At 40.4% G+C, this 57,671-nt stretch carries 54 protein-coding genes, 3 tRNA genes and 1 rRNA gene (1 of these 58 running past the window's edge); 28 read left to right on the top strand and 30 right to left on the bottom strand.

The genetic code is table 11. The features are described from left to right. The 3 genes in view from ADS77_RS17735 to ADS77_RS17725 are tightly spaced (each overlapping or abutting the next) and all read left to right on the top strand, a layout consistent with a single transcriptional unit that may run on beyond the window. A protein-coding gene (locus ADS77_RS17735) for an efflux RND transporter periplasmic adaptor subunit (RefSeq protein WP_054206406.1) crosses the window boundary here: on the top strand, positions 1-6 show its final stretch. 1,161 nt of this gene lie to the left of the window's left edge; 6 of the gene's 1,167 nt are visible here — the last part of the coding sequence; the start codon falls outside the window, past its left edge; it ends in the stop codon at positions 4-6. Beyond that, complete coding sequence (locus ADS77_RS17730; protein ID WP_054455610.1) at positions 6-713, top strand: ABC transporter ATP-binding protein; 708 nt, start codon at positions 6-8, stop codon at positions 711-713. Before ADS77_RS17735 ends, ADS77_RS17730 begins: the two co-directional genes overlap by 1 nt. After that, positions 706-1,944: an ABC transporter permease gene (locus tag ADS77_RS17725; RefSeq protein WP_054206404.1), complete on the top strand. Its 1,239-nt coding sequence runs from the start codon at positions 706-708 to the stop codon at positions 1,942-1,944. The genes ADS77_RS17730 and ADS77_RS17725 overlap by 8 nt, the downstream gene beginning before the upstream one ends. On the opposite strand, the gene ADS77_RS17720 is transcribed toward ADS77_RS17725, so the two are convergent. After that, the gene (locus ADS77_RS17720; RefSeq protein WP_054206403.1) at positions 1,945-2,274 is read right to left on the bottom strand and encodes a Bor/Iss family lipoprotein; all 330 of its coding nucleotides are present in this window, start codon (positions 2,272-2,274) and stop codon (positions 1,945-1,947) included. Further along, complete coding sequence (locus ADS77_RS17715) at positions 2,271-2,585, bottom strand: Bor family protein (protein WP_054206402.1); 315 nt, start codon at positions 2,583-2,585, stop codon at positions 2,271-2,273. The genes ADS77_RS17720 and ADS77_RS17715 overlap by 4 nt, the downstream gene beginning before the upstream one ends. 230 nt (positions 2,586-2,815) lie before the next feature. On the opposite strand from ADS77_RS17715, the gene ADS77_RS17710 reads away from it, so the two are divergent. Next, complete coding sequence (locus tag ADS77_RS17710) at positions 2,816-3,190, top strand: DUF5329 domain-containing protein (protein ID WP_054455608.1); 375 nt, start codon at positions 2,816-2,818, stop codon at positions 3,188-3,190. Positions 3,191-3,601: 411 nt separating this feature from the next. On the opposite strand, the gene ADS77_RS17705 is transcribed toward ADS77_RS17710, so the two are convergent. After that, entirely contained in the window at positions 3,602-7,177 is a 3,576-nt protein-coding gene (locus ADS77_RS17705) for an ABC transporter permease/M1 family aminopeptidase (RefSeq protein ID WP_054455606.1), read from the bottom strand. An 11-nt stretch (positions 7,178-7,188) separates the two neighbouring features. Beyond that, entirely contained in the window at positions 7,189-8,067 is an 879-nt protein-coding gene (locus tag ADS77_RS17700; RefSeq protein WP_054206399.1) for an ABC transporter ATP-binding protein, read from the bottom strand. 149 nt (positions 8,068-8,216) lie between these two features. Between ADS77_RS17700 and ADS77_RS17695 the strand changes: the two genes are divergently transcribed. Then, entirely contained in the window at positions 8,217-8,894 is a 678-nt protein-coding gene (locus ADS77_RS17695) for a nitroreductase family protein (protein WP_054206398.1), read from the top strand. Here the strand turns inward: ADS77_RS17695 and ADS77_RS17690 are convergent. After that, a complete protein-coding gene (locus tag ADS77_RS17690) occupies positions 8,887-9,198 on the bottom strand; it encodes an ArsR/SmtB family transcription factor (RefSeq protein WP_054206397.1) in 312 nt (103 codons plus the stop codon). The genes ADS77_RS17695 and ADS77_RS17690 overlap by 8 nt on opposite strands. 105 nt (positions 9,199-9,303) lie before the next feature. On the opposite strand from ADS77_RS17690, the gene ADS77_RS21775 reads away from it, so the two are divergent. After that, positions 9,304-9,492, top strand: a complete 189-nt coding sequence (locus tag ADS77_RS21775) for a DUF2892 domain-containing protein (protein ID WP_082355714.1) — start codon at positions 9,304-9,306, stop codon at positions 9,490-9,492. Beyond that, positions 9,492-9,836, top strand: coding sequence for a rhodanese-like domain-containing protein (locus tag ADS77_RS17685; RefSeq protein ID WP_054206396.1), 345 nt, complete (start codon positions 9,492-9,494; stop codon positions 9,834-9,836). The genes ADS77_RS21775 and ADS77_RS17685 overlap by 1 nt, the downstream gene beginning before the upstream one ends. 218 nt (positions 9,837-10,054) lie before the next feature. Here ADS77_RS17685 and ADS77_RS17680 read toward each other — a convergent pair whose 3' ends face one another. The 3 genes from ADS77_RS17680 to ADS77_RS17670 are packed head-to-tail and all read right to left on the bottom strand — an operon-like array spanning position 10,055 to position 11,244. Beyond that, positions 10,055-10,597: a PH domain-containing protein gene (locus ADS77_RS17680; RefSeq protein ID WP_054206395.1), complete on the bottom strand. Its 543-nt coding sequence runs from the start codon at positions 10,595-10,597 to the stop codon at positions 10,055-10,057. A gap of 48 nt (positions 10,598-10,645) precedes the next feature. Next, positions 10,646-10,834 (bottom strand): hypothetical protein, encoded by a 189-nt coding sequence (locus tag ADS77_RS17675; protein ID WP_231659098.1) that lies wholly within the window; start codon positions 10,832-10,834, stop codon positions 10,646-10,648. Between the two features lie 11 nt (positions 10,835-10,845). Continuing rightward, complete coding sequence (locus tag ADS77_RS17670) at positions 10,846-11,244, bottom strand: DUF3224 domain-containing protein (protein WP_054206394.1); 399 nt, start codon at positions 11,242-11,244, stop codon at positions 10,846-10,848. 89 nt (positions 11,245-11,333) lie between these two features. Here ADS77_RS17670 and ADS77_RS17665 point away from each other — a divergent pair, with 89 nt between their 5' ends. Then, positions 11,334-13,115, top strand: coding sequence for an ABC transporter transmembrane domain-containing protein (locus ADS77_RS17665; protein WP_054455602.1), 1,782 nt, complete (start codon positions 11,334-11,336; stop codon positions 13,113-13,115). Between the two features lie 208 nt (positions 13,116-13,323). Beyond that, positions 13,324-13,704, top strand: a complete 381-nt coding sequence (locus ADS77_RS17660; RefSeq protein ID WP_054455600.1) for a hypothetical protein — start codon at positions 13,324-13,326, stop codon at positions 13,702-13,704. Positions 13,705-13,858: 154 nt separating this feature from the next. On the opposite strand, the gene ADS77_RS17655 is transcribed toward ADS77_RS17660, so the two are convergent. Together ADS77_RS17655 and ADS77_RS17650 are read right to left on the bottom strand one after the other, a co-directional pair. Beyond that, positions 13,859-14,491 (bottom strand): OmpA family protein, encoded by a 633-nt coding sequence (locus ADS77_RS17655; RefSeq protein ID WP_054455598.1) that lies wholly within the window; start codon positions 14,489-14,491, stop codon positions 13,859-13,861. 76 nt (positions 14,492-14,567) lie between these two features. Next, positions 14,568-15,362: a substrate-binding periplasmic protein gene (locus tag ADS77_RS17650; protein WP_231659096.1), complete on the bottom strand. Its 795-nt coding sequence runs from the start codon at positions 15,360-15,362 to the stop codon at positions 14,568-14,570. A gap of 121 nt (positions 15,363-15,483) precedes the next feature. Between ADS77_RS17650 and chrA the strand changes: the two genes are divergently transcribed. Beyond that, positions 15,484-16,635 (top strand): chromate efflux transporter, encoded by a 1,152-nt coding sequence (gene chrA, locus ADS77_RS17645; RefSeq protein ID WP_054455596.1) that lies wholly within the window; start codon positions 15,484-15,486, stop codon positions 16,633-16,635. Here the strand turns inward: chrA and ADS77_RS17640 are convergent. The 3 genes from ADS77_RS17640 to speA form a co-directional block, all read right to left on the bottom strand. Continuing rightward, on the bottom strand, positions 16,595-17,857 hold the full coding sequence (locus ADS77_RS17640) for a mechanosensitive ion channel family protein (protein WP_054206389.1): 1,263 nt from the start codon (positions 17,855-17,857) through the stop codon (positions 16,595-16,597). The two genes, chrA and ADS77_RS17640, sit on opposite strands and share 41 nt — an antisense overlap. Positions 17,858-18,011: 154 nt before the next feature. After that, complete coding sequence (locus ADS77_RS17635) at positions 18,012-18,890, bottom strand: acyltransferase (RefSeq protein WP_054455594.1); 879 nt, start codon at positions 18,888-18,890, stop codon at positions 18,012-18,014. Positions 18,891-18,953: 63 nt separating this feature from the next. Further along, complete coding sequence (gene speA, locus ADS77_RS17630) at positions 18,954-20,831, bottom strand: biosynthetic arginine decarboxylase (RefSeq protein WP_054455592.1); 1,878 nt, start codon at positions 20,829-20,831, stop codon at positions 18,954-18,956. A 205-nt stretch (positions 20,832-21,036) separates the two neighbouring features. Between speA and speE the strand changes: the two genes are divergently transcribed. Next, a complete protein-coding gene (gene speE / locus ADS77_RS17625; RefSeq protein WP_054206386.1) occupies positions 21,037-21,900 on the top strand; it encodes a polyamine aminopropyltransferase in 864 nt (287 codons plus the stop codon). 335 nt (positions 21,901-22,235) lie between these two features. On the opposite strand, the gene ADS77_RS17620 is transcribed toward speE, so the two are convergent. Both ADS77_RS17620 and ADS77_RS17615 read right to left on the bottom strand, forming a co-directional pair. After that, positions 22,236-23,465, bottom strand: coding sequence for a hypothetical protein (locus ADS77_RS17620; RefSeq protein ID WP_054206427.1), 1,230 nt, complete (start codon positions 23,463-23,465; stop codon positions 22,236-22,238). Beyond that, on the bottom strand, positions 23,455-24,078 hold the full coding sequence (locus tag ADS77_RS17615) for a plastocyanin (RefSeq protein ID WP_054455590.1): 624 nt from the start codon (positions 24,076-24,078) through the stop codon (positions 23,455-23,457). Before ADS77_RS17615 ends, ADS77_RS17620 begins: the two co-directional genes overlap by 11 nt. A 182-nt stretch (positions 24,079-24,260) precedes the next feature. On the opposite strand from ADS77_RS17615, the gene ADS77_RS17610 reads away from it, so the two are divergent. The 4 genes from ADS77_RS17610 to ADS77_RS17595 all read left to right on the top strand — a co-directional run bounded on the left by ADS77_RS17610 (position 24,261) and on the right by ADS77_RS17595 (position 32,230). Continuing rightward, complete coding sequence (locus tag ADS77_RS17610) at positions 24,261-26,303, top strand: glycoside hydrolase family 97 protein (RefSeq protein WP_054455588.1); 2,043 nt, start codon at positions 24,261-24,263, stop codon at positions 26,301-26,303. Positions 26,304-26,559: 256 nt separating this feature from the next. Beyond that, a complete protein-coding gene (locus ADS77_RS17605; RefSeq protein ID WP_054455586.1) occupies positions 26,560-27,996 on the top strand; it encodes a hypothetical protein in 1,437 nt (478 codons plus the stop codon). Positions 27,997-28,032: 36 nt separating this feature from the next. Continuing rightward, positions 28,033-31,047: a LodA/GoxA family CTQ-dependent oxidase gene (locus ADS77_RS17600; protein ID WP_054455584.1), complete on the top strand. Its 3,015-nt coding sequence runs from the start codon at positions 28,033-28,035 to the stop codon at positions 31,045-31,047. Between the two features lie 7 nt (positions 31,048-31,054). Next, entirely contained in the window at positions 31,055-32,230 is a 1,176-nt protein-coding gene (locus ADS77_RS17595) for a tryptophan 7-halogenase (RefSeq protein ID WP_054455582.1), read from the top strand. A 48-nt stretch (positions 32,231-32,278) separates the two neighbouring features. Here the strand turns inward: ADS77_RS17595 and envZ are convergent, their stop codons facing one another. Then, positions 32,279-33,601 carry a two-component system sensor histidine kinase EnvZ gene (gene envZ, locus ADS77_RS17590; RefSeq protein WP_054206380.1) on the bottom strand — a complete coding sequence of 441 codons (1,323 nt, stop codon included), beginning with the start codon at positions 33,599-33,601 and terminating at the stop codon, positions 32,279-32,281. 5 nt (positions 33,602-33,606) lie between these two features. Continuing rightward, positions 33,607-34,326 (bottom strand): two-component system response regulator OmpR, encoded by a 720-nt coding sequence (gene ompR, locus ADS77_RS17585; protein ID WP_054206379.1) that lies wholly within the window; start codon positions 34,324-34,326, stop codon positions 33,607-33,609. A 195-nt stretch (positions 34,327-34,521) separates the two neighbouring features. On the opposite strand from ompR, the gene greB reads away from it, so the two are divergent. The 4 genes from greB to ADS77_RS17565 all read left to right on the top strand — a co-directional run bounded on the left by greB (position 34,522) and on the right by ADS77_RS17565 (position 38,578). Then, positions 34,522-35,004: a transcription elongation factor GreB gene (gene greB / locus ADS77_RS17580; protein WP_054455580.1), complete on the top strand. Its 483-nt coding sequence runs from the start codon at positions 34,522-34,524 to the stop codon at positions 35,002-35,004. Between the two features lie 140 nt (positions 35,005-35,144). Next, a complete protein-coding gene (locus tag ADS77_RS17575; RefSeq protein ID WP_054206377.1) occupies positions 35,145-35,450 on the top strand; it encodes a hypothetical protein in 306 nt (101 codons plus the stop codon). A 49-nt stretch (positions 35,451-35,499) separates the two neighbouring features. Then, a complete protein-coding gene (locus tag ADS77_RS17570) occupies positions 35,500-36,081 on the top strand; it encodes a CBS domain-containing protein (protein ID WP_054206376.1) in 582 nt (193 codons plus the stop codon). Between the two features lie 163 nt (positions 36,082-36,244). Continuing rightward, the gene (locus ADS77_RS17565) at positions 36,245-38,578 is read left to right on the top strand and encodes a Tex family protein (RefSeq protein WP_054455578.1); all 2,334 of its coding nucleotides are present in this window, start codon (positions 36,245-36,247) and stop codon (positions 38,576-38,578) included. A gap of 156 nt (positions 38,579-38,734) precedes the next feature. On the opposite strand, the gene ADS77_RS17560 is transcribed toward ADS77_RS17565, so the two are convergent. The 3 genes from ADS77_RS17560 to bioH all read right to left on the bottom strand — a co-directional run bounded on the left by ADS77_RS17560 (position 38,735) and on the right by bioH (position 40,751). Next, positions 38,735-39,598 carry a putative metalloprotease CJM1_0395 family protein gene (locus ADS77_RS17560; protein WP_054455576.1) on the bottom strand — a complete coding sequence of 288 codons (864 nt, stop codon included), beginning with the start codon at positions 39,596-39,598 and terminating at the stop codon, positions 38,735-38,737. Between the two features lie 6 nt (positions 39,599-39,604). Further along, positions 39,605-39,913, bottom strand: a complete 309-nt coding sequence (locus tag ADS77_RS17555; RefSeq protein ID WP_054206373.1) for a hypothetical protein — start codon at positions 39,911-39,913, stop codon at positions 39,605-39,607. Between the two features lie 100 nt (positions 39,914-40,013). Further along, entirely contained in the window at positions 40,014-40,751 is a 738-nt protein-coding gene (gene bioH / locus ADS77_RS17550; protein ID WP_054455573.1) for a pimeloyl-ACP methyl ester esterase BioH, read from the bottom strand. Between the two features lie 58 nt (positions 40,752-40,809). Between bioH and ADS77_RS17545 the strand changes: the two genes are divergently transcribed. Beyond that, on the top strand, positions 40,810-41,511 hold the full coding sequence (locus ADS77_RS17545; protein WP_054206371.1) for a ComF family protein: 702 nt from the start codon (positions 40,810-40,812) through the stop codon (positions 41,509-41,511). An 18-nt stretch (positions 41,512-41,529) separates the two neighbouring features. Here the strand turns inward: ADS77_RS17545 and ADS77_RS17540 are convergent, their stop codons facing one another. Continuing rightward, the gene (locus ADS77_RS17540) at positions 41,530-44,082 is read right to left on the bottom strand and encodes a M14 metallopeptidase family protein (protein WP_054455571.1); all 2,553 of its coding nucleotides are present in this window, start codon (positions 44,080-44,082) and stop codon (positions 41,530-41,532) included. A 145-nt stretch (positions 44,083-44,227) separates the two neighbouring features. Here ADS77_RS17540 and nfuA point away from each other — a divergent pair, with 145 nt between their 5' ends. Both nfuA and ADS77_RS17530 read left to right on the top strand, forming a co-directional pair. After that, positions 44,228-44,803, top strand: a complete 576-nt coding sequence (gene nfuA, locus ADS77_RS17535; RefSeq protein ID WP_054206369.1) for a Fe-S biogenesis protein NfuA — start codon at positions 44,228-44,230, stop codon at positions 44,801-44,803. Between the two features lie 12 nt (positions 44,804-44,815). Then, positions 44,816-45,088: a hypothetical protein gene (locus ADS77_RS17530; RefSeq protein WP_054206368.1), complete on the top strand. Its 273-nt coding sequence runs from the start codon at positions 44,816-44,818 to the stop codon at positions 45,086-45,088. A 517-nt stretch (positions 45,089-45,605) separates the two neighbouring features. Here the strand turns inward: ADS77_RS17530 and ADS77_RS17525 are convergent. The 5 genes from ADS77_RS17525 to nudE all read right to left on the bottom strand — a co-directional run bounded on the left by ADS77_RS17525 (position 45,606) and on the right by nudE (position 47,479). Next, positions 45,606-45,682 (bottom strand) — tRNA-Met (locus tag ADS77_RS17525). Between the two features lie 61 nt (positions 45,683-45,743). Then, a tRNA-Met gene (locus tag ADS77_RS17520) sits at positions 45,744-45,820 on the bottom strand. Positions 45,821-45,899: 79 nt separating this feature from the next. Next, a tRNA-Met gene (locus ADS77_RS17515) sits at positions 45,900-45,976 on the bottom strand. 140 nt (positions 45,977-46,116) lie between these two features. Beyond that, positions 46,117-46,914 carry a 3'(2'),5'-bisphosphate nucleotidase CysQ gene (cysQ, locus tag ADS77_RS17510; protein WP_054206367.1) on the bottom strand — a complete coding sequence of 266 codons (798 nt, stop codon included), beginning with the start codon at positions 46,912-46,914 and terminating at the stop codon, positions 46,117-46,119. After that, a complete protein-coding gene (nudE, locus tag ADS77_RS17505; RefSeq protein ID WP_170174314.1) occupies positions 46,907-47,479 on the bottom strand; it encodes an ADP compounds hydrolase NudE in 573 nt (190 codons plus the stop codon). Before nudE ends, cysQ begins: the two co-directional genes overlap by 8 nt. Before the next feature lie 61 nt (positions 47,480-47,540). Here nudE and yrfG point away from each other — a divergent pair, with 61 nt between their 5' ends. Beyond that, the gene (gene yrfG, locus ADS77_RS17500) at positions 47,541-48,191 is read left to right on the top strand and encodes a GMP/IMP nucleotidase (protein ID WP_054455569.1); all 651 of its coding nucleotides are present in this window, start codon (positions 47,541-47,543) and stop codon (positions 48,189-48,191) included. Here yrfG and ADS77_RS17495 read toward each other — a convergent pair. Continuing rightward, on the bottom strand, positions 48,188-48,811 hold the full coding sequence (locus ADS77_RS17495) for a dUTP diphosphatase (protein ID WP_054206364.1): 624 nt from the start codon (positions 48,809-48,811) through the stop codon (positions 48,188-48,190). The genes yrfG and ADS77_RS17495 overlap by 4 nt on opposite strands. 123 nt (positions 48,812-48,934) lie before the next feature. Between ADS77_RS17495 and ADS77_RS17490 the strand changes: the two genes are divergently transcribed. Beyond that, a complete protein-coding gene (locus ADS77_RS17490) occupies positions 48,935-49,564 on the top strand; it encodes a peroxiredoxin-like family protein (protein ID WP_054455567.1) in 630 nt (209 codons plus the stop codon). A 30-nt stretch (positions 49,565-49,594) separates the two neighbouring features. Here ADS77_RS17490 and ADS77_RS17485 read toward each other — a convergent pair whose 3' ends face one another. Both ADS77_RS17485 and ADS77_RS17480 read right to left on the bottom strand, forming a co-directional pair. After that, positions 49,595-49,963, bottom strand: a complete 369-nt coding sequence (locus tag ADS77_RS17485; RefSeq protein ID WP_054455565.1) for a YacL family protein — start codon at positions 49,961-49,963, stop codon at positions 49,595-49,597. A 105-nt stretch (positions 49,964-50,068) separates the two neighbouring features. Further along, positions 50,069-50,287 carry a hypothetical protein gene (locus ADS77_RS17480; protein ID WP_054455563.1) on the bottom strand — a complete coding sequence of 73 codons (219 nt, stop codon included), beginning with the start codon at positions 50,285-50,287 and terminating at the stop codon, positions 50,069-50,071. A gap of 310 nt (positions 50,288-50,597) precedes the next feature. On the opposite strand from ADS77_RS17480, the gene uvrD reads away from it, so the two are divergent. From uvrD to ADS77_RS17460, 4 genes are all read left to right on the top strand, one after another. Beyond that, a complete protein-coding gene (gene uvrD / locus ADS77_RS17475) occupies positions 50,598-52,763 on the top strand; it encodes a DNA helicase II (RefSeq protein WP_054206360.1) in 2,166 nt (721 codons plus the stop codon). Further along, on the top strand, positions 52,741-54,834 hold the full coding sequence (locus tag ADS77_RS17470) for a GNAT family N-acetyltransferase (protein WP_054455561.1): 2,094 nt from the start codon (positions 52,741-52,743) through the stop codon (positions 54,832-54,834). Before uvrD ends, ADS77_RS17470 begins: the two co-directional genes overlap by 23 nt. 73 nt (positions 54,835-54,907) lie before the next feature. Beyond that, positions 54,908-55,912, top strand: coding sequence for an ABC transporter substrate-binding protein (locus tag ADS77_RS17465; RefSeq protein ID WP_231659094.1), 1,005 nt, complete (start codon positions 54,908-54,910; stop codon positions 55,910-55,912). A gap of 74 nt (positions 55,913-55,986) precedes the next feature. Continuing rightward, entirely contained in the window at positions 55,987-56,835 is an 849-nt protein-coding gene (locus ADS77_RS17460) for a chemotaxis protein (RefSeq protein WP_054206357.1), read from the top strand. A gap of 740 nt (positions 56,836-57,575) precedes the next feature. Here ADS77_RS17460 and rrf read toward each other — a convergent pair. Further along, a 5S ribosomal RNA gene (gene rrf, locus ADS77_RS17455) occupies positions 57,576-57,671 on the bottom strand; the annotation flags it as partial.

Raw genomic sequence — 57,671 nt, 5'->3', positions numbered from 1 at the left:
AAATAATGTCTGCGGTCATTAAGCTTGAGCACATTAACAAGCAATACAAAATGGGTGATCAAATATTTAAAGCCCTTGATGATGTAAACATTGTAATTGAAGAAAACGAATACGTTGCTATTATTGGCCCTTCGGGTTCTGGCAAATCAACGCTAATGAACTTACTTGGCTGTTTAGATACACCAACCAGCGGTGACTACTTTTTAAAAGATAAGCTCGTAAAAAGCATGACTGAAACCGAACTTGCTCATCAGCGTAATGAAAGTGTGGGCTTTATTTTTCAAAGCTTCAATCTGTTGCCTCGTGCGTCCGCACTCGAAAATGTTATGCAACCTTTGGTTTATCGGTTTATTCCTGCTAAGCAACGTAAAGAAAAAGCACTCGAAGCATTACAACGAGTAGGCCTTGGCGATAAAGTAAATCACCTATCAAACCAGCTTTCGGGTGGCCAGCGCCAACGTGTTGCCATTGCCCGTGCTTTAGTGACTAAGCCACATATTTTGCTTGGCGATGAACCAACTGGCAACCTAGATAGTAAAACCACCACCGAGATTATGGCTTTATTCGATGAGCTACATAACGAAGGCCATACCATTATATTGGTAACTCACGAACAAGAGATTGCTGATCACTGCCAACGTGTCATTCGCTTAGTCGATGGTAAAGTTGTCAGCGATGTACGCAAAGGTACGGGAGAAAAACAAAATGTTTAAATCCGCCATTGCTATCATAGAAGGCACTAAAGCTGCATTAATGGCCATTAAGGCCAACGCAATGCGCAGTGCCTTAACCTGCTTAGGGATCATCATTGGGGTGGCCGCAGTTATAACCGTGGTTGCTGTTATGCAGGGTTTTACCAAACAGATTAACGATCAATTAGCCGACATGGCACCAGATGTAACTTCTATTAAGCCATTTACCAGTATTGAACAAGAAATGGTTGGCAAAAACGCCAAGCTAACTTACACAGACTTTTTAACCTTAAAAGCCCGAGTAAAAGAAGCTGAAACATTTACCGCTTTAATGTTTACTTGGCGCTTTTCTGGTGGTGCTGAATATGGTAATAAAAGCCACTCATCACGTGTTATGGGAACAGAGCAAGATTATCAAAAAGCCTATAGAACGTTCCCTGAACTTGGTCGTTTCATTCGTGCGGAAGACGATGAAAAACGCCGTCGCGTCGCTTTTATTGGCCCCTCCATCATCGAAAAACTTAATTTACCAGAGAACCCTGTTGGCGAGTATATTAAGCTCGGTGGTGAATGGTTTAGAATTATCGGTGTAGCCGAAAAACAAGGCAGCTTGCTAGGCTTTGATCAAGATGATTATATAAATATTCCTATCAGTACAATGAGCGCACTAGAAGGCGCGAACAGCAGTAGTAATGTACAAATAATGTTTAGGCTTAAAGAAGGCAGCGATGAAGAGTTGGTACTGGCCAAAATCACTCGAATTTTACGTCAATTACACAAACTTAAAGATGATGATGAAAATGACTTTGAATTTGAAACCGCTGAAAAAGCCCGCGCGAATGTTGATAAATTTACAGGCAGTGCCACCGCTATAACAGCTGGGATAGTCGGGATTAGTCTCATTGTTGGCGGCATTGGTGTTATGAATATTATGCTAGTATCAGTAACAGAGCGCACGCGTGTTATTGGTACACTCAAAGCACTTGGCGCAACCCCAGGGTTTATTATGCTCCAGTTTTTAGTTGAAGCTGTAGTATTGTCGTTATTTGGTGGTTTAATTGGTCTTGCTATTGGTTATGGGGCTGCAACATTGATCTCATTATCAATGCCCAGTATGCCGGATGCGTATATACCGGCTTGGGCCGTTATGCTGTCGTTCGGTTTTACTTCGTTAATTGGGATCGTGTTTGGATTAGCCCCCGCGATAAAAGCTGCAAGGCTAAACCCAATAGATGCATTACGCTACGAATGATCATTGCACTTTATAAGGTACCTTAGCGCAGCTTACTTCTACTGTTTTAGGGTACCAAGCAGGGCCTACTTCATTCACAACGAGCTCAGCCACGCCATTGGAAAATGATTTATAGGTATGTACACTTTGCCATTGCGAATCAGGGCAAACATCTGATAAATCAACAGTATCTGATCCTTCATAAAGTGCAGCTGCAAAGTTATGATGCCATTGCTCACTTTTATGATTGGTAGCCAAGTCATCATACTGACCGTTATCAAAATGGATGTTAGTACAACCCGTCAGTGCTATAAATGCTACACCCAGCATTAATTGTGCTATATTTTTCATATCCCCGCTCCTTTGTTTTTCTGTTCATCACACCACACTTTAATTGTATGAGGTGAATAGATGCCCAAGGTAACTAACCCCAGTGCCCCATCTGTAAAAGTTTGCTGCGACTGCATCTGTACAACAGCTTGCTCACCACATACTTTTTTTACATCAACACGTTGATCACCAACCAGTCCCCACATAAAAAATGGGCGACTATCTTGATATGTTGGCGAGGTACTTACTTTTGCCATCTTTTGTGGCTGAATCGTAACTGCTGAGCACCCAGAGAGTATCAGCAATAATAATGTAGTTAGAAAAGCCTTCATGGCCTTGTCCTTGTGTGTTGGTTTGGAAAGTCATCATTATACATTCGCCTTTACTGTAAAATAAGTAAGAAACTGTTGTAAAAATGTAGACTCCTGTAAGCTTTAGGGCTGCTCATTATTGGACTGAACTTTTGCCAATATCATGAACCTAACGCACCATACTTACATAATCATGCGTTATTTAAATTGTTATACCCAAAGCCGACTTCAATACATGAACGAGATGAACGATGAAACAATTAATCCAAAATACACTCGCGCCTTTTGCCTTTATTTTAATAATGTTTAGCCATTTAAGTTTTGCAGCAACACCTGAACAAGAAGTTGGGCACTTAATTAGCTTCATCGCAAAAAGTAATGCTGTTTTTATCCGAAATGGTGATAAACACACCAGCCAAGAAGCCGCAGACCACCTAGCCATGAAATACAAAAAAGCACAGCGGTACGCAAAAACAGCAGATGATTTTATCGAAAACTTAGCCAGTAAAAGCTCATGGAGCGGTAAGGTCTACACCGTTATCCTTACTGATGGCACGAAACTCACAGCGAACGACTGGTTGACTGTTGAATTGACGCAATTTAGAGAAACAGAAAAGCCGCAGTAAATGCGGCTTCGATTTCACTCTTAGGAGAGGTGAACAGGTATTCTGTATATTTTACAAGCTTGACTACTGCTAATTGCACTACTTTAAAGTCACACTATAAAATTAATATAGCCTAATATTTAGCTAACACAATGATTTAATAATAATCAAAAAAACTTAACATTCCCATAATGTAAACTAGAGATTACTCATGCTCGATTTAAACACCCAAACCACCTCAAGATATGAACGTCGTTGGGCGATTCACAGGCACTTACTCTCTGCGGGATTACTTTTTAAAAAGGGATTGCCATTATTGTAAAGTAGCGCCTTGATATTAAGACCCTGTGAAACGCTGAAGCCTGTATATTGAGGTAGTTTGGTATAAACTCCTACACCTAAGAGAAAGGCCTCGTAAGAGGCCTTTTGTATTTATAGTGCTTTGATATTATCTCCGCTTTTCTTATCTATTAATTTGATAAATGGGTCTACTCCGGCATATTTAGGCAACTCAGTTACTTTTAATATAAGGGTGTTTTCACCCGTTTTAATCTCATGTTTTTGCATATAGATAACAGTATCTGTGTCATGTATCTCATTAGGATCTGCGCTAAATAAAGCAACATCTATCATTTGTATAAGCGGGACATCCACTTCATTACCTTCACCATCGGCATGTTTCTTCGCTGCAGAAATGATCAATGTAATGGTGTGCTCCTCACCTGCTGATTCAGCCTCTTGTACATCAACATCACTGATTTTTAAATCATATAACGTAATGGCATTAAACTGATCTTCAATAAATGCCTGCTCTTGCTCACTCGTTCCTCGCTTTAGATAGGCAATAAAGTCTAACGTGGTTGGGTAACGTTCTTGCGCATATTGGTAATCTTGTAAAAATGCTCGCAAAGCGGCATTTACGCGCTGCTCACCTAACAAATCATGTATGGCCATCATTACCACGGCACCTTTGTTATAGTGGATATATTGCTGCCCTGCGGCGCGTGCAAGTGTACGTTCCTCATAAGGTTCTGTCGTGCGCCCGAATAAGTAGCGATCAAGTTCGTACTTTAAGAATTTACGCAGGTTGTTTTCACCATACTTTTCTTTCATCACCATGATCGCTGCATATTGCGATAGCATTTCAGATAAAATATTAGAGCCCTCAACGTTCGCGCCTATCACCTGATGCGCCCACCACTGGTGCGCCAATTCATGCGATGTTACATAGTAAGGAAAATTAATATTATCTGGATCACGCGTATCGGTAATAAACCCCATATTCTCAGAATACGGCACTGTATTAGCAAAACTCTGTGCAAAACTACGATAGCGAGGAAACTCAATAATACGCATTTGCTTATGCTGATAGGGGCCAAACTCTTTGGAAAAATAATCTAAAGAATCTTTGGTAGATTGAATCATCGTATCTACATTCCAAGCATGATCTTTATGATGGTACACCTCTATGTTTACGCCATTATGTAGCTCTTTTTTGACCTCAAGCTCCATCGATAGCAAATTATAGAAATGCAACATAGGTGCATCCATTTCATATACAAAAGTTGTGCGACCGTCTTTAGTACTTTGTGATTGCAAGTAACCTGGCACCATCGCAATTTGTGACTCATCGGTGGTAATTGTTGCTGCAAAACTTACATAATTATCCGCAAACAAAGGTTGGTTGTGATACTGCGTTTCTTCAATTTTATTGCCACGCTTTAATTCTGGTAAACCTCTTTGACGACGCTCATTTTTATCTTGTATTTGCTTACCAAAGGAATAACCAAAACTTGGGAACAAAGCCGTGTTATCAATGAATGTACCGTTATACACAAGTCGTTCATCACTGCCTCTATCTACAAACCCTTTAGTATAACGCTCTACGCTCATCACAATTTCACGGCTTTCGTTTGGTTGCATTGGCTGTGCAAAATCCAACCAAGCATGACGGTAAAGTTCGTTCAACTCGCCTAGTTGCCCGCCATCAACTTCAACACTCCAGTTATGAGTATGATCAGGCTTATTTACCAATAATCGCGTAATAGGTTGTTGCGATTTATTCTCTACCTGCATTACCACGGTTGCTGTAATACGGCGCTCTTGAGGATAGATATTTGCAGTAACAACAACATCAGTTGGAATAGGCACGGCTGCATCAACAAATTGACCAAACTCACGCTCATATTGCTCTTGCAAGTCTTCATACTGATCACTGGTTATAAATGGGTTAAGCACCTTTGTGTTGTAGTAAATATAGCTACCCGTACCAACAAAAATAAGTGTTCCACATACCATAACCACTTTACCCGAGTTGCCAAGCTGATAGCCTAATAACTTAACCCGCGCTTTTAAATCTTGCCCAGCCCCACGCGGCCAAAGTGCATAGCTAAGTGCGGCAATGATCATACTAAAACCTAACCAGTACAAATTGTACCAATGTACAGCAGTTAAAAAATGGCCATAACCATTGATATCTGAATAAGGCGCATCTGGCGTGCTACCAATAGCAAACATGTTATGCTCAAAACCATAGTTACTCATCACCAAAGTAGCGATAAAGTAAAGCACATACAAACCCATACCTACGTATTTATTAGGGCTAATTACCTGTAATAAAAAAGCAAAGCCACCTTGGAAAACAAGCACAAGTACAAATAAATAACCGAGCCTTATTACATACTGTGCAATATCAAAGTTCGCCATGCCCATGATCATTTGATAAAACAATGTCACCACAGAACCAAATGCGCATAACAATAATAAAACTGCACTCAACGCTACATATTTAGAGCCCCAGAACACCCAATTCGCAACGGGGTAAGCGTCAACAATTTCGGCCATTCGTGATTCACGATCATGCCATACAAGTTCACCACAATAATAAACGAGTACAATCATCATCAATATGCCAAAGCTACCTTGAATAAGCTCAACCATTCTAAAGGTGACAGGCCAAACATCCGTTCCGTATGCACCCATTGAACCTACTAACGCAGGAATTAATGTCGCTAAAGATAAAATAAGTAAAATACCAAACGAATAGCTTTTTATAACTTGTTTGACTTCAAAAACAGTTCGCGTTGAAAACTGTGACCATGCATTACTTCCCGTCGCCTTTGCCTTTATATTAAAACTAAGAGCGGCTGCAGAATTGGTATTATTATCTTTATTAGCTTTGCCTTTCACTTTTTGCTTTTGCACTAAGTGATGGGATGTATTGAGCGCTGCAGTTACTAATGCCACCAAGGCAATACCGACCCAAATTAACCTATTGTGTAATAGCTGATCAGTTAATGTAATTTCCATCACATTGCGCTGTGCTATTGTCCAATATTCCATTTGCATTCTCATTGCAGACATACCAAACATATCTAAATAAGCTGAAATTTCGCGATATTGAATATCAGAGAAGATATTCGATCCAACCAAATAACTAATAAGTAAGGCAACGGCGACTAGATACAGTGCCACCATGCTGCGAAAGCGCATTGCTACAGCATTGATTAATGAAGAGATAACAAATAAAGAAGGAACAGCAATATAAAAGAAAGGCACTAAATAATAGCTTAGTTTATTTTCACCAACCATTTCACTATCTAACCAGCCCATTAAGCTACCAAAACCGCTGCCAACCCACACACCCAACATAGTAGTTGAAAACACTAATAGCGTGACCAAATAAGCCCCGATAAATCGACCCGCTCTATACTGAGCGATATTTAATGGCTTACTCAAAACTAGTTCATTGAGTTTACTCACGTCATCACGAATAGCGGAGCTACCGACAAAGTTGACCACTAAAAAAATAGCAAACACCGACATAATCGCAATAACTTGCAAAATTGCGTAAGGAGAATTTATATTTACATTGCTGCTTCCACCTATTTGCACCGAGTCAGACACCGACGCCATAAAAGTAAGGAAAAACAAAATAAGTGACGTAATATAGAATGAGGGCTGACGCATAAAATAGCGCAGCTCAAATCGTACCATGTTAAACAACATAATCAGTATCCTTATGCTGCTTTATTGCGATGTTTATGCAATGTTGAAAAATAGACGTCTTCTAAATCAGCTGGTTTTGACTCAAAACCTTGCGGGGCGTCGTCAGCAAATACACTAAGTAATGTTTTTCCTGCAAACAAACGTTTCGCGATCACAGGTAACGACTGTTCGAGTTCGACAGCTTCAGCTTGGCTCATCGACTTGTGCCATATTTTGCCCTGTAGCGTATTAGTCAGCTCAATTGGATTACCTTCTAGTAAAATTTGTCCACTTGCTAACACAGCCATATTCGGGCAAAGCTCAGATACATCTTCAACTATGTGCGTTGATAAGATCACTACTTTACTTTCACCTAAACCAACCAATAAATTATGAAAACGATTGCGCTCTTCAGGATCAAGTCCTGCCGTTGGTTCATCAACAATCAATAAATCAGGATCGCCTAATAAAGCTTGTGCAATACCAAAACGCTGACGCATCCCCCCCGAAAAACCACTCACCGCATTTTTTCTGTGGTCATATAAATTAGTTTGCGCTAACAACCCTTCAACGGCCTCTTTACGTTCAGCTTTGTTGTTTAAGCCTTTTAAAATAGCCATATGATCAAGTAAGTCATAAGCACTAACACGCTGATAAACACCAAAGTCTTGTGGTAAATAACCTAAACGCTCACGCAAGTTTTTAGGCTGTGCTAAAACATCAACCCCATCAAACTCTATGCTGCCGCTGTCTGCTGATTGCAACGTTGCAATTGTACGCATAAGTGAAGATTTACCAGCCCCATTTGGACCCAGTAAACCAAACATCCCTTTAGGTATTGTTAAATTAACACCTTGCAAGGCATGTACACCATTGTCATAGGTTTTAGATAGTTCCGATATTTTAAGCATTTATATGTCCTTTACTTTTTAATTGTTGCCATGTTTATAACACTGAATAGAATTAGGGACAATTAACATTAAAGTTTCATTTGCAAACAAGTGTAAACACTGAAACACTCTTGAAACATTTTGCAAATAAACAACAATAAAGGATCATTATGAAAGATCATGCAAGCATCCCTCTAACCGACTTTACCGAATACCCACATGATCAAATGCTGGAGCGCGCCACAGAATTTTTAACCACCAGCCAGCGCCGCCATAGTATTCGCAGCTTTAGCGATCGCCCTGTGCCAAAAGAAATTATCGAAACCTGTATCAAGGCAGCAGGCACGGCGCCAAGTGGCGCAAACCACCAGCCTTGGCATTTTGTTGCTATTCACTCAAGTGATATAAAAAAACAAATTCGTGAAGCAGCTGAAAAACTAGAACGTTCATTCTATGAAGGCCGTGCTGGCGAGGAATGGCTAGATGCACTAAAACCATTAGGTACTGATGCTAGTAAACCCTACCTAGAGCATGCCCCTTGGCTTATTGCGGTATTTAGCCAAAAGAAAGGCGGCTTAAGTACTGATGATAAAAACACGAACTACTATGTACATGAATCTGTAGGACTGGCAACCGGCTTTTTAATTCAAGCACTACACAGAGCAGGCCTTGCAACGCTAACTCATACCCCTAAGCCAATGAGCTTTTTAACCGATATTTGTGGCCGAGATAAAGACAACGAACGCCCCTATATGCTGCTCATTGCTGGTTACCCAAGTGAAGATGCCACTGTGCCGAACCACGCACTTGTGAAAAAATCTCTCGATGAAATAGCCACATTTATTTAGCGTTATTATCGGTTACACAAAACCATTGATACAACAGCCCAATGATCGACTCAACTTTAGGGTCGATCAAATAATAATAAATAGTATGCCCATCACGACGTGTTGCTACTAAATTTGCTTTTCTTAAACTCGCTAAATGCTGAGACAATGCAGATTGTGCCAATGGTACACGTTCATTTAACTGCCCTACACTTAACTCACCTTGTAACAAGCTGCATAAAACCATTAGACGATTTTTGTTCGCCATTAATTTTAAAAACTGCTCGGCTTGTTCAGCATTGCTTGCTAGCTGCTCAATATTCATTTTAATAACCGATAATAAAATATGTTTTAAGTATAGACTTTTACATTAGTAAGTTCTAATATAATTTAACATTAGAAAACACTAATATTAAATACAGAGGTCATAATGAAAATAAGTGATGGGATCTTACTACTTGCAGGATCAATGGTGACAATTTCTGTGCTTTTGAGCTACTTTGTAGATAGTCGGTTTATGTTGTTAACACTATTGATAGGCGTAAACCTGATCCAAACAGCGTTTACTAAGTGGTGCCCACTTATAAATTTTTTTCGCAAACGAGGATTTACAGACTAATGCTTACTTCAATTCCAGATCTAATGAAAATAATCACTCCAAATCAACGCCGTATTGATGCAGAGCAAGCCAAGCTAGAACTGGCAGATAATCACGGCTTATTAATTGACGTACGTGAACCTGCTGAGCATGCGACAAAAGCAGCCATCGGTGCAATTAATATCCCCCGTGGTTTACTCGAAATGAAATTAATGGAAATTGAAAAAGACCCAGCACGGCCAATTTATTTACACTGTGCCAGCGGCGCGCGCGCAACCCTAGGTGCAGAAGCGCTAACACGAGTTGGCTACAAAAATGTTACTGTGATCACCTGTAACGCAGAGCAAGTTTGCCAAGTGTTTTAATTGTTATTTAAGTTGGGTTGGGTTGGGTTGAGTACAACGAAACCCAACTTAAACAACTTTTGAGTTATAAATTTACATTAAGTCATGTTGACCTTTCAGGATAAAAATGGAGTAATCTCCTTAGGTAGCCCATTTGAACAAAGTAAATCTAAAATTTACGCATGCTATCAAAACTTATGGTTGCCATATTTAAGTGCAGATAATAGATAAGTCAGTTATTACTTCTTCTCATCCATCAGCGTCACTAGCATTTGTTCAATGTTCTTCACGCTGTAAGTCAGTGCACGCAGTAACTCCACTTGGTTTTGTGGCTCATCACTTTTAGCTTTCGTTGGCTGTGCCCCAGCTAGGTTATCTTTTTGGGCTAAAATTGCTTCGCGAAACTCGCTGGCATCAACCACTCCTAGTAATGAGACTAATGCACCTTGGCTTGACTGCCCTGCGGTTTCAAAACTTAACCTATATAAACCAAACAATCGCATCAGTGGACCTTGGCTTAATCCAACGTCGGTTATTTTTTCAAGCGGAATCGATTTTTCTTCTTTAAAAAATATCCCGCGTTTAACGACTAACTTGCGCTCAAGTAGTTCCGCTGACATTGCGGCTAAAATACTGCTACTAACTAGCCACACTATTAAGACAATGACGGGAATTAAAGGAATAGTAACAATTCCTAATGTGCTTACACATAAAGCGAACACTAACCAATAAGATTTAATTTTTGGATCGAACGATGCGCTTTTTAAAGTAAAATCAGACATAAAACACCTTATAATTAAATACTTAACTTATCAAAATACGAGCGACATTTACGGCTCATCATTTTCAATAAGTAATACATAACCGGAAACTTGACCAAAAAAATTTGTAATTGGCCCTACATTTACCACTTTCCAACCATCTAGGTTTAGTTTGTATATTCGCTGATTAAGGGCTTCTGTATCTATTCCACCAAAAAAACGGGTCTTTTTAAATTCAATTATTTTTTGCACAACCACTTTTTCACCTTTTATAACTGAAATTCAAAATCATAAAAATGTACGCCACTTTCAATACGAATCACCATTTTACCGCTAAGACCTGCTAGTTCATTACTACCAGAGTCGGGGACTACATTTAAAATTAATGAATCTTGGCCTTTATCCATCGTACCAAAGTGTTGCAATACAAAACTGCCCTGCTTGCCAACAAGCAACCCAACAACTTGTTCAATTGCCACATAACCAGCACTGCCTTGAGTCGTGGTCATTGCGCTAAGCATTTCACCTGTACTCGTTGCATCAAGATCGCCGGTAAATGTTTTATCAATCGACATACGCCCTAAATTTACGCCGTCAATCCCTTTGGCGTAGCCCTCAATTGGATTAAGTTTTACATTGAATTGACCCGTTACGTTATGAGTTACCATACTAGTCCCTTATTTGTTATTTTAATTGGTTATTGAAATTATGATTAAAGTAACCATATCTATACCCTATTCACATAAAAGAATCCAGCATGAGTAATAGTAAAACCGAGCAAAAAGACAAGGCTGCTTTTAGTAGTTTAATTCCGATTTTTCAGTTCATTAAACCTTATAAATGGGTAGTTTTTTCGGCGCTTATGGCGTTGCTCGTTACCGCGGGAGTTAATTTATCTCTTGGCCAAGGAGTTAAATTTGTAATCGACCACGGCTTTATTGCAGGCTCACAAGAGCAATTAAAGCAGGCTGTTTTAGTGCTAATAGGGCTGATCAGCCTATTAGCCATTGGCACCTTTAGCCGCTTTTATTTAATGTCGTGGATTGGGGAGCGCGTTAGTAACGACATTCGCAAAGCGGTGTTTAACCGCATAGTGACTTTGCACCCGAGCTACTTTGAAGAAAACCGCAGTGGCGAGCTAATGTCACGCTTAACAACCGACACCACCTTGCTGCAATCAATTATTGGTTCGTCATTTTCAATGGCACTACGAAGCGTCCTCATGCTGGTTGGTGGCCTAGCCATGCTGTTATTTACTAATTTAAAGCTCACTTTAGTCGTGGTTGCCTGTGTACCTTTGGTGTTAGTGCCAATGATGGTGTTTGGTAAAAAGGTGCGTAAATTAGCCAGCTCTAGCCAAGATGCGATTGCTGATATAAGCACGTACGCCGGTGAGATCATTCAAAATATTAAAGTGGTGCAAAGTTATAGCCACGAACAACGAGAACAACACGCGTTCGCCTTAGAAACCGAGAAAGCCTTTGCCGTTGCTAAAAGCCGTATTAAGCAGCGTTCATTTTTAATCGCCGCAGTGATATTTTTAACTTTCAGCGCTATTAGTGTAATGCTATGGGTTGGCGGCAGTGATGTACTTGCAGGTACGATGAGCGGTGGTGAGTTAGGCGCATTTGTGTTTTACGCCATTATGGTAGCGATGTCAGTGGCAACCGTTGCCGAGGTATACGGTGAACTACAACGCGCAGCAGGTGCTGCAGCACGCTTACTGGAGTTATTGGCCGTCAAAAGCGAAATTGTTAACCCTGACCAGCCCCTTGATGAAAAGCTACATCCTAAACCCGATATTGCGGCAATTGAACTCAACAACATTACGTTTAACTACCCATCTCGTCCTGATGTTAGCGCACTGAAGAATGTATCGCTAACTATTAAGCAAGGCCAAACTGTGGCGATAGTTGGCCCCTCGGGAGCCGGTAAAACAACTTTATTTGAACTACTACAACGCTTTTACGACCCAGCCACCGGCGCCATTGAATTCCACGGAATTGATATAAAAGATCTATCGCTCAATCGGCTGCGCAACAGTATGGGTATGGTCGCACAAAATCCCATTTTATTTAGCTCCGATGTTATGCACAATATTCGCTATGGCAACCCAGATGCGACTGACGAACAAGTCTACGCCGCAGCTAAACATGCCCACGCTGATGAGTTTATCGCGCAACTACCAAACGGTTATGAAAGCTTTTTAGGTGAGCAAGGTGTGCGTTTATCTGGTGGCCAAAAACAACGCATTGTATTAGCACGCGCTATATTAAAAGACCCCAAAATACTGTTACTTGATGAAGCTACCAGTGCCCTTGATGCACAAAGCGAACACCACGTTCAAGCTGCACTAGAACACTTAATGCAAAACCGCACTACGCTAATTATTGCCCATCGCTTGGCCACAGTAAAACATGCTGATGTAATCGTAGTGATGGAACATGGTGAAATTATAGCCACAGGTACTCACCAACAACTATTAACAAGTAATCCGCTGTATCAAAAGCTGTGTGAACTGCAATTTAATAGGGATTAAAGGGGGATTTTTAAGCTGGAAAGTAAAAGTTGTAAGGTGAAGTAAGTAAAAAAGGACATGTATAAATTTTATGTGCCTGTCCCTAATTATTGCGATTGAATCAAAATATGAACTCCGCTATGGTTAAACCATCAAGAAAAATAAATTAAAAACGAGTTATTCTACAGGCTCGTTAGGTGCAAAATAAACTTATGCATTCGAGGCAACTATGGATAAATACAATCCTGAGCAACCAGTAAATTCTAAACATTGGTTAGCACTCGATGAAGCTATACGAATTGAACTGGTTCGTGATTTTCACTCAGAGTTAGGCCTTGAAATGGCTGATGATGCTTTAAGCTTACATTCAACAATCCATGTCCTAGTTGAAAATCAATTAGCTATGGGGGTTGAATTCATACCTGAAACTATTGCTAAACTTACAAGGCAAGGTTTGAATCGACATGAAGCAATCCATGCTATTGGTGCGCTAATTTCAGAAGATATCTTTGATGTTCTAAATGGAAATACAGAAGAGTTTTCTCAAAAAAAGTACAGAAGAAAACTTGAAAAAATCACAGCTAAAAGGTGGCTCAAAGGGCAGTATTAAAATTTGCACCTAATCGCGTAGCCACCGGTCTCTAACCTTCAGCCCCACACCACCCATCATGCGCTTTTTATTAACAGGAAGTGTAATGGGCGGTTCTTCTTCCGCAATGAATATTGATCCAAATAGCTTTCAGCTTTTAAGTTTCATCAGTAAATTAACTTTGTGTATTAGGTACTATTTGAATTTCGACGCGACGGTTTTGAGCTCGCCCGTTGGCGTTATCATTACCTGCTATAGGGCGCGTTTCTCCGTAGCCACGAGTACTGATACGTGCTGCTAAAATTTGTTGATTCACTAAATAGCCCTTAACGCTTTGCGCACGCTGCTGCGATAAGGTCATATTATAGCTATCTTTCCCTGTGCTGTCGGTGTGGCCTTCAATGCTTAAATATGTTTTTTCATATTTATTCATTACTTTAGCGATAGCGTCCAAAGTGTTGTGAAAGCCAGATGAAATATAAGATTGATCAGTGGCAAAGGTGATATTAGATGGCATAACTAAACGTAGATTATCACCTTCGCGAATAACCTCTACGCCAGAGCCTGCGAGCTCATCGCGAAAGGCCGCTTCTTGTTTATCCATATAATCACCAATCGCAGCACCCGCTAAAGCACCAATGGCAGCACCAATAAAAATACGTTTATCATCATGATCACCGGTGGCTTTGCCCAATACAGCTCCTGTTGCAGCACCAATTGCAGCGCCAGTTCCTGTTTTGGTGGTTTCACACCCTGTAAGTAATAGCGCTAACGCCGTGGCTGTTGCTAATGGTTTGATTATAGTCATGATGTATCCTGCCTATTAATTATTTCAATAACAGCAAGTATGCAAACACATCAATGAACAAACTATGAAGAAGGAGTTAATAAAAGCCCAGGGTTGGCTGTTCAATAGGAGGTAAGTTATAAGGTGCCACAAGATCAGTAAGCTCACCACTTTGCGCCAACAACTTCATATGATGCTCTATTTCGATGGCTAAAGGGGTATTTTTAAATTGACGACTTAATACAAAATAACCATATATAACATCATCATAACGATAAGACATTTTTTTTAATTTATTTATTGGTTGATTTAACACGCTCATAGAGTGTTCAGCGGTCTCCTCCACTGCCACAACCAAATCGACTCGGCCTTTTAAAAGCATATCTATTGCATTCTTTTCAGATAATGCTTCAATTTTTTCTAACTTTTTATCCTGATCAAAACGCTTAAAGTGAGCAGCACCACGCATTACCGCTACTTTTTTGCCATATAAATCACCGTAGTTTTGAACAGCTAACTCACTATCGTGACGACCGTAAAACACAAAAGAAGACGATAAAATCATATACGGGGGCATTAAAAAATGCATTTGAGTTTGACGCTCTACGGTACGGATGAGTCCGCCCATAGCATTTACCTCACCATCCTCAAGCATTTTTAAACAGCGAGGAAAAGGACAAGCAACTAACTCAATCTTAAAAGGGACCCGTGCTTGAATCGCCTCAGCAATATCAACTATTGCACCTGTTATATCACCCTCTTCACTTATCTGACTATATGGGGGAGCATGATCAACGGCTAACGATAGCCTTGGGATAGGGGCAGCCGATACCTTCATCAAAAATGATAAAGCGAATAACGACAGCAATAAAATTTTATCAATTAGGCGCATAACGACCAGTCAAAAGTGTAACTTATGACCATTGTACTAAGGTACAAACGATAAAGACCATATAAATGTCACAAAATTTTGTCATAATGCAATAGCGTATACCCAAAGGATCATAAATATCATGTTGTTAGCTATTTTTAAGCAGTTTTTTTTACTTGGCTGTATGAGTTTTGGTGGGCCTGCCGCCCACCTTGGCTACTTTAAACGTCACTTTGTTGATAATTTAAATTGGTTAGACAATCAACGTTACGCGCAATTGATCAGCTTAAGTCAAGCACTGCCGGGCCCAGGGTCTAGCCAAGTTGGTTTTGCTATTGGCGTAGAGCGCAGTGGTGTACTGGGTGGTATTGCTGCATTTATTGGCTTTACTTTGCCATCATTTCTAATCATGGTGCTATTGGCTATTAGCGCCCATCAATTTGATGCTATTTATTTTGCAATTATCGCAGGCTTAAAGTTGTTTGCAGTTGTAATTGTTGCCGATGCTATTGTTAGTATGGCAAAAAGCTTTTGTACTTGCTGGGCACTTAAAGCGCTTGCTGCGCTCAGCACCTTAGCCTTAATTTTACTACCCAATATGACAACGCAAATCGCAGTATTAGTTATTGCAGCAGTGATTGGCGCTATCTGGCCTCTACTAAATTTAGAAAAAAACACTGCCTCCTCTCCCACGACAAAAAGTGGTATAAACTGGGTTGCATTAGCTTTATTTACGTTGTTATTAATAATTAGCTTCATTCCTCTAGGGCAAGAGTTAGGGTTGTTTGCGCCATTTTATCAAGCTGGAGCATTAGTATTTGGCGGCGGGCATGTTGTGCTGCCTCTACTACAAACTGGCTTACCAAGTTTAGGCACTGAACAATTTTTAAGTGCGTATGCCAGTGCACAAGCCGTGCCAGGGCCTATGTTTACCATTGCCACCTATTTAGGCGCACAACTGACAGATACGCAACCTATCATTGGCGCACTCATAGCGACTGTATTGATTTTTTTACCTGGCTTACTGCTTATGCTCGCCTTTCAAAAAAGTTGGCTACAACTGGCACAGCGCCCGCGATTTGCCAGCAGTATAGCTGTACTTAACGCCGCTGTTGTTGGATTTTTAGCGGCAGCACTTTATTCGCCAATTTGGACTTCCGCGGTACATAACATATGGCACATTGCTCTTGTTATTGCTGCATTTGCATGGCTAAGAATGGCAAAGCCACCTATTTGGTGGCTACTGCTTGGGTTTATTGGCGTGGGTCTGCTTCAGTATTATTTACCACTTTAATTGTGGGTTTGATACTTGTAGGTGCACTTGCTGGGGGGCTAAACTGCCCCGTGACACTTTGATACGGGCGTAAATCAAATAGAGGGAGTACTGCAAGCAGATGATCCATAATTTCTGCTTGTAAATGCTCGTAAGATATCCAGCGCTTATCTTCACTAAAGCAATAAAACTCAATTGGCAGTCCATGATTCAGTGGCTGTAATTCACGCACCATAAGCGTTAATGCAGTATTAACTTTACTATGGCGCTTTAAATAACCTTCCGCGTAGCGTCGAAATAATCCCAAATTAGAAACCGGATCGGGTAAAGTACTTAATTTAATGTAATCTTTTAAAACAATTGATTGGCCAATCACTTTCTTCATTTCGTCATCAGCTAAACGAATACTGTTCATATCAATATTAAGTGAGCGCTTAATACGACGACCGCCAGATTCTTGCATCCCGCGCCAGTTTTTGAACGAACCGGCAACTAACATATAGGTCGGAATGGTGGTAATCGTGTTATCCCAGTTACGTACTTTTACAGTATTTAAACCCAGATCAATCACTTCACCATCAGCGCCATAGTTTTCAACTTGAATCCAATCCCCATAAGTTACTAAGCGATTAGCCGCAATTTGAATACTGGCAACAAAACCTAAAATGGTATCTTTAAAAACTAACAAAGTAACTGCGGCGATAGCACCAAAGCCTGAAAGAATATACGTTGGTGATTTCTCTAGTACGATACTGACGATTAAAATAGCGCAAATCATAAAGGTGATTAATTTAACAACTTGAATTAAGCCTTGAATTGGCACCTCTCGCGCAAACTCAAGTTGGTTATAAATACCACCAGCAATACTCACCAAACTACTAATAATAAAGCCCACATGGATAATTAAAATAGTCTGACCAATAGTTTTTAATACCTCTCCTGCAAGCTCACTAACCGGGTATACGCTATCAAACGTGGCTAAAAATAAAACACAGCACAACATACCAGCAAAGCGACGGTTGAGCTTGTTTAGCATCGGGGCTAGTACGCCAATTCGTTCAGGAGATAGCTTTGTTACTACTTTTTGAATACCCGGCAACATTAAACGACGAGTAAACAAGTACACCACTAGTAAGGAAAAAACACCTATGGATGTGGCAGTCAGTGAGCTAAACCACGTAGATTCTGGCATGCCTTCAAACCAAGGTTGAACTAGCTGCTGTAAATGAATTGGAGTCGTCATGGTAATTCAATTTCCTTGCTGCGTGCAGCTATATGAGCTGCATCCTAAATTGCGTTTATAGCGACTAACCTAATTATTAGTTAGCCACAGCTGATTGATATTATCTTGAAAGTACATTTATATTACTTATGCTAATTGCTATTCTGCTTATCGATTACTTTGATTGCTGCTCAAGCTGAGTAAGCTGTTGCTCTTTATCTTGCCACAAACGATTTAGCTCTGATTGAAAGCGTACTCTAAATTCATTATCACCCGTATAATCACCTATTAACTCTTCACTCACAGGCATTACTTCAACGTGAACATTGATGCTCTTTACCCGCCCGCTGGCAAAATCCACAAATGTTGGGATCCCATCAGGATACTGTATTGTTACATTCACAACTTTAGATATTTGATCTCCCATAGCCTGCATTACAAAAGCAATACCACCTGCTTTAGGCTTAAGCAAATGCGGAAATGGGCTATTTTGGCGCTGATGTTTTGCAGACGTATAACGCGTGCCTTCTACAAAATTAACAATGCTAACAGGCATCTCTTTAAATTTTTCGCAGGCTTTGCGGGTCGTTTCTAAATCTTTACCGCGCAGCTTTGGATTTTTCTTAAGCTGACTTTTACTGGTACGCGTCATAAATGGAAAATCTAAAGCCCACCACGCTAAACCTAAAATAGGCACGTAAATTAATTCTTTTTTCAAAAAGAAATTTAAAAATGGTATACGGCGATTCAGTAAACGCTGTAACACCAATATATCGACCCAGCTTTGGTGATTAGCGATAATTAAATACCAGTCTTTTAGTTTTACTTGTTCAAGACCTGTCACGTTTAACTTATAGGGCGTAAATACATTCTGAGTTAAAGAGTTACACGTAACCCACATACTCGCGCACTTCTTCGCCGCCCAACTCATTGCTTTTTGCAGTGCTTTAATTGGCAGTAATTTTATTAGGCCAAAGATAAAAATAGGTATAAACCAAATTACAGTATTTAAGGTGTACAATAAAATACTAAAAATACAACGGATCAAAGACATTACTACTTAATTCCTTTCATTAAAACTGCTCAACAACTCATTACACAACACTCAGTGGCGTAATTAATCTTCAAAATAAGTATACCCTTCAAGGCCGGCATTAAGCTCTGCTAAATACTGTTCTTTAACAGGATCACTGACATCAAGTTGCTGCACTGTATTGGCAAAGTTATCTGCTAAAATGGCGCTATCATAGTCAACAAACTTTAATACATCCTTAACGCTGTCGCCTTTAATCGCATTAGTAAGTTGATAACCTTGCTCTGTGAGTTCCACATGCACAGAGTCTGTATCGCCAAACAGGTTATGTAAATCACCTAAAATTTCTTGATACGCACCAACCATAAACATTGCAATATGATATTGCTGCCCTGGTATATACTGTGGGATAGGCAAGCTTGTTTCAATACCTGCACCTTCAACATATTCGCGAATTTGGCCATCAGAATCACAGGTAATATCTTGAATAATGGCACGTTGCGTTAATGGTTTATCAAGATTTTCAATCGGCATTACTGGAAATAATTGCTGAATTCCCCATACATCAGGTAACGATTGGAACAATGAGAAATTCACGAACAATTTATCCGCTAGTTTTTCGTTTAGATCATCAAGTACCTCACGGTGAGCGCGCGCATTGCTAAGCGATGCACGAACACGGTGTAATATTGTAAAGTACAATTGCTCAATTTTAGCCCATTCCAACATACTCACTAAGCCATGTACGTATTGATCATGAGCTTCGCTGAATAAATGCATTGCATCGTGATAAATTTCCAGCGCCATGCGTGGATTTAAGCGTTGTAAACACTGCCACATTTCATCTAGCACAAGCGCACTATTTGGTTGTGGCGCACTTGGGTTAATATGATTAGGTGCTTGTTCTACGTCAATTACGTCGGTGATCAACACCGCATGATGCGCCGTTAATGCGCGCCCAGATTCAGTGATAATTGCAGGGTGCGGCAAGTCATGCTGCTCACATACTTCAGCAAACGCATTCACTACATTACGCGCATATTCTTCAACGGTGTAATTCATAGAGCATGCACTACGAGAGCCTGAGCCTTCGTAGTCCACACCTAAGCCACCACCTACATCAACGGTATTTAATGGTACACCCAGTTGTGTTAATTCAGCAAAATGGCGTGAACACTCACGTAAAGCACGGTGGATATCTCGTATATTGGCAATTTGTGAACCTATATGAAAATGCACCATTTGCATTAAGTGTAATTTGTTATGCTGCTTAAGAACGTCAACGGCACTTAAAACTTGCCCTGCAGTTAAGCCAAACTTACCTTTTTCTCCGCCCGTGTTCTGCCATTTGCCTTTACCAACAGAATTTAAACGAATACGGATACCAATGGCAGGCTCAATATCTAAATCTTCTATTTCGGCTAACAATGTTGTTAGCTCTGAAAGCTTTTCAACCACAATTTTAACTTTATGGCCCATTGCTTGACCAATGCAGGCTAAACGTAAAAATTCACTGTCTTTGTAACCGTTACACACAATAGTAATCGGTGATTTTGCAACACCTAAAATCGCCATCAATTCGGGCTTTGAACCAGCCTCAAGACCAACAAGCCCACTTGGATGCGCCAGTAACTTGCTAACGACAGAGCGCTGCTGATTTACTTTTATCGGATATACACAGGTGTATTGACCTTGATAATCCCGCACATCACGCGCTTTACTAAAAGCGCTTGTGAGTGTATCAACACGATTTTGTAAAATATCAGTAAAGCGCACCAAAACAGGGAGAGTTAAACCCTGCCTTTTAAACTGCTCTGTTAATTCTGTAAGTGAAATCGCCGTTTTTGTTTGGTCGCCATCAGGAAAAGCCACCAGCTCACCTTGACTGTTAATATCAAAATAACCGTCACTCCAATGTGCAACATTATATGTAGCGCGTGCTGTGTCTAAACCCCAAGTCATGGCAAATTCTTCCAAGTGTTAACTAATGCATCTGTAATCGCGTATTTTAATACGTCAGTAGCCCCTACGCTAACAAAAATTGACCTTTAACCAAAGCACAGGTTAAATTATTCACAAGAACAGTAAAATTTCATTGAGCAAAACGCCAAGCACTGGCAGAATTGCCCCCTTTTTCGTCTTTAACTCAAAAAGTGTAATAGCAATCATGGCAAATTTAGATCAAAGTAACTGGTTTACCGAAATTAGTGAACGTGACGGCAGTGCGTTTTCTCTTCGCATCAATAAAAAGCTAGATGAAAAGCAATCGCCTTTTCAAAAAGTCGAAATGTACGAAACGACTGACTTTGGTAATCTAATGATTATTGATGGTTGTACTATGGTAAGTAGCCGCGAAAACTTTTTTTACCATGAAATGATCAGCCACCCTGCACTACTTGCTCATCCTAACCCTAAAAATGTAGTGATCATCGGCGGTGGTGACTGTGGTACTTTACGTGAAGCACTTAAACACCCAGATGTAGAATCGGTAACACAAATTGATATTGACGAAGTTGTGACACAAATGTCACTTAAATACTTTCCAGAGTTATGTGAAGCAAACCAAGACCCACGCGCAACAGTCATGTTTGATGATGGTATTAAATACATGCGAGAACTTGCTGCTGAGTCAATTGACGTAGTTATTGTTGATGGCACAGACCCTGTAGGCCCAGGCGAAGGACTATTTAACCATGCGTTCTACACTAGCTGCTTAAATGCTCTTCGCCCTGGTGGCATTATGGTGCAACAAAGTGAATCCCCTCTTATGCACATGCCATTACTTGTTGAAATGCGTGACGCAATGACTGAAGTGGGCTTTAAGGATTTGCAAACATTGCCATTCCCACAACCTATTTACCCAAGTGGTTTATGGTCTGTGACGCTTGCACGCAAAGGTGAAGCATTTGCAGGCTTTAGAGAAGATGCTGCCGCAGAGCTGGCGCAAAGTACGCAATACTACAATAACGGTATTCACCACGGCGCACTTGCAACCCCAAACTTTATGAAACGCGCTTTTGAGAAAAAGTAAGCAATAATATACCCAAGCCACCTCAAGATGTAGAATTCAGCGTTTCACAGGGGCTTAATATCAAGGCGTTACTTTGCAACAATGGCAGTCCCTTTTAAGAAGTAACAACGCAGAGAGTAAGTCCCTGTGAAACGCCCAACGGGTTGGTTTAAAAGCGATTTATACTGCGTTATTGATTTTAACAATAGAACCACTATTACTTGCAATCAATGCCTTGCCTAAATCGCTTTTAATTCCAACTGAAACTCGCATCTTGAGGTGGCTTGGGTATAAAGTAGCAAAAAAGGGTTCGTATGAACCCTTTTTTAATTTTTGACACCTAAAAAATGCTCACATCAAAAACGCCACTGTGCGTTAAGTAAAACTTGCTGCTGTGATATTCTTGATGCTATACCAATCGCTTGGCGGTTATCAGCTTGACTGCGCAAAGCCGAACCTTCAATTCCTAACTGCCACTGTGGTGTTAACTGGTAACGCCAAGTTGCTGTAATTCCTTCGCCATGGCTTGCATTTGGATCAAACGCCCAATCGTCTTTATCAGTCACTTTAAAATAATCATAACGAATAGATAATCTATGCTCTGCTATTTTATGACTTAGTAAAAAAAAGTGACTATAAAAACGGTTATCAACACCTCTATTTTTCCCCATCGCAGTACTGCCTGACATAGCCTGAGTTATCAAACGTGTTTTGGCCGTAAATTTATAAAGCCATGCAGCGCTTGAGAATCGGGTATCCCATGCATATTGCCCAGTACTGTAATTGATCGCGGCAGGATCACCGTTGTTATCGTAATAATAAAAACGAAATTGTGATTTTTTTAAATAATCCCAATGAATCCCTGTGTAATAACCATAACGGCCATCCACCTCTTCAAAAGGCAAAACCTGATTTGCTTGATGCTGTAATTGGGGTGTATTTAAAGAAGCCACTGGCGCAAATGCAACACCTTCGTTAAACGTTGTTTGGCGATCGTGCATGGCAAAACCACGCCACGCCAATAATGTGCCCGCAGGATCGTTACCTTTAAATGTAGCTCCTACAAATGCAAAGCTGTGGGCACTATTAAAGCTTCGCCCAGGGCGCTTAATGGTTGCTTCAACACCCACAGTGCGTACTTCTTCACCTATCCATGAATTTATGGCGGAGTTAGTGTAGTTATAAGGTGAGATCCACCCCATATCTGGATTCTCTAGTGACAATAAAGGGTAAAATCCACCTACGCGCACATGCCACTTATATTTACTTTTAGTTAGCGGCTTATATTGTAAATACGCTTGGCTAAAGCCTAAAGTAGGCTCAGGATCTTGGTAAGCATTAATCACTCCATGGGCTGACCAATCAGTACTCAAGTCTGCTCTAAAATCAATTAACCCTTGTGAAAGTAGCACGCCATCGTTTTCACTGTCATAGCGATAAAGCCCTACACCACCTTCTTGCCAACTCGATTGCGAATCGCCTTTTACAGCACTAACGTGTAATAGCCCTTTAATTTGCGCATTTACATTGGTGGCGCTTAATAAGCCAACTAAAGCGACAACACCTAGTGAGTTTTTAATAATCATCAAATTCATCTACACCAATTGCAACACGTGGTATTACTTTTTGCTTAAGTTGATAACGCAAATTTTTGTTCGAAACAGTCACCGCTTGTGACTCTGTTGAACTAATATCACTAAACCCCTCATGCCAAACATTGAGTGTGTATTCGCCTTGTGGAATGTTTAATGATAACCGCCCTTGCTCATCGGTTATGGCATAAAACGGGCTATCTACTACAACGATATAACCCAACATCCAGTCATGAATATTACAACCTAACTCCACCACACCCGTTTGTTCAAATGTAATAGGCGCCTGTGGTTGCTCACGATACAACTTGAGCTCAAACGATTTGCTTTTAGAAAATGAATACACATGGTGCATGATTGAATCCGCGTTCGGAAATTCAACCTGAGCGTTTTTAGGCACAACTAAAACATGTGGCGTAAACTGGCGTTCCTGTTGCTTCATCATAAAGGGGGCGTTTGGTAATTCATTATCTAGCATCGTCACTGATGACGTTAACCATACAACGGCATTAGGCAGCGGTTGCTGATTTTGATCATAAATTGTAATAGTGGCTGCATGGCTTTTGAATACCATAAAAATTAATGCAATTACGAGTACAAGCTTCATCGTCTTAAGATCTTATTATTTGATTTAATTCATTATAGACCTATTTTATGAGCAAAATGTTACTTAATTAAAATATTATTTAGTCTGTTTAATAGATTGAATACGTATGCAGTCATCTCGTAATCAAAGCCTCCGCGCTTTATGCTAACTGATTAAAATAGCGTTAACCTCAAGGATCAGTCATGCGATTACCTTTGCTACTTGTGCTTACACTTTCAAGTGCTTGCTTTGCTAAAGATACAACAATTCAATCCCCCAATGGGAAAATAAAAATAACGGTATCAGATACGCACTCCACACCAAGCTACAAAATCAGTTTTAACGATAAAGAAGTTATTCAAAACTCATCGCTTGGTTTTAATTTTAAACAACAGGCCTCTTTCGCTGAAGGCTTTAAAATCACTAAAACATCTAACAATCAAGTAAATAGTCAATGGCAGCAACCGTGGGGCGAGCGTCAAACCATTATAGATAAGCATAATGAGCTAACGGTTACCTTTAATAAACCTGCGCCGCACGGTGGCACTTACATAGTCCGCTTTAAGGCCTTTAATAGCGGGGTAGGATTTCGCTACGAAGTGCCCAAACAAACGGGTTTTGAGAGCATTGAAATCACTAAAGAGCTAACCGAGTTTGCAATTGCCAACGCCGATAAAGCAACCGCGTGGTGGATCCCTGCGCGTGGCTGGAACCGCTATGAATATGTTTATAACACCACACCATTGCAACAAGCTGGGCTTGTACATACCCCTTTTACTTTTAAAAATGCAGACGGTGTACATGTCAGTATTCACGAGGCGGCTTTAGTTGATTATGCAGGTATGGTGCTTAATCAACGTCGCCCGGGGACATTTCAGGCAGACCTAACCCCTTGGTCTGATGGTATTGCAGTTAAAAAACACGGTGCTTTTAATACCCCTTGGCGTACAATTCAAATCGGTGAAAAAGCCGTTGATTTGATTAATTCAGATATAATTTTAAACCTCAATGAACCTAACAAGCTCGGCGATGTTTCATGGGTTAAACCGGGTAAATATGTTGGTATTTGGTGGGGTATGCACATCAACGAAACAACGTGGGGTAGCGGTGAAAAACATGGCGCAACAACACAAAATACCAAGTATTACATGGATTTTGCTGCCAAATATGGTTTTGATGGCGTATTAGTTGAAGGCTGGAACATTGGCTGGGACGGAGACTGGTTTTTCAATGGTGACGTATTTAGTTTTACTAAACCTTATAATGATTTTGATATTGATGAACTAACTCGTTACGGCAAACAAAAAGGCGTTCAGCTAATTGGCCATCACGAAACATCTGGTAACGTCAGTAACTATCGCAACCAAATGAATGATGCCTACGCACTCTATGAAAAAGCGAACGTGAGCCAAGTAAAAACAGGCTATGTAGCTGATGGCGGCAATATAAAACGTATCGATGATAATGGCATTGCACGTCATGAGTGGCACGATGGTCAGTTTATGGTTAACGAATACCTTCATAGTGTAAAACTCGCAGCTAAACATAAAATCAGTATTAACACCCATGAGCCAATTAAAGACACAGGTCTGCGTCGTACTTACCCTAACTGGATAGCGCGCGAAGGAGCTCGCGGCCAAGAATTTAACGCATGGGGTACGCCACCTAATCCACCTGAACATATTCCTATGCTTACTTTTACACGTATGCTAGCTGGGCCAATGGATTTTACACCGGGTATTTTTGATATGGGCTTTAATGGTTTAGGCGCAGAAACTAACCGCCCACAAACCACGCTAGCGAAACAACTCGCTTTGTATGTCGTGATGTACAGCCCAATTCAAATGGCCGCAGATTTACCGCGCAACTATTTAGCAAAACCTGAGGCATTTCAATTTATTCAAGATGTACCAACCGACTGGCAACACAGTATTGCGCTTGCAGGTGAAGTTGGCGACTACATAGTGTTTGCACGAAAAGAACGTAAACGCGATGGTTATTCTGGTAACGACTGGTATTTAGGCGCTGTCACTGATGAACATGCCCGCACGGTTGATATTAAGCTCGACTTTTTGGATGGCGATAAAGTATTTGAAGCGCAAATATACCGCGATGGCAAAAACGCAGAATGGAAAAATAACCCATACGATATAAGAATTGAACAGCGTATTGTATCGGCTAAAGACACTATTTCATTAAAACTCGCCACCAGCGGCGGCACTGCAATTCGATTTAAAGCACTATAAACACGCCCAGCGCCAACCCGAGTCGGTTGGCGCATTAAGCAATTAATTAAGCTATAAAACAAAACTTCTTCGCATCAACTTTCATCACATTTATTAATTTAACTAATTGAAATTTAAACTACTTAAAACTGCTGCAATACTTTGTAATAGATTTATTCCTGCGCGTAACCTATCTTTGTTCACAGTCATTTCATTAACATAATAGCAACACCGTCATTTCTCCTAGAAATTTACTACACAATCAAGGAATATGAGCATGGAACCTGTATTAAGAAATATTCACTCAGTTATTAAAACACCCATAGTACTTGCGCTCACTTTCGCAAGTTTTACGGCACTTAGCACCAATGAGAACACACCATCACACGCCCAATACACCACGTCATCATCAGCGTGTGTTGCAAAAAAAGAATGGTTTAAATCTCCCGTAGTCCCACCAAAAGAAGGTAAAGATAGTCATTTTGCATTTGTGAATAACGAAGATAAATCAAGCAATTGTGATTTTCATCAGTGGTCATGGCAAAAGTTTTTATATCTAACCCAAGTAGATAAAAAAACAAACGATCTGGTTATGTTTGGTGATAACTACCGACAAGTAAATAATGAAATGATGCCTTATTTTGAGCCTTGGAATGACCTACTCAATCCCACCGGTTTTGAATTAAGTTCTCAATTGATCCTCGAGGACACAACGCAAGCAGGCAGTAGCCATGGCAAAATTTTTACTAAGTATGGTAATCAACCTGCTTATTATTCAATTCATATAAACCGTGAATTTATTCAATCTGCAGCTAAAAACCCGATCACTAGCGGTGATGAGTTTGCAGTGGGATCCGTTGAAATAAAGGCAGCATGGCTTGCCACAGATCAATTACGCGCCCTTTATACAGATAAAGAAATACACGCTAACTTTTACACCCGTAAAGCAATGATCAAAGCGGATAGTAAAACAATCAGCAATACCGAAGTTGCTTTAATAGGCATGCATGTTGTTGGCGTAGTTGAGAACCATCCTGAATTTATTTGGGCTACCTTTGAGCATCATACGTCAGCACCTGATTATTACGGCTCTCCTGGTACATTTAAAAAAGTAACAACGCCTTATGAAAAAAATAAAATCGTTAGTAGTGATGATAAATTTATTTTTTACAGAAAAAATACCACCGCAGGTAATGCAAATCTAAGTTACCCCGCAGAACAAACCACCACAAACACGTTTCGTTTATACCAATTTGGCGTACCTAATGGCGCGCCTTATACAAACGTTGCATCGTCAGATCAGCAAACTAGAGACGCCGAAAACTTTAATAACATTCAAGTACTCAATAATAGCGTTAAACAAGGCCTAACTAAGCATGACTCTCGTTGGCAACATTATTTTTATGCTGGAAGTGTGTGGTTAAGTACTCAAGGTTACAAATTTAATGAAGGGATCAGTGGAAATATTGTCCCACCCAATGCAAACGATAAATTACGAGGTTCGCTCGCGCTTGCCAACATAACCATGGAAACCTATACGCAAACCTATGGCGATCCAAATCAAAATAAAAGCTACTCGACTAATAACTGCTTTGCTTGTCATGCAACCAGTAAGGGTGAGTCAACGATGGAAGTAAGCCATATATTTAAGAACTTTCAAAAGTTACGTAGCAGTCACAGGCAAATCAATGCTGGCTCTACACATCAACGTTAATAATTTATTTGAATAGCTTAAAAAAGGAATGCTGTAATGACTAAAAAAGACGATACACAACACTCTGGCGCAAAACCATCGGCAAACAACATACCATGTTGGTCAGATGGTGAAAGCGTAGATCAAGCTTGCCAACGTCTAACAGAGATGTTTGTTGGGCTTGGGCAAGTTCCTCGCATAGATAAAGGGCAGCAACCCGCTCAACGTGCCGTATTTAGAAAACAACATGGCGTTGTGTACGGCAAGTTTAAAATTAACTCAGACATTGACCCGCAATTTAAAGTGGGCATATTTGCAGGCCAAGAATACGAATGCGCGGTTCGCTTTTCAAGTGACACAACCCCTTCATCACCTGATTTGCACAGTACCCTTGGGTTGGCGATGAAGCTGTTTTCCGTAGAGGGTCCAAAACTGGTTGGAGAAAGCGACACAGCAGACTTTATTTTTCAAAATATAAATCGCTTCTTTACCAAAAATGCCCAACAGATGTGCCAATTCACTACGGCTGGCGTAATAAATAAAGACTACGACGCATACATAAATGATCCGAAAAATAAGAAAACATCTAACATTTTAAAGGCAATGCAAAAAGTAGAGGCGAGCTGCCTAAGTGCTAAATATTGGGCAATTTTACCATTTAAACTTGGTGAACAACACATTGTAAAATATCGGTTAGTACCTGAGAGTTCTGATTTAGGCGCACCTAGTGTTGATAATGACTACCTTGCGTTAGATTTACAGCGACGATTGCGTGAAGGAAATGCTCGCTTTCGTTTTGAAGTACAATTGCGTACTAACCCCAAAACAATGCCAATTGATGATGCACAAAAAGTCTGGAGCACACAAGAAAGTCCGTATATCTGCCTTGCACACTTAGAATTGGCACAACAAGACATTACCTCAATTGGTCAAGCCGAGCTTGGTCGTAACCTCGCCTTCAATATTTGGCGCACTTTAGCTGATCATGAGCCTTTAGGTAGCATTGCCCTTGCTCGCAAGTCAGCATACGCAGCCAGCGCTCATGCACGTCACACCGCAAATGGTCAGCTGCTGCAAGAACCAAAAGCAATTAGTCAGTTTAATCCTGAGCAATCACAAGATACTGACTCTGACTGCATTGTGTACGCTGGTATTTACCCTCCTATTGGTGTGATGCGAGTAGGTAACAGTAAAGATGACTATTTCATTGGCCCGCAACACCCTAAACCTGTTCCAAATTCAGATGAGTACGCTTACCGCGACAAAAGTGGCGCAATGAAACGCCAAGCTGCCGAATTTAGAATTTACGGCTTTAACGCTGCTGGCAAAGCAATTAAGGAACTCACTTTAGATAATGCTGACATAACATGGCACGCCCAACTTGCGAATCAAAAAGCGTCTTGGTATGAATTTCAAATTGCTTTAGATATTCCAGAAGCCGCCGATGCACCGCCATCTTTACTGCGAAACAACAATGTTACAAATCGCGATAAGCTTGTCATTAATGGAGGTAAACGCAGCCTAAGCGGCAAAAATATAACCCCTAAAAATAAAGACACCTTTACCGGTAAATTTATGGGTGAAAAAGTCTATCTAGGCGAGATGCGCAGTGATGAACATGGCCGATTAATCATGCTAGGTGGGCATGGCGTATCGCGTAACCTGAATGGGGATATCGCGGTGACTTTCGCCAACAATGAAGGCTGGTATGATGATATATCCGATGGCCCTATTACCGCTGAGGTTGTTTATCAAGGCGTTGCTCTAAGAGTTGAACCCGCTTGGGCCATTTGTGCACCGCCTGATTATGCGCCAATGCAAAAATCAGTGCGTACCATGTGGGATTTAATGCGCGATGTTGCAGTAAACAGTGGCATGCTTGCACGTCCACAGCGCCCTTCATTTACGGATGATATTCAACCTATTTTTACTCGAATGACTGACTTACAATGGGTTAATGGTGGCTTTGCAGGCGCTTTTGGATGGGGTGGTCAATTTGATTACACAACTCCTCAGTGGTTAGAAAAACTAAGCAACCCTTCTCCAGCCTATCAAGAACTACGTCGTACGTTATCTAATAATTTTCGCCGTTTTGATGTCCCAGGTGCCCAAGCACCTCAACTATGGCCTTGGCTCTATGGCGACGCAATTAGTATTCCACCAACGGGATCTGAACGCCAACATAGTACACTCTCAAACTTACAATTGTCGTTTTTAGACCAATGGGTAAAAGGCGATTTTATTAATGATTACACACCGCAATCCGGTTGCCCCGTTGCTCCAAAGCAGCTCACTATAGATGATTATCCCGTGGCACAACAGCCTGACTTACTCACTCGTGGTGCGATGGAATTTTGCCTAGCAGATGCGTTTCATCCAGGCTGTGAAATGACTTGGCCTATGCGCACTGCAGGTATGTATCAATCAGCTTTTAGGTTAAAACACGCAAAATCGGATCTACAAAGCGATCATTATTATTACGGCCCTGTCATGAATAGTGATATTTTTACCCTTGCACAAGGACCATTATTTGGTGGACAAGTAGCAGGCGGTGTGACACGTTGGATGGCTATCCCATGGCAAACAGATACAGCTAGCTGTCGTGATGGCTACAGCTCTGAATACGACCCTTTCTTACCCACTTTTTGGCCGGCACGTGTGCCTAATCAAGTTATGAACCAATATCGTTATAAGCAAGTGCTTGATACATCACTATCAAATAGCACTCGCCAACAGGCATTTGCGTATCGCACAGATTGGTTAGATGATTTACCTTTGCACGGCCAGCCTGCAACATACACCAACCAAATCAACAGTATGGTTGAAAACTTTGCAGATCTCGCGATTGTGCAAGCACATGTTGGCGCCCTTGGTGACCCTCAATTTCCAACTATGATGCAAGTCGGCATGCTACCTCACAAGCAAGATAAAGAAGCACATACAAACCTTGCCAGTAAAGCAATACAACATAGTAAAGCGACGCTTTCTGCGGATCTGCCACCAAATCAACACAAAATAGATTTAGGTGTAACAGAAAAAGCAAATCGCTTTCATCGCGTAAAAGGACGTTAGGATCATTATGCCAATGATTAACAAAAAAGAGTTAACGAGTGATATTGTGATCATTGGTGCAGGCGTAGCAGGCTGTATTGCTGCGCTTGCGTTATGTGATTCTTACCAAGTAACACTTATTGATAAATCTGTATTGCCTGAAGAGCGCATTGGTGAATGTTTAGCACCTGCAGCAAAGCGCATTTTACAACAGCTTAATTTACTCACTGAATTTGAAGCTTTAATAGACACAAACATCACCCAAGCTATTCATTTACACAATCTAGGCATGCAAGTTAGCTGGGGACAAGAAAAGCCTCACATTACTGATAACCTAAGCAACCCAGATGGCTTCGGTTGGCGATTAAACCGTAAAGAATTTGAGTTGTTTTTACGTAATAAAGCCCAGCAACGTGGTGTTGAATGTATTTGGCCAGCACGGCTCAGAGGCAGTCAATATAATGATAATACATGGCACATTTTACTTGAGCACACAAACTCCGACGAACCCAAAGAAATCACTATTTGTAGTCAGTTTGTAATTGATGCAACAGGCCGCCAAGCTCACTTTGCAAAAAAATATACGGATCGTCAACAAAGCGACCGACTCATATCATGCTGGGCGACCTTGGCAAACAACAGTGAGAATCAACTAGGGAGTATTTGTGCAACCGTTAATGGCTGGTGGTACAGTGCACCACTACCAAATCAACGCCGTGTTTTAGCATTTCAAACCGACTCCGACCTTTTCAGTAAAGGCTTAAATCGTGACACAGCTCTATTTAGTCAACTTGCTCAACAACATGCACCATTAGCCGCGTTACTCGAAGGCAATCAACATACGTTAGATCTACACGGTATTACCAGTGCCAATTCAACACGCTTAGACACCTTTGTAGGTCAACAATGGGCTGCACTTGGTGATGCCGCAACTAGCTTTGACCCTTTATCATCTCAGGGGATTTTTAATGCAATGGCAAGTGCTATGCAATTAGCATCATTAATAAAAAAATCTGAGGTTATCGAAACATTAGATAACGATATACACCAATACTTTATCAAAACTTATCAGCAACAAATTGAGCAGATATGGGACAGTTATCTACACCATAAACATTATTTCTACAACCAAGAACAACGTTGGTCATCACACCCTTTTTGGCAACGTAGACACCAGCAAACACCATCACTAAATTGGGGTTAATCACCACATTAACCCCGGTTAAATAACATTACTTAGCCAATACACTGATCACTGTTTTTCTTTTGTAGTTACATGTTTTAAAGGCAAATACACCTCAGCACTTAACCCCCCTTCAGGGCGATTCACTAAGGCAACCTTACCACCGTGCATATCAACAATACGCTTGATGATCGCCAACCCTAAACCACTGCCTTCACTACCGCGTGCTGTGTCACCTTGCTTGAATGGCTCAAATACTGATTCTAATTCACTTTCAGGTATGCCTGGCCCGTGATCTTTAACCACCACCATCGCGTACTTTTTATCACGACTGATTGTGGTTTCCACATCTATATCATCATCTGAATAACGTATTGCATTCTCAATCATATTAGTAATAACACGTTTAATAGCCACCATGCTCAATGGTACATTATTGATACTGTGATTTTCAGTAAACGTAATATTACGTTGATGTTTTTGCTCTGAATGTACGACTTCAGACACTAATGCATTTAAATCTTCAAGCGCTAACTCTTCACGTTTATGATGACGTAAATACTCAATGAACTGATCAATAATCGCGTTCATATCTTCAATGTCGTAAATGATCCCTTCACGCAGGTAATCCTCTTCATCTGACATCATTTCAGTCGCCAAACGAATACGCGTAAGCGGTGTACGTAAATCATGAGACACACCCGCCATTAATAAACGGCGATCGTTCTCTAACGCAGCGATACCTCGCGACATTTGATTAAATGCCCGCGTTACTTCAATTACTTCTGTTGAGCCATGTTCTTCTAGCTTGGTTGAAAAATCCCCAACACCCACTTTGATTGCAGCTTGCTGGAGTGCTTTTAAAGGCCGATTTAGATGACGCGCAAATAACCACCCCCCCAGCACACTTAAAAAGCCAATACTTGATAGATAGAAAGTTAAGAATTCCAGATTATTATCTTTAAACCCAGTGAGCGGAACTTTAACCCAATAACCGGGCGCCTGCGGAGCTTCAACCCAATAAACAAGCGGCCCCGTTTGACTAATTCGTACGCGTGCAGAACCATTTAGCTGCTCTGACATACTGCGCGATAACATCGGATATTCACGGCTTTGCCCTAACCCACTACGCATTGCTTGGCGTTGTGTCATGACTTCTATACCGGTAATTTCAAAAAACTTTTCCGATACTTCATCTGTTATTTCAACGCCATCTTCCCAGTCAATAAACACGGTTTTAATTTGCTTAGCAAGTATCAGGTTAACTTGCTCAATGGTTGGCTTAACCACATACAGGCTCACGGTGATGTACGACACGACTTGATTGATCAACAATAATGCCGCTACCAAAAATACCGTTTGCCCAAATGCGCTTTTAGGAAACATACTCATTCAGGTTATTTTTCACCATCAGGAACAAATACGTAGCCTAAGCCCCATACTGTTTGGATATAGCGAGGATTAGCCGCATCTACTTCAATCATGCGGCGTAAACGAGACACTTGCACATCAATGCTACGTTCAAGTGCGCTATAATCACGCCCACGAGCTAAGTTCATTAACTTATCACGGCTAAGCGGCTCTCGTGGATGTGTCACCAATGCTTTTAATACCGCAAATTCACCGCTCGTCAATGACATTGTTTTATCGCCTTGACTCATCTCTCGGGTTGCTAAATTAAGTGAGAACTCACCAAATGAAATTTCGTTTTCTTCCGCGGCAGGCGCACCCGGTACTTCTTTTGAACGACGACGTAAAATTGCTTTAATACGGGCTAATAATTCACGGGGGTTAAAAGGTTTTGGAATATAATCATCGGCACCAAGTTCTAAACCAATAATACGATCTACTTCATCACCTTTTGCGGTAAGCATTACAATCGGGATTTCGTTTTCTTTTTGGCGTAAACGCTGACAAATCGATAAGCCATCTTCGCCAGGTAACATTAAATCCAGCACCATTAAATGAAAGTTCTCGCGTTCCAACAAACGATCCATTTGTTCTGAGTTACCCGCAGTTCGTACGATAAATCCTTGCTCTACCAGATAACGCTCTAATAAACTGCGTAAACGCATATCGTCATCTACGACCAATACTTTTGTGGTTTCGTGTCCCATAACTTCATTCTTGTTGTTTTATACAGTTACTCGTTAATATAAAGGAAAAGCGTGATAATAAAAAACTAATTAAGTCACAAGATTGTTACTGAACGTTTCAAGGTACAACCTATCGAAAGCATAAAAATCCTCTCGACAAGCCCGTGATATTTTAATACCTTGCCTGCGATCCCACTAAGATGGATAAGTAAAACCGTGAAAACCAATTTAATCACCCGCGAAGGGTATTTACAGCTACAACAAGAACACGACCACTTATGGAACGTAAAACGCCCTGAAGTAACAAAAATAGTGAGTTGGGCTGCAAGTTTAGGTGACCGCTCTGAAAATGCAGATTATCAATATAATAAGCGTTTATTGCGCCAAATAGACCGCCGAGTTAGGTACTTACGTAAACGCATGCCAGATCTAAAAATTATTGATTACTCAGTGCAACAGGCTGGTAAAGTATTTTTTGGCGCGTGGGTTGAAATTGAGAATGATGACGCAGAAACACTAACCTTTAGAATTGTTGGCCCTGATGAAATTTACGACCGTAAAGATTATATTTCTATTGATTCACCAATGGCACGTGCATTATTAAAAAAACAGGTAGATGATGAATTTGAAGTACCAACGCCGCAAGGAAAAAAGCAGTGGTATGTAAACAAAATTAGCTACCCTGATGCTCAGAAATAATCGTACATCCATTTAATTAAAAATATCAGACAATTCAGATTTGGTTAATTATTGATTGTCTAATGTGTAGTTATAGATTATACATAAATGTACTCAAGTAATGCATTTTGCGCTTGGGTTCATAATTAGAAGGTCGTTTCATGTCAAACTTATTACATCGCATATGCAGTCATGCCATGTTATTTACACTCTTAATGAGTGTGAGTTTGACTGTACTTGCGCATGATTTTGACAATCAAGCGCAGCACACCAATGCTAACTACATTGCTTGTGATATTCCCGACCAAGCAAACCTTGACGTTGACATAGATACTCATGACAACGGGCTGTCTCTAGGGGCACTTCATCCACTCCCCGACACTCCCCAGTCGTTTTACTTGGGCGCACATTTAGCTAAACCTTTTAATCACGCTTATCAGCGAGGACCACCAGCTTATTCTATTTAATTCATTTTTTAGAACTTAATTAAATTTAATAACATTTTTGGTGGTTACTATGACTAATTTCAAAGAATTACGTACTCAAGATATCTCTAAAGGCGTGTTGTCACACACTTACAGCGACACTCAACCTTTAATCGATTTAACGTCTCCGGCTTTAAAAATGGTGAATAATTTCACCCAAAAAGATCCACTACGAGCGCATTACGAAACAAATATTGTTGATGCATTAAAGCAAACCAACAACCAACACACTGACTTTATCTTGGTGGTTGACGATAAAGAGAAATTGCTCGGGGTTGTATCAAGTGCAGACCTACAAAGTTCAAAAATTATGATGCTAGCGCAACGCCTAAACGTGTCACGCGAAGATGTTAGCCTACGCCATGTGATGACACCGATCGCTCATTTAACAGGTGTGAGTATGCAAAGTTTAGGTTACGCCTGCATTGGCGATGCACTACAAACCATGGAGCATCACGGTATCATGTTTTTACTAGTAACAACGGCACACAATGAAATTTGCGGTTTGATCTCCGCGCGTGAAATAGCTAAAACATTGCATATACCTGTTCATATTAGCCCTATTGCTCACGGTTTTAGTGAAGTTCTAGAGCAAGTTGAGCACCCTCATTAAGTACGATTGTTTATTTAAATAACTCTCCTATTATAAAGGCCCTAAAGTATATAAATAGCATGCTTTAAGGCCTTTTTATTAAGCCACGCTGTGATATTATTCAAGCAATTCATCACGCCAAAACTATCGTTCTGGTTTTAAAATTGTTTAATAAGGTTTTTGCATGAGCAATATCTCTGCACGTTTAGCCACCGAGCTAAATGCTCAAGAACAGCAAGTCATCGCTGCCACAAAGTTACTTGATGAGGGCGCGACCGTTCCTTTTATCGCGCGTTACCGTAAAGAAGTTACAGGTGGCCTAGACGATACTCAGCTACGTTTATTAGAGCAGCGCCTATCATACTTGCGCGAGCTTGAAGAGCGTCGAGCATTTATTTTAGCCACCATTAAAACGCAAAATAAATTAAGCGCGAGTTTAGAAGCCGACATTAACCGTGCTGACAGCAAAACGGAGCTTGAAGATCTATATCTTCCTTATAAACCTAAGCGCCGCACTAAAGGCCAAATAGCGATAGAAGCAGGGCTTGAACCTCTCGCAGATGCACTTTTTAACGATGCTTCATTAGATCCAGAGCAGCAAAGCAAACAATTTATTAATCCACAAGCGTCTATTGCAGATACAAAATCAGCCCTTGAAGGTGCAAAATTCATCTTAATGGAACGCTTCGCCGAAGACGCTAAATTACTCGCAAAATTCCGTCGCCATATCAGCCAACATGGCCAAATTGAAGCAAGCTTGATCAAAGGCCAAGAACAAACCGGTGCCAAATACCGTGATTATTTTGAGCACCAAGAAGCACTCAAAAAAATCCCATCGCACCGTGCTTTAGCAATGCTGCGCGCACGTAACGAAGGTATTTTGCAGCTGAGTATCAACCCTGAACCAAGCGTTGAAAACCCGGCACATATGTGTGCGATTATGATTGCAGATCATTACCGCCTTGATATTAAAAACCAAGTTGCCAGCCCATGGTTATTAACTGTTGTGCAATGGGCATGGAAAGTGAAACTTGGTCTGCATTTAGAAAATGAATTTTTAGCTGCAATGCGCGAAAAAGCTGAAACGGGTGCAATCGATGTATTTGCTAAGAATCTTAAAGATTTATTAATGGCAGCACCTGCGGGGCCTCGTACCACTTTAGGTCTAGATCCTGGTTTACGTACTGGTTGTAAACTAGCGGTTGTTGATAGCACCGGCAAACTACTTGCCTCTCAAACTATATTCCCTCATGCCCCACAAAATCATTGGGATAAATCCATTCGGACATTAGAGCAACTATGTCGTCAGCATAAAGTTGAGTTGATTGCGATTGGTAATGGCACCGCTTCTCGTGAATCAGACAAGCTTGTTGCTGAGTTAATAAAAGCAAATAGTGAGCTTAAACTCAATAAAATCATGGTCAGTGAAGCTGGCGCATCTGTATATTCTGCATCAGAATTTGCCGCTAATGAGTTTCCAGATTTAGATGTATCTATACGCGGTGCGGTTTCAATTGCGCGTCGCCTGCAAGACCCTCTAGCTGAGCTTGTTAAAATTGAACCTAAATCAATTGGTGTAGGCCAATATCAGCATGATGTATCGCAAAGCCAACTTGGGCAAAGCCTTATCTCTGTTGTAGAAGATTGCGTAAACTTAGTTGGCGTCGATTTAAACATGGCGTCAGTACCATTACTTACTCGCGTGTCTGGTTTAAATAAAACCCTAGCACAAAATATAGTTAACTACCGCGATGCTAACGGCTCTTTCACTAAGCGCTCACAACTTAAAAAAGTTGAACGTTTAGGACCAAAAGCTTTTGAGCAAGCTGCTGGCTTCTTGAAAATTAGTAATGGTAGCGATCTGCTTGATAGCTCATCAGTTCACCCTGAAGCTTACCCTGTTGTAAAACGTATTTGCGAACAAAATAGTCTAGATGTGAGCAGCTTGATTGGTAACTCAGATCTACTTAATAAACTCGTTGCGAATGACTATATCGATGATAAATTTGGCTTACCCACCGTGACAGACATTATCAGCGAACTAGACAAACCTGGTCGCGATCCTCGCCCTGAGTTTAAAACTGCAGAGTTTAAAGCGGGTGTTGAAAAAATCAGTGATTTACAACCGGGTATGATCTTAGAAGGTGTTGTATCAAACGTCGCTAACTTTGGTGCTTTTGTTGATGTTGGTGTTCATCAAGATGGTTTGGTGCATATATCGGCTATTACTAATAAGTTTATCTCTGATCCGCGTGAAGTAGTAAAAGCCGGCGATATTGTTAAAGTAAAAGTAGTTGAAGTAGATGCCCCACGTAAACGCATCAGCTTTACTATGCGCTTGGATGATGACATTGATACCAGTAATAAAGCAGCCCCAGCTGCAAATCAAAAGCCACAAAACAATAGTCGCAGCAATAATCACCAACCTCGTGCAGCAAAGCCAAAGCGCGATACTGGTAATGCCTTAATGGGGAATGCTTTTGCAGATGCCTTCGCAAATGCAAAAGTGAAAAAATAATACCAATTGCATTAAATTAGTGATTATTATTTAGATAATAAAAAGCGCCCTAGTTTAGACTAAAGGCGCTTTTTATTTTTAAATCAAAGCTATTTTTATATAGAGTATTTACGGTGTGATACTAATTGTTGTGGTCAACTAATTCCGGACAGTGAATTATATAGTTGCAGAAAACCCTGACTGTCCGTAAGCCGAGGTAGCACCTTGGTAGAATTGCGCAATGCGACCAGCGCGCGCCTCTACATCTGCATCACGCTTAGCAGTTGCTGTTTCTGTATTTGTAGCTGAAATTATTTGCTCATCTTCAGCTAAATCATTATCTACCTTAAAAGTAGAGCGATTTGATTCACTCTCGTCATCAGCGGCAGGTGTTGCAAGCTCAGCCTGCGCTGCTGCAAGTTTTTGCGTAGCATCAGCTGCAATTGAACGGTCAGCACCTGAAGGCTCTGCAGGAGCAAGTGCAGCTGCTCGTACCGTTTGCATTTTTTCAATGGTTGCTTTTGGATCGCCTTCTATTTCAGCAACATCAATTTGCACTTCACCACCAACGGCATAATTAGTGCCATCTGGCCCTCGTTGATAATCATAACTTGGCGAGCCGGCATATTGCCCACCAACTGACGCATGCGCTTGCTCATGAATACGTACTTCGGTATCTCGTGCTTTAAGTTCTTTAATTTGAGCTGCATCTTGCTGCTCTTGCTGGGTTACTTGCTCTTTCTTCTGCTGTTCTTTTTTAGCTTCTTGTTGCTCTTCGTTTTGCTCACCATCGCTTTGCTGGCGCTCTTCAATTACCTTTTCATCAGCAAGCTTACCTTTAGCATCATAAGTACCAACATCAGTTGAGCCGGCTTGCTTAGCTTTTTCGTTATCGCCAAGTGCTTTATTGTCGGTATTAGAAGGCTTAGCAGCCGCTGGGGCAGGTATAACTTCCCGTAGTTGATTGTCACGCCGAGCGGTTTCCGTATGCACATTTGCAGTGTTTATATTAATACTGGGAAATGGCGTGACAATATTCATAGTCTATTAAACTCTAACGTCAATCAAAGTGCCAAGCACTTCGTCTGCTGTCTGTATCGATTGCGTATTTGCCTTAACATTAAACTCTTCAACTTTTAAGTTTACTAATGCTTCGTCAATTTTTGGCGGTTGCGATACAGGCGCTGTTATCGCTTCTTCTGGGCGTGCAGCTTGCAACTGACGCTGCTGGGCTAACTGCGCATCATCTTGTTGTTCAATGCTGGCGCGGTTTATCTCTGCGCTGGCTTTTTCTATGCCTTGACTGGCACGGTTAAAACCTTCAACACCACTATTAAATACAGATCCGATTGGCACACTACACCTCCACCAATGATATATTGGTTAATTATCGCTCATAAAATACACAAAATAAAGCTTTACTATCGGCTTTTTAATGCTATGTCGATATTACTTTTCAAAGCATTGATTTGACGGCAGATAAAAACTCTTTTTTATGAGAAATAAACGGTGCGTGGGAAGCTTTATCAATCACTTCATACTCAAAGTCACTATTCAGTGCCTGCATTTTTGCTATGCCACGGTACGGTACTAATGCATCTAAACGCCCAAAAACGCCTCTAATGGGCACCGGGCAATTGCTAAAGATATCGCGTAAATCATCACTTTGTAGTATATCTAGCCCTGCGCTTAGTGCACATTCTTGTGGTGCAGGGTATTCGTTCAGTAATTTTTTTAACTGTTTAATATCATCACGTGAACTCGTGCTTCCCATTGCTTGAATAGCTAAAAATCGCTCTATGGTTTTTTCACGATGTGTAACTAGCTGCTCTTTAAAAGCCGTTAAAACATTTGCTTTAATACCCGGCCAGTCCTCTGTTTCTGCAAAGAATGGACTTGAAGCTACTAATAGCACTTTAGCTACTTTTTCAGGCCAATGTTTGGCAATATATAATGCAAATAGCCCCCCTAATGACCAGCCCACTAAAATAGAGTTAGGTTGTAATTGCTCACTTAACTGCTTAGCTGTATCATGCAAGTTATACGGTGTTGGCCACACTTGACTGTCGCCATAGCCGGGTAAATTCATACACCGCACAACGCCTGCATGTAAGAACTCCAGTTCCGGAAAAATGATTTTCCATACACCTTGATTCATCCCCCAGCCATGTAGTAACACCAACTCATTTTGCATTTTTATCAATCCTCATCCAAACTTAGTGCTCATAATAGCGCTTCAAGGACTGAATGCAATGAGTGGTTTTAATCAACGAATACAACATTTATCTGACTGGTTTTTTCCTTCGTTTTGTGTGCAATGTCAGAGTGTTATTTTAACAAAACACTGCTTATGCGAACATTGCTTAGCAGATCTAGCGTTGCTCGATATTACAGCCCATCCAAACTTGTTATATCGCCCAGATATAGTCGAGTTATTTCCTGACTGCCAGTTTGATCGCTTATTTGCCTGTTCATGGTATCGCGCACCTTTCGATCATTGGCTCACACAGCTTAAATTTAGCAATCAGATCCATTATAAAAAAGCACTATCACTTGTGATTAAGCAACAACTAGAAATTTACAAACTCAATAGCGAGTCATGGCCTGATATATTTATTATTTTACCTTTGCATCCTCAACGTTTTCTACAACGTGGTTTTAATCAAGTAGCGCAATGTTGGCTACCATGCCTAATAAACGAAAATGTTGATTTTCAGAGTTTACAACGCACTAAAAAAACACAAGCGCAGTCCTCGCTAAGTAAAGCTAAACGTATAAAAAATTTAAATAATGCATTTGTGTGTAATACAGATATGACAGGAAAAACGGTGGCTATTATTGATGACGTTATGACCACAGGGGCAACACTCAATGCTGCCACCATGGCACTTAAACACGCTGGCGCTAAACAAGTATGGACATTTGTTACTTGCCTAACGCCACTAGAACATTAACTCTTGTGAAAATTGACACTATTGCCCATTTGCTCGAAATGTATGACCGAAAAATAATGCATTACTTAATAGCCGACTTGTGCCATACCAGTAACCTCTAAATACTGGGTTGTCAGTCATGCCGATTACATTACCACGCCCGTATGAGTGAGCAACTAAACCCGCTGCTCCAGTAACTTGTTCAACATTCACATCATCCGTAAAACCAGCTAGTAATGGCTTTTGAGTATATTGCAGCACATTAACAAATGGTGCTGCTGACATTTCAAGCAACCAAGTACTATTTTTAAATACGGGTAAAGTGTCTCGTTGCAATGAGAAGGTAAGAGGGTGAGTTAAATCAACTTTAGTATTAAAGATCGCTCCAGCAATACGTTGGCGTCCAGATAAGTGATCTTTATCGCCATAATTTAGCCCATCTGTTTTAAATGCACTGGCGACATCCTGGCGTGATAAGTAACTGGTTTTTAATAACTGTTGATCAACTAAAAATTTTGCTCCACCTTTGTGCCCCCAAATAACGCCACCTTTACGCACCCAACTTTTAATCGCTACTTTATCAGCATCTGACAGCTTATTATAATTACCATGCGCCAATACAATATGGCTGTAATCACTCAACACTAAATTACCAAAGCGCTCCATTTCAACTATCGTAGGTGCCACGCCAACAAAACGGTCTAAGTAATACCACACCTCACCGACCTCGTATTGACTAGTCCCTTGACCACCAACAAGCAGCACCTTAGGTGCTTTCACTACGGCAAGTGTTCTTGAGCCTAAATCAGCCCCTTTAGCTGTTAGACCTGAAGTGATCGGTGTGATCGCTATGCCAAATTCATTCTGAGCACTATTTAAGAGCGTAACCCACTGCGGATTAGTTTGAATACCAGCAGGAATAATAATGCTTCCAGCCGCAAATTCTTCAGTATGAGTAAGTGACTTTGCTGATAACGAGCTAAGTGCCACACGTGCCTGCACACCTTGTTGCAATAACTTATTAAGCATTTTAGGCGCTAAATAATTATCCCATTTAAAACCAAACGCATAATGCGTACCCAACGTTGCAAACGGTGCTTGCTCTGGCTGTTGCCACGCGGCTTTACTCACATCTAATCCCCAGCCACTTTTTACTGCTGCAAATTCTAAATTAAAGGCATGCGCCAAGGTCCAGCCAGATACATCATAAAAGGTGTTATCAACAAAACTTTTTTGTTCGCTAAATAAAGCTTTCACTAAACGAAATTGAGGTTGTGCAAGTGGCACAAAATAACTGTGTGTTGTAAAGTTTTTACCGCCTACTTTCACACTTTTGTTAAGTGGATAAGCACTAATTTTGTGCTGTTTTAATAAATCTAAGAATAGCTCAATACGGGCAGTATCAACGCCGCCTTGCACTACATAACCTTTGTAATCTTCATCACTAGCAAGTTCTACAGCATGATTATAAAAACTAGCTTGATAGTCGAGTAACGCTTGGCGATTATCTATTGCCGCTTGAAACGTCGACATACTTGTTAATAGTTGATTTTTGATCGTAAAAGCAAAGCTCAGCGGACCATTTATCGTGTCTTGTAAATGACCTCGTGAGCTCGCTTGTTCAAATAAAATGCCCACGCCACCATTCACATCAGGGTATGTTGAACCTTTACCATAATAAAAATCATCAAAGCTTTCTTCAGTAAAATACAAGGCGTTATGCTCATCCAGTGTTTTTGCATGGTAATTAGCAATTGCCTTCGTTAAGCTAACATTTTCATCTGGTGTTATTGGGTGTTTACGAGTAGGGATACCAGGTTGAAAAAAGTATGTGCTATTTGGTCCCATCTCATGAAAGTCTGTCAGAATATTTGGCTTCCACTGGTGAAATTTAGCAATCCGCGCGCGCGATTCAGGGTGTTGTAGTAGTAGCCAGTCGCGATTTAAATCAAACCAATAATGGTTAGTACGGCTACTTGGCCAGCTTTCAACGTGTTCACGGGTTTGTGGATCCGATGACAAATTCATCCCGCGATTACTATTCGCCCAATTAGCAAAACGGGCTAAACCATCTGGATTTAATGAAGGATCAAGTAAAATGACCGTATTATTTAATAGCGTATCAATCTCTTTTCCTTGCGCCGCAGCTAAATAATACGCCACTAATAAGGCTGAGTTACTGCCAGAAGATTCATTGCCATGCACACTATAACCCATCCAAACAACGGCAGGTTGATTCACTGCTTTCGCTTTTTCTTTATCAGATAAACGTGCTAAATGTGCCTGACGGATTTGTTCAACTTTAGGTAATTTATCAGCCGCGGTAATCGTTAGCATGACTAATGGGCGCTGCTCGTGAGTCCGACCTATTACCTCAAAATTTATACGATCACTTTTTTGTGCTAACACCTCCATATAGCGTACTAACTGATCATGACGTACATGCCACTGACCTACTTCATAGCCTAAAACCTGCTCTGGAGTGGGGATCATTGGGTCAAATTTAACGTCTTCTTCAAAATAATAAGAAAGAGGTTGGGCTAAACAAGAAAAGCTTAGTAATAGTGTAAAGATTGTTATTATCAAACGCATATAAAACACTCATTTAATGATCAATGTTTGCACGCTATCATTGCTTAAAATAGATGCCAAATTTTTACGCTCAACACTGGCGACAACGCGATGAGCGGAGTATGATAACCAGTATCCGAGTAATTTAGTCAAGTATAGTTGTTTTATGATTTCTATTTCCGAAACCGCACAATCGCATTTTGCAAAATTATTAGCTGACCAAGCTGAAAAAACAAACATCCGTGTGTTTGTTGTTAACCCTGGTACATCACAAGCGGAATGTGGTGTTTCTTATTGCCCTGAAGATGCTGTAGAAGCAAGCGATATTCGTCTACCATTTAATGGTTTTGATGCTGTTGTTGATGCTGAAAGCGCACCTTTCTTAGAAGAAGCTGAAATCGATTTCGTCACCGACAATATGGGCACACAGCTGACCCTTAAAGCGCCAAATGCTAAAGCACGTAAAATTGGTGATGACGCAGGACTTAATGAGCGCATCCAACACATGCTAGAAACCGAGGTTAACCCTCAGTTAGCAAACCACGGTGGCCAAGTAAGCCTTGTTGAAGTAACGGCAGAAGGTATTGCAGTTTTACAATTTGGTGGTGGCTGTAATGGTTGCTCAATGATCGATGTCACGTTAAAAGAAGGTATCGAAAAAGAAATGATAGCTAAGTTTGACGAAATCACTGGCGTTGCTGATATAACTGATCACAAAGCTGGCGAACATTCTTACTATTAATAGTCTTCAGCTATGTTAAAGCCGCTGATATATCGCTTAGGCTCAGAGCCTAAGCTCAGCTTAAAACGCTTTTTACGCGGCCTTGCACTGTTTGTGCTGGCCGTGATATTTATTGCCCTTGGTTACTATACTCACTTCAGCCTGCAAATAATTGGTTTGGTTATTCTTGTCACTGCAATATTCTTTGCGGCATGGGGATATTTAGGTATTTTTGCAAATCGATTCGCACAAGTCCTCAACAATAGTAATTTAAACGCAAATGACGACCCAGATCTTTGGAAGTAAGATTCATAACAGCCTAATATACCAATTGCATTAAATTAGTGATCTATTATTGCGACAAGAAAATGGCTCAATAACAATGCAAAAATTATGATATGTAGTTGTTCTATATAAGTAATTTTTAACGTAGTTAGTGAGTAATTTAATTTGCTAGCATGACCATGTTTTTAATAAAATTGATATAAGCATTTCACTAAATTTCAGACATAAAAAACACTCATATAGAGTGTCGATTCATTCTTACTTTTCACTTTTATTTCAGTGGTTGCGGGAGCCAGTGTTTATGAAAAGCGAACCGACGATCTTCGGGTTATACGCAACCCAATCTATGCATTTCACTTAATTTCATACATAAAAAAACACGCTTAGGCGCGTCTGTTTAATATTACTATTTTTTATTTCAGTGGTTGCGGGAGCCAGTGTTTATGAGCAACCCAGTCTATGCGTGTTACTAAATTTCAGGCATAAAAAAACACTCATATAGAGTGTCGATTCATTCTTACTTTCACTTTTATTTCAGTGGTTGCGGGAGCCGGATTTGAACCGACGACCTTCGGGTTATGAGCCCGACGAGCTACCAGACTGCTCCATCCCGCGCCTGAAATTGTAGAATTATTTAAAGTTGCTATACATGACAACTTGGCTTCCAATTTAAAATTGGTTGCGGGAGCCGGATTTGAACCGACGACCTTCGGGTTATGAGCCCGACGAGCTACCAGACTGCTCCATCCCGCGCCTGTGTATTTAAAGTCTATCGACTAGTTAATTTTCACTCTAACCAAGAGTTTACAGTAACCAAATTTTTATAAAAAGTTGGTTGCGGGAGCCGGATTTGAACCGACGACCTTCGGGTTATGAGCCCGACGAGCTACCAGACTGCTCCATCCCGCGCCTGTAATTTCTTTTCAACAGTTTCGTATTGTTTTCGAACCTGTTTCGAAGAGAGCGCTATAGTATAGGAATCATAATATAATGCAAGAGTTAAACCACTTAAAACTGTTCAACCGAACAAAAAGCAATCAAAATACGAATTAAAGTGCTCTTTGATGCGGATTAATCATTTTTTGCCACTCCCAATCAGGGTGCCCCATCACAATGAAGTCAGGATTTTCAGTGCTTTCACGCTGATTATAGGTTAACGGGTTAAATTCGGCATCGGTAATACAACCACCCGCTTCTTCTACAATAATTTGTGAAGCGCCTGTATCCCATTCACCCGTTGGACCTATACGTAAAAAGCAATCAGCTTTCCCTTCAGCAACAATACATGCCTTTAAAGAGCATGAGCCAACTGCAACGGTTGTAAACTGTGCATTTAAGTATTGACTCACCGCTTCAATCTTTTGGCGTCGGCTAACGGCTAAAGTTAGGTTATCAGGGGTAGCAACATTGATCTGCTGCTCTATACCGGCAACACGCTTAAATGCACCATTTTGATAGCTAGCAAAATAAGTGGTTTCTTTTGCTGGCCAATAGATCACACCAAGTACCGGACGATTATTTTCAATCAAGGCAATATTTACAGCGAAGTCACCACTTTCTAAAATAAACTCCCCTGTACCATCCATAGGATCCAGCAACCAATAACGTTGCCAATCTTGCCTATCCGCAAGTGCAGGAATGGGCGTTTCTTCAGACATAATAGGGATATCGGGTGCGAGTGCTTTTAAGCCGGCGACAAGTACATCATTTGCAGCTAAGTCCGCCTTAGTAACAGGGGTATGGTCCGACTTTTCTTGTTGACCGATATCACCATGTTTATAAATAGCCATAATGGCTGCCCCTGCACTTTGTGCAAGTTCAATGCAAGGCTCTAGTAATTTATTCATTGGCAGCTCCAGATTCTAAATGCTTAGTTAATAATAGCAAAGCTGCAACGCTTCGTGCTTCTGTGAAGTCTGATTGTTGTAATAATGACTGCCAATCGGTTAATGGCCACTTAACAACCACTAATGGTTCTGGTTCATCACCTATAAGTGTTTGCGGATAAAGCTGCTGAGCAAATAAAATATGCATTGTTGCATTAAAGTAGCTCGGTGCCATTGATACTACTTTTAATGGTTGGAGTTGCTCAGCACCAAAGCCAACCTCTTCTTTAAGTTCTCGGTTTGCTGCTTGCTCTGGTGTTTCACCGGGGTCGATTAACCCTTTGGGAAAGCCTAGTTGATAATCATTGGTGCCAGCACAGTACTCACGAACTAGCAGCAGTTCATTGTCTATATTTAGTGGCACTATCATTACCGCCCCCCGGCCACCGCCACGGATCCGCTCATATTGGCGCTGCTCGCCATTTGAAAATTTTAATTCTAAGGATTCAACCGTAAATAAACGGCTTTTAGCGACGACTTCGTCACTGAGAATTTCAGGTGGTGTTGGGTGCTTTTTCTGTGTCATCGGCATTAATTTGCTATCATGGCAGTTAGTTTAATCATAAACCCTATAAGTGGAAATTCCTATGCTAAATTGGTCAAAAATCGATACTGTATTACTCGATATGGATGGCACACTCCTTGATTTACATTTCGATAATCACTTTTGGCTAAACGTTATTCCTGAGCAGCATGCTATTGTGCGCAATATTGGTTTGGATGAAGCAAAAGCTGATATTGCAAAACGTTATCAAGCAGTTCATGGGCAAATTCAATGGTACTGTTTAGATTACTGGGAGCAGCAGCTTAATCTGCCAATTATGGAGCTTAAACGCCAAACACAGCACCTTATTAAAGTACGTGAAGATGTGCCTGCTTTTTTAACTGCACTGCGCCAAGCTGGTAAAGAGCTTATTTTATTGACCAACGCGCACCCTGAAAGTGTTATTTTAAAGTTCGAAAAAACAGCCATTGATAATTATTTGGATGGTGTGGTGTCTACTCATCAATACGGTGTAAGTAAGGAGCATCAAAGTTTGTGGCAACAAGTACATGCAGATTTAGAGTTTGATAAACAACGAACACTATTTATTGACGACAGTTTAAGTGTGTTAAAAGCCGCGAAAGAGTTTGGTATTGGTCATTTATTGGCGGTTGCAAACCCTGATAGCAAGCAACCACACAATGAAATTAGTGACTATTTAAATATTACTGATTTTAGCCACGTCCACCCTTAACTCTTAGGGTAACGCGCCTCCAAGCCTTGGTATACAAGCTTTGCAAAATCAGCATGTTCAGTATCAAGGCTTTTAACTACTTCAACTAAATGCTCGTTATCTTCTTGTCCATGCCATTCTTTAATATAGCTACCGTCTTTGTAACCATGATCTTGACGGAAAAAGTTAAGCGTATTTTTACCTACATAACCACGGTATAAATCATCAATATCCATACCTATTTGCACCATGCAACCTGCGAATGCAGCAGCGTTAAAGGTTTTATCTGCAACAGCTGACGCCGCTAGAATTTCTAATGTTTGTTTGAAGTCATCAGCTTGCTGCGGTGCACTTAACTGTTGTTCAAGTTGCTTAGCTAAATCTAAGTAACTAGTTTTACCATCAATGCGTAGCGATAAACCAAAATGAAAAATATCAACAAGCTCTAAAATAACTTGTTCGGTATCTGGAGTTTGCTTTTTCCACCATTTCCAACCGTAATGATCAAGCATTTCAGCGCATTCAACCCAAATAGCACGATTCCACTCAAACCCTTGGCTAAACCATTGGTCATGTACTTTAGTATTCATGGCATTTTGCATTTCTAGCATCACTACTAGTTTACTTAAATTGGCAGACATTTCGATCCCAGTTACTCTATTTAATTACTGCTAATAATACAGATAAATTAAGTTTGATGAAATTGTTTATCTTGCTAGTCTGTCATCTAAGCCGCACGTTTCAAAAATTACCAAGGGAATTACATGCTAAAACCTATTTTATTTGCTTGCTCTATGCTTATAACAGCATCGGTATCAGCTGCAACCGCAACGAATATTGCCTCAGCAGCTGAAAAAGTCAGCCCACTGATGCCTGGACTGACTATACCTGCAACAACATTAAAGAATAAAGATGGTCACAATGTTGATCTTGCTGAGCGTTTTGCAGAAAAAACAACGGTGTTAATAGTGTATCGAGGTGGCTGGTGCCCGTATTGCTCAAAGCAACTTGCGAGTATACAAAAAATAGAAGCTGAACTAGCTGAATTAGGTGCACAAATTATTGCAATCTCACCAGACAGCCCTGAAAAGCTCGCTGAGAGTAAAATTGACACCCCTAATTATCAGTTACTTTCTGACGATAGCCTTACCTTAAGCCAAGCGCTTGGCCTTGCATTTTATTTAGATGATAAAACAGCGACTATTTACCGTAATAAACTAGGGGTGAATTTTGTGTCCCTCGATGGTAAAGCTAAAGTTGCACTGCCTGTGCCTGCGGTATTTGTGGTAGATAAAAAAGGGCTCGTGCATTTTCAATACGCTAACCCTAACTATAAAGTACGTCTGACCGAAAATTTATTACTTGCTGCTGTTAAATCAGTGTCTGAGCAGTAATATAGCCAAATAGCAGAGCCTATGCTCTGCTTACCTTCCTGTGGTAAATTCTTGCCATGAATTAATCAAATCAATAAAGTCTTCAAACCCACAACCACTGCTTAAACCATTTTCTTCAAGCATTAGCTCATCGTCTTGATATGCGATTAAATCTTCAGAATCTTGGTGTAATGCGTGCGCTTCAAAAATAGCTTCGTCTTTATTTAAGATCAAATCAATTTCTTGGCCTTGTAAAGTCAGCGGCTCAAAGCTACTTGCAACTGATGCTATTAATGCTTGTACCATGGCTATTTTTTCTTTACCAATTTCTTCGTTAAGCCAACGGCCTATTACTGCATGTTCGCTGCTAATTTTAATGCGCAGGCCACTGATTGGATCGCGTATAAATTGATATTCCATATATATCACTTATGAACCTATAATTATGCAATTATACCCAAATTGTAAAAGCACAACACCAAAAACAATAATAGCGCCAAAGGGCGCTATTATTAACTTCTAACGTCATGATCTATAGCGAGCGGCATCAATTATCGACCATAAGTAAATAATAGGTACTAGTACAAAACCGATTAATACATAAACAAGCGCATAACTTATAATAATGGCTAGTGCAAAAAAGATAGCCGACAAAATACGTCCTTGCACCAACTGCCCTAAACCTGGAAAAAAGATATTACAAATTGCCGCAATTACATTACCGCCAGAACCTTGATCTGCCATGTTAACCTCAATTATTAATTTAATTTCTTATTAGATACTTACACACATCATGCCAATTATTAAAACCGATTAAAATCAAAAGCTTAAAATAATATAGCATCATTTCTTTTTACCAAAATCGTTATTTTCACTAAATATAAGTCAAATTTACTACGGCAACATTATCATGCGCATGATAGCTTAGCTAAAAAACTCACTAAATAGAATAAAGAACATTTTTTAAATTAACTGTTTATAAAAACAGTATTTTATTTAGCCTAACAAAAACACCTGTTATACTGCCTTCAATATTGATTGAAAAGGCGTGATGATGGACGTTTCAGAATTACTCGATGGCTTAAATGACAAACAACGGGATGCCGTAGCTGCTCCACTACAAAATATGTTGGTGCTCGCTGGTGCTGGCTCTGGTAAAACTCGAGTACTGGTTCATCGTATCGCGTGGTTAATGCAAGTTGAGCAAGCTTCGGCTTACAGTATTTTTGCGGTAACCTTTACTAATAAAGCAGCTAAAGAAATGCGCTCTCGCGTTGAAGAAGCCCTTCAAGCTCCTGTTGGTGGAATGTGGATTGGTACTTTCCATGGCTTATCACACCGTATTTTACGCGCCCATCATCGCGAAGCTAATTTGCCAGAGGCATTTCAGATTTTAGACTCTGACGACCAGCTGCGCATGATCAAGCGCTTATTAAAAGCCATGAATATTGATGATAAAAAATGGCCTGCTAAACAGTTTGGTTGGTATATCAGTGCCAAAAAAGACGAAGGCCTGCGCCCTAAAGATATTCAAGCTTATGACATCAACGAACAAATGATGTTAAAAGTGTATACCGCTTATCAGGAAGCATGTGACCGTGCCGGTTTAGTCGATTTTGCAGAAATTTTACTACGCAGTTTTGAAGTTATAAAAAATAACCCCACCTTGCTTCGCCATTACCAGCAACGCTTTGCCCACATGTTAGTTGACGAGTTTCAAGATACTAATACTATTCAATATGCATGGCTTAAATTGCTGGCAGGCGACACTAATAGTATTATGATTGTTGGCGATGATGACCAAAGTATTTACGGCTGGCGTGGTGCTAAAATTGAAAACATTAAACGTTTTTTAACCGACTTTAAGGCCGAAACTATTCGCCTAGAACAAAATTATCGTTCTACTGCCACCATTCTAAAAGCGTCTAATGCACTCATTCAAAATAACTCAGATCGTATGGGAAAAAGCCTCTGGACTGATGGTAATGATGGTGAGCCAATCTCAGTTTATGCTGCCTTTAACGAATTAGATGAAGCACGCTTTGTTAGTAGTAAATTACGCAGCTGGTTGAACGCGGGGAACGCCCTGCAAGATGCCGCTATTTTGTACCGTAGTAATGCACAATCACGCGTTCTCGAAGAAGCTATGCTCCAAGAAGGTTTAAAATACCGCATTTATGGCGGTATGCGCTTCTTTGAACGTCAAGAAATTAAAGATGCACTCGCATATTTACGCTTAGTAGGTAATCGCCAAGACGATGCCGCTTTTGAGCGAGTAATTAACACCCCAGCCCGTGGTATAGGTGATAAAACCCTGAGCCATATACGCGACTGTGCCCGTAGCGAATCATTACCATTGTGGTACGCCGCTAAAGCGATTGTTGAGCAACAACATTTATCAGGCCGTGCAGCAACCGTTGTTACTAAGTTTGTTGAACTAGTAGAGCATATTGAAGATAAAATTAGCGATCTCACGTTAGAAGAGCAAGCCAAATACGCGATTCAAACATCAGGTTTGATGGCGATGTATCAGGCTGAAAAAGGTGAAAAAGGCCGCGCTCGTGTAGAAAATTTAGAGGAGCTGATCAGTGCCTGTGGCCAATATGAGCTGCCGGAAGATGAAGAGTATAGCTCTCCTTTACAAGGTTTTTTAGCGCACACCTCACTCGAGTCTGGCGATGGTCAAGCACAAGAGCACGAAGATGCAGTGCAAATGATGACCTTACACTCAGCGAAAGGTCTAGAGTTTCCACTGGTATTTATGGTAGGTGTTGAAGAAGGTATGTTCCCTTCACAACAAAGTAATGAAGAGTCAGGTCGCTTAGAAGAAGAACGTCGCCTTTGTTATGTAGGCATGACTCGTGCGATGGAAAAACTGTATATCAGTCACGCCGAGACTCGCCGCCTTTACGGGCAAGAAAAATACCACAGCCCGTCACGTTTTTTACGCGAAATGCCTGAGGATTGCATTGAAGAAATTCGCATTAAAACACAAGTATCACGCCCACCTGCATCAGGACGTTTTAGCTCATCAGTAAGTCATGCCACATTTGAAGAAAGTGGTTTTAACTTAGGCCAACATGTATTACATGCAAAGTTTGGTATGGGAACAGTTATTAACTATGAAGGTAGTGGTGCACAATCTCGCGTACAAGTGAATTTTGATGATTTTGGTAGTAAGTGGTTAGTAACTGTTTATGCACGACTACAAGCTATTTAACTCGCTACTACAAAATACTCTAACGCAACTTGCCTATGCTAAGCATAGGCAGTTGCTCTTAATTACTGGCGAACAAAATTGGTGTTATCAGCAAGCTAATGAATTACTCAACCAACTTAACAACCCGCATGTAAAAGTATTATCAAACAGTCCTGATCTCACAAACAGTGTTTGGCCCGAACATACTCACCAGATTCTCGGCCAAGAATTTCAACATGTTATTTATGATGGGTTTAGTGGGTTAGTACCTGATAAGTTTGCAGCCCTCAGTGGCACTGTCCAGGCTGGCGGGTTGTTTATTCTACTGTTGCCTGAGCTTAATGAGTTACACCATTGGTGCGACCCTGCACTTACTGCGTTTCAATCATTTGAAACGCAGCAACAATACAGTTATTTTAACCAACGCTTCGCACGTTTACTCTGTAACGATCTATTACTGCATTTGAGCCAACAGACAGGCTGGCAGCAATCACCTAACACGAGTCAGCTAGCTGGTAAAATAGACTTAACTGAACAACAATATTGTATCGATCAAATAGTTAAAACAGCGACAGGAAGGGCCAATAGACCATTATTAATCAGTGCAGATCGCGGCCGTGGAAAATCCGCCTCTTTGGGCCTTGCAGCCGCAAAATTAATAGGCAAAAAAATACTCATTTGCTCACAACAATTTAATGCCTTGCACAGCTGCTTTAAACACTTTGCAATAGAGCGAGAGCTCACCTATCAAGCACAAAATAAACAACTCGCCAACCTACATTATGTTGCACCCGATCAGTTACTTAATGAGCTACCAGAATGTGATGTGTTGCTGGTTGATGAAGCCGCTGCGATCCCAGTACCACTACTAATTAAAATGCTCGCACATTATCCTCGTATTGTATTTGCCAGCACAATAATAGGTTATGAAGGAAACGGTCGCGGGTATACATTAAAGTTCAAACACTATTTGGAGCATCATTATAAAAATATGAGCAGTGTTACTTTAGAACAGCCAATCCGCTTTGCAGCGAATGATCCCCTCGAGCAGCATATTTGTAATTTGTTAGCACTTGATGCGGATCATCAAAGTATTGTTCTGAATACTAACCTCCTTCACTTTTCTGAATTAAATGCTCAGAACCTTGCCAAAAATGAGGTTTTACTACGCCAAGTGATAGGACTGTTGGCATTAGCACATTACCAAACCAGCGTGAATGACTTACGCCATTTACTCGATGCAACTAGGCAGCGTATATTTGTGTGTCAGCAACAAAATTGCATTATTGCCGTATGTTTAATTGCGATTGAAGGTGGTTTACCCGTTGATATAAGCGCACAAATAGTCAGTGGTAAGCGTCGTCCCCAAGGGCATTTAATGGCGCAAACATTAGCCCAGCTAAGTATTGATGCTGACGTACTTACAAAGTTATCTGCTCGTGTTGTTCGTATTGCCGTTGCACCATCAGAACATAGCAAAGGTATTGGCTCGCAACTTATTAGCCATTGTGAACAGCAACTAGCCTCAACTTGCCATTGGTTTGGGGCAAGTTTTGGTGCTAATGCAACACTACTCAAGTTTTGGCAAAATGCTGGATTTGACTTACTTAAACTAGGCTTCGCACAAGATAAAGCCACTGCTGAACATGCGGCTCTAATGGTTAAGCCCCTAACTGACGATGATCTATTAATTAATGATCTTGCAGCTCATTTTCAATCAGACTTTGCATTACAGCTCCTTGATCATTTCAGTCAATTGGATCAGCAATTAGTCGAACAAATACTAAACGGCTGTGCACAGGAAAGTGTTGATAACAAGTTAGATCAACGTCTTACAGCCTTATTAACAACAGATTATCAGCTATTTGCTATAAAGCCTTTACTATGGCGCGCACTCTGGCGTACACCAAACAGTTTTTTCAATTGTGATGAAAATACCAAACACCTTATTATTAGGCTAATATTACAAAACTGGTCACCAAAAAAAGTACAAATAGTTTTCCAGATCAGTGGTAAAAAATCACTCGATAAACTATTTAAGCAGGCTGTTAATAACTGGTATGAGCAATATTTACTTAAAAAGTTACCTTAGTACTCTTTTACTCCTTTTTCTTTTCATGAGTAATTTTATCTATGCCGAGGAAAAGCAGGTTATAAAATTAGGCATGTCTACAGCATTGAGTGGCCCAGCTAAACAAATTGGCGAGCAACTTTACCAAGGTAGTAATGCTTATTTTAATAAAATAAATAACAATGGCGGTATAAATGGAGCTCGAGTAGAGCTACTCGTGGCTGATGATGGCTATGAACCAAAAAGGGCGGTCAGCAATACTCGTCACTTTATTTACCAAGATAAAGTCGATGCTCTGTTTGGTGCGATGGGAACTCCTACAAGTCATGCAATTACTCCTATTCTTGAACGGGTAAAAACCCCTTATTTAATGCCCTATAGCGGTGCTGATTTTTTACACCACCAACCAACGATAAATGTATTTAACATCCGCGCTAGTTACTATGATGAAGTTCGAGAGCAAATTAAATACCTCGTAGAAGAGTTGAAGCACTCTAAAATTGGTTTTTTAATTCAAGCCGATGAATTTGGCCATGTTGTCGAAAGTGCCCTAATTAAATCGCTTGCTTCTTATAACCTTAAACCAATTCAAGTTGCTCGTTACCGACGTAATAGCAATGATATAGATAGCGCACTTAAACAATTAAAATCCAGTAATGTAACAGCCATTGCACTTGTCGGTACATACAAACCATTAGCTGAATTTATAAATAAAGCTTATCAACTCAATTTTTCACCTGACTATACAAGCGTATCCTTTGTATCAAGTCAGGACTTATTTGATCGCATTAAACAGCCGAGTAAACTTATGGTTACTGAGGTCGTCCCTAATCCAAAAGAGTGTGATGCATACTGGTGCCGTGAATTTATTAAAGACATGCTCCTAGCAAAAATTGATGAGCCTAATCGGCTTCATTTTGAAGGCTATCTTAATGCAATGGTGTTTAGTTCTGCTGTAAAGCGCTGTTCATTACCACTACAGCGCCGCTGTTTGATTCTACAATTAAATAGAGTATTCCGTGAGGATAAAAAGGTAAACTCATTGTTCGTAAATAAAACAGACCAGAATAAACGTATAATCTATCGTTCTGTTTTCTAAAAAATCAGCGAAATCACTGTCTTTTCTAAATTATGTTCTATCCTTAAATTACTAATTTGGGACGTGAGGAACGTATGGATTTAATTAATTTTAGAGTAGGTCAGAAAACTATTTCATTAAAGATTCTCGATATACTTTTAACAGAGCGCTTTGAAGATAATTTAACCTCATTACCAAACGATAATAAAAGTTTCATTGGCGTTAAAGATTATATGGAAACGCCTACTCCAATCTTTGATCTAGGGCTCATTCTCAATAAACAATCTACCCAAGCAAGTAATCAACTACTAAGTAACTTATTTAACGAATGGGAAGAAAAGCAATATCAATGGTTTAATGCACTGGAAAACAGTATAAATCAAAACCAAATATTTAATCAAAGTGATGATATCCAACAATCAAACTTCACTAAATGGTACAGCAACTTTAAAACCGAGAATGAAGATCTTCAAGCTATTATTGAGCGCTTTAAAATTCCTTATGAGCGGCTTTATGAACGCTCAAATATGATTATTCAATTAGTTAAACAAGGAGCGATTAAACAGGCTTTACAGGAACTAAGCCACGAGCGAAGCAATAGCTTTATGCAGCTAATTCGATTATTTGAATCCGCTAAAGAGCAAATAATTTTGGACTATAAACCTATCATTATTTTCACCACTAAAGATGGCCGAACCCCTCATATAGGCCTTTTAGTTGATAAAGTTGAAGATAATATCAGTTATCAAAAAGAGAACATTAAACCTCTTGATAAGCTAACCGATATTGGTTTTGATATAGACCCTCAGACTAAAAGTATGATGTGCGGCTTAATAAAGCTTGAAGGTAAGCACAGCGTACTCATAGATCCTAGTGCTATATTTCGCCCCGCTCACTTAGCCCAACAGCATGCTGAAGAAACAGAAGGCTATGGTTTATTCTAGGGGCTCATATTTTTAATATGAGCTTTTTGTTATTATACCAATCGTGTTAAGTTACTGACCACTTATAGCGACAGGTAAATACAGTGATAACAAGGCATAAATTTTGACATGCAGTTGTTCTACATGAAAAATTTATAACACAGTTAGCGCTTTATTTAGCCCGCTAGAGTGGTTAAATATTTAAGTCGATTGATATTATTACCTAAAGCGATACTAAACCTATTGCATTAAACTAGTGAGCTACATAGCGTTAGTAAAGTAGTTCATAAACAAAGTAAAGTTATGAGCTATCGCTATACTAATCTGAATAAATATTTGAAAAATTTAACGAATTAAATCACGCTATAACGTCGTTAAAAACTTTTGCCTCGTTATAGCGCATTTTTCTTGAAATTAAATAGCCCCCGTTTCTAAGTAGATTGGTATTACTCTTATTTAAATTTATTCTGAACACGCTGTAAACCACTGATTAACAATAAGAATGCGTTGAGAAAAGAGTATATGGGGCTCTGGGGAATACTGTATATGCCTTCAGGCTAAAGCCTGACCTACAATAAAATACCCGCACGCTGATTGCAAAACAGTAGGTCGTGATTTATCGCGACAACCGATATATGGGGGTGTACTGCTTTCAGATGAGCGCCTGAGCGACACTCGCCACCTTGCACCTTGCTCGCTGTTTCAATATCCTGCAGACGTAAAAAAGCCCGACTCTATGAGTCGGGCTTTCTTTATTTGGAGCCTGGCGATGACCTACTTTCACATAACAAATGCTACACTATCATCGGCGCTGTTTCGTTTCACTACTGAGTTCGGCATGGGATCAGGTGGGTCCA

The organism is Pseudoalteromonas porphyrae, assembly GCF_001298125.1.
In the GTDB taxonomy this organism is placed as follows: domain Bacteria; phylum Pseudomonadota; class Gammaproteobacteria; order Enterobacterales; family Alteromonadaceae; genus Pseudoalteromonas; species Pseudoalteromonas neustonica.
The sequence above is the reverse complement of the archived record's forward strand: the minus strand, read 5'-3'. Positions and strand labels throughout refer to the sequence as shown.

What these genes read in the sequence shown, in the direction of transcription:
- ompR (WP_054206379.1), bottom strand. Translation starts at nt 34,326, where the DNA reads ATGGGACACGAAACCACAAAAGTATTGGTCGTAGATGACGATATGCGT.
- ADS77_RS17490 (WP_054455567.1), top strand. Translation starts at nt 48,935, where the DNA reads ATGCTAAAACCTATTTTATTTGCTTGCTCTATGCTTATAACAGCATCG.
- uvrD (WP_054206360.1), top strand. Translation starts at nt 50,598, where the DNA reads ATGGACGTTTCAGAATTACTCGATGGCTTAAATGACAAACAACGGGAT.
- ADS77_RS17655 (WP_054455598.1), bottom strand. Translation starts at nt 14,491, where the DNA reads ATGACTATAATCAAACCATTAGCAACAGCCACGGCGTTAGCGCTATTA.
- nudE (WP_170174314.1), bottom strand. Translation starts at nt 47,479, where the DNA reads ATGACACAGAAAAAGCACCCAACACCACCTGAAATTCTCAGTGACGAA.
- ADS77_RS17485 (WP_054455565.1), bottom strand. Translation starts at nt 49,963, where the DNA reads ATGGAATATCAATTTATACGCGATCCAATCAGTGGCCTGCGCATTAAA.
- ADS77_RS17710 (WP_054455608.1), top strand. Translation starts at nt 2,816, where the DNA reads ATGAAACAATTAATCCAAAATACACTCGCGCCTTTTGCCTTTATTTTA.
- ADS77_RS17565 (WP_054455578.1), top strand. Translation starts at nt 36,245, where the DNA reads ATGAGCAATATCTCTGCACGTTTAGCCACCGAGCTAAATGCTCAAGAA.
- ADS77_RS17610 (WP_054455588.1), top strand. Translation starts at nt 24,261, where the DNA reads ATGCGATTACCTTTGCTACTTGTGCTTACACTTTCAAGTGCTTGCTTT.
- speA (WP_054455592.1), bottom strand. Translation starts at nt 20,831, where the DNA reads ATGACTTGGGGTTTAGACACAGCACGCGCTACATATAATGTTGCACAT.
- ADS77_RS17660 (WP_054455600.1), top strand. Translation starts at nt 13,324, where the DNA reads ATGGATAAATACAATCCTGAGCAACCAGTAAATTCTAAACATTGGTTA.
- ADS77_RS17470 (WP_054455561.1), top strand. Translation starts at nt 52,741, where the DNA reads ATGCACGACTACAAGCTATTTAACTCGCTACTACAAAATACTCTAACG.
- ADS77_RS17705 (WP_054455606.1), bottom strand. Translation starts at nt 7,177, where the DNA reads ATGTTGTTTAACATGGTACGATTTGAGCTGCGCTATTTTATGCGTCAG.
- ADS77_RS17635 (WP_054455594.1), bottom strand. Translation starts at nt 18,890, where the DNA reads ATGTCTTTGATCCGTTGTATTTTTAGTATTTTATTGTACACCTTAAAT.
- ADS77_RS17715 (WP_054206402.1), bottom strand. Translation starts at nt 2,585, where the DNA reads ATGAAGGCTTTTCTAACTACATTATTATTGCTGATACTCTCTGGGTGC.
- ADS77_RS17480 (WP_054455563.1), bottom strand. Translation starts at nt 50,287, where the DNA reads ATGGCAGATCAAGGTTCTGGCGGTAATGTAATTGCGGCAATTTGTAAT.
- ADS77_RS17670 (WP_054206394.1), bottom strand. Translation starts at nt 11,244, where the DNA reads ATGGTAACTCATAACGTAACGGGTCAATTCAATGTAAAACTTAATCCA.
- ADS77_RS17605 (WP_054455586.1), top strand. Translation starts at nt 26,560, where the DNA reads ATGGAACCTGTATTAAGAAATATTCACTCAGTTATTAAAACACCCATA.
- ADS77_RS17685 (WP_054206396.1), top strand. Translation starts at nt 9,492, where the DNA reads ATGCTTACTTCAATTCCAGATCTAATGAAAATAATCACTCCAAATCAA.
- speE (WP_054206386.1), top strand. Translation starts at nt 21,037, where the DNA reads ATGGCAAATTTAGATCAAAGTAACTGGTTTACCGAAATTAGTGAACGT.
- ADS77_RS17560 (WP_054455576.1), bottom strand. Translation starts at nt 39,598, where the DNA reads ATGAATATTGTCACGCCATTTCCCAGTATTAATATAAACACTGCAAAT.
- ADS77_RS17620 (WP_054206427.1), bottom strand. Translation starts at nt 23,465, where the DNA reads ATGATTATTAAAAACTCACTAGGTGTTGTCGCTTTAGTTGGCTTATTA.
- nfuA (WP_054206369.1), top strand. Translation starts at nt 44,228, where the DNA reads ATGATTTCTATTTCCGAAACCGCACAATCGCATTTTGCAAAATTATTA.
- chrA (WP_054455596.1), top strand. Translation starts at nt 15,484, where the DNA reads ATGTTGTTAGCTATTTTTAAGCAGTTTTTTTTACTTGGCTGTATGAGT.
- ADS77_RS17700 (WP_054206399.1), bottom strand. Translation starts at nt 8,067, where the DNA reads ATGCTTAAAATATCGGAACTATCTAAAACCTATGACAATGGTGTACAT.
- ADS77_RS17545 (WP_054206371.1), top strand. Translation starts at nt 40,810, where the DNA reads ATGAGTGGTTTTAATCAACGAATACAACATTTATCTGACTGGTTTTTT.
- ADS77_RS17460 (WP_054206357.1), top strand. Translation starts at nt 55,987, where the DNA reads ATGGATTTAATTAATTTTAGAGTAGGTCAGAAAACTATTTCATTAAAG.
- ADS77_RS21775 (WP_082355714.1), top strand. Translation starts at nt 9,304, where the DNA reads ATGAAAATAAGTGATGGGATCTTACTACTTGCAGGATCAATGGTGACA.
- ADS77_RS17725 (WP_054206404.1), top strand. Translation starts at nt 706, where the DNA reads ATGTTTAAATCCGCCATTGCTATCATAGAAGGCACTAAAGCTGCATTA.
- bioH (WP_054455573.1), bottom strand. Translation starts at nt 40,751, where the DNA reads ATGCAAAATGAGTTGGTGTTACTACATGGCTGGGGGATGAATCAAGGT.
- ADS77_RS17495 (WP_054206364.1), bottom strand. Translation starts at nt 48,811, where the DNA reads ATGTCTGCCAATTTAAGTAAACTAGTAGTGATGCTAGAAATGCAAAAT.
- ADS77_RS17600 (WP_054455584.1), top strand. Translation starts at nt 28,033, where the DNA reads ATGACTAAAAAAGACGATACACAACACTCTGGCGCAAAACCATCGGCA.
- ADS77_RS17680 (WP_054206395.1), bottom strand. Translation starts at nt 10,597, where the DNA reads ATGTCTGATTTTACTTTAAAAAGCGCATCGTTCGATCCAAAAATTAAA.
- ADS77_RS17650 (WP_231659096.1), bottom strand. Translation starts at nt 15,362, where the DNA reads ATGCGCCTAATTGATAAAATTTTATTGCTGTCGTTATTCGCTTTATCA.
- ADS77_RS17690 (WP_054206397.1), bottom strand. Translation starts at nt 9,198, where the DNA reads ATGAATATTGAGCAGCTAGCAAGCAATGCTGAACAAGCCGAGCAGTTT.
- ADS77_RS17465 (WP_231659094.1), top strand. Translation starts at nt 54,908, where the DNA reads ATGTCTACAGCATTGAGTGGCCCAGCTAAACAAATTGGCGAGCAACTT.
- ADS77_RS17530 (WP_054206368.1), top strand. Translation starts at nt 44,816, where the DNA reads ATGTTAAAGCCGCTGATATATCGCTTAGGCTCAGAGCCTAAGCTCAGC.
- ADS77_RS17540 (WP_054455571.1), bottom strand. Translation starts at nt 44,082, where the DNA reads ATGCGTTTGATAATAACAATCTTTACACTATTACTAAGCTTTTCTTGT.
- ADS77_RS17640 (WP_054206389.1), bottom strand. Translation starts at nt 17,857, where the DNA reads ATGACGACTCCAATTCATTTACAGCAGCTAGTTCAACCTTGGTTTGAA.
- ADS77_RS17695 (WP_054206398.1), top strand. Translation starts at nt 8,217, where the DNA reads ATGAAAGATCATGCAAGCATCCCTCTAACCGACTTTACCGAATACCCA.
- cysQ (WP_054206367.1), bottom strand. Translation starts at nt 46,914, where the DNA reads ATGAATAAATTACTAGAGCCTTGCATTGAACTTGCACAAAGTGCAGGG.
- ADS77_RS17720 (WP_054206403.1), bottom strand. Translation starts at nt 2,274, where the DNA reads ATGAAAAATATAGCACAATTAATGCTGGGTGTAGCATTTATAGCACTG.
- envZ (WP_054206380.1), bottom strand. Translation starts at nt 33,601, where the DNA reads ATGAGTATGTTTCCTAAAAGCGCATTTGGGCAAACGGTATTTTTGGTA.
- yrfG (WP_054455569.1), top strand. Translation starts at nt 47,541, where the DNA reads ATGCTAAATTGGTCAAAAATCGATACTGTATTACTCGATATGGATGGC.
- ADS77_RS17575 (WP_054206377.1), top strand. Translation starts at nt 35,145, where the DNA reads ATGTCAAACTTATTACATCGCATATGCAGTCATGCCATGTTATTTACA.
- ADS77_RS17730 (WP_054455610.1), top strand. Translation starts at nt 6, where the DNA reads ATGTCTGCGGTCATTAAGCTTGAGCACATTAACAAGCAATACAAAATG.
- ADS77_RS17570 (WP_054206376.1), top strand. Translation starts at nt 35,500, where the DNA reads ATGACTAATTTCAAAGAATTACGTACTCAAGATATCTCTAAAGGCGTG.
- ADS77_RS17665 (WP_054455602.1), top strand. Translation starts at nt 11,334, where the DNA reads ATGAGTAATAGTAAAACCGAGCAAAAAGACAAGGCTGCTTTTAGTAGT.
- ADS77_RS17615 (WP_054455590.1), bottom strand. Translation starts at nt 24,078, where the DNA reads ATGAAGCTTGTACTCGTAATTGCATTAATTTTTATGGTATTCAAAAGC.
- ADS77_RS17595 (WP_054455582.1), top strand. Translation starts at nt 31,055, where the DNA reads ATGCCAATGATTAACAAAAAAGAGTTAACGAGTGATATTGTGATCATT.